Origin of the sequence: Shewanella sp. 38A_GOM-205m, from assembly GCF_000518445.1 — a bacterium.
Classification (GTDB): domain Bacteria; phylum Pseudomonadota; class Gammaproteobacteria; order Enterobacterales; family Shewanellaceae; genus Shewanella; species Shewanella algae.
The window spans coordinates 227,224-276,129 of sequence record NZ_JADP01000004.1; the positions used below are offsets into that span (position 1 = coordinate 227,224).

Genomic DNA, 48,906 nt, shown 5'->3' on the forward strand with positions numbered 1-48,906 from the left:
GGATATGTCGATGGATAGATCCATGGCGATGAGTCACACAGTGGCCAGCGACATACTTTCTGGTTTGGGTAAGGTGACCAAACTGCACAAGCACAAGCCCGAGTCGGCGAGCCTGGCGGTACTCAAGTCGCCGGATATCCCGTCCATTCTGGTGGAGACTGGTTTTATCTCCAACCCTCAGGAAGAGAAGTTGCTCAGTAATGCCAACCATCAGGACAAGCTGGCCAAGGCGATTCATAAAGGCGTGCTCAAGTATTTTGAAGCCAATCCGCCGGCCGGTACCATGCTGGCCAAACAGGGCGTGATTAAACACAAGGTTGTCAGAGGTGAATCTCTGTCGGTAATCGCCAATCGTTATGAGGTGTCGGTGGCCGATATCAAGAAAGCCAATAACCTGAAATCGGATGTAGTGCGTATAGGTCAGCAACTGGTTATCCCCAGAGCCTGAGGAAGAAATGGCAATTCAGATATTACCCCCACAACTGGCCAACCAGATTGCGGCGGGCGAAGTGGTAGAGAGGCCGGCCTCCGTTGTGAAGGAGCTGGTGGAAAACAGCCTGGATGCCGGTGCAACCCGAGTCGATATCGAGATCGATAAGGGCGGCGCCAAGCTTATTCGAATTCAGGACAATGGCGGCGGTATCGCCAAGGAGGAACTGGCACTGGCGCTGTCCCGTCACGCCACTTCCAAGGTGCATACACTGGACGATCTTGAAGCCATTCTCAGCTTTGGCTTTCGAGGCGAGGCGCTGGCCAGTATCAGTTCGGTTTCCCGCCTGACCCTGACATCTCGCACGGCCGAACAATCCGAGGCCTGGCTTGCTTACGCCGAAGGCACGGATATGGGGGTCAAGATACTGCCTGCGGCCCATCCAGTGGGTACCAGTATTGAAGTGGTCGATCTCTTCTTCAATACCCCGGCGCGCAGACGTTTCCTCAAGAGTGACAAGACAGAATTCACCCATATCGATGAGTGGCTGAAAAGGATTGCGCTGGCCAGGCCGGAAATTCACCTGACTTTGAAACACAATGGCAAACAGGTGCGCAACTATCGTCCGGCAGAGAATGAAGCCCAATATCTGCAACGGCTGGCTCAGGTCTGTGGTCGGCCGTTTGCTGAGCAAGCATTGAAGGTGGAATGTCAGCATGACGATATGCGCCTCAGTGGCTACCTGCAGTCCCCCTGGCAAGTTGAGCCTTGTGATACTCACTATTTTTATGTCAATGGCCGCCTGGTCAGAGACCGTTTGGTGAACCATGCGGTCAGGCAGGCCTTTGCCGGTTTGGCCGAGTTGGAACAACCCGGCTATGTGCTGATGCTGGAGCTGGATCCCCACCAGGTAGATGTCAATGTGCACCCGGCCAAGCATGAGGTGCGTTTTCATCAGGCCAGATATGTGCACGATTATATTCTGCAGGCCTTGAGCTCTGCCCTGCAGCAAGCGCAGCAACTGCCAGTCGATGACGTTAATCCGCATTTAAGCCAAACAGATTATGCTGCGGCCATTGACGCGCGTTCAGACGCCGCTGGCACAAGCTTCACCCAAGGTGGGACGACAGATAGCAGCCGTGCCGAGCCGAGTTTTCGCGAGCCCGAGTCAAGCGGCGGCAGCGCTGGATATCAAAGCCAATATAGCGGCAACGCCCCTTTAGGTGGCAAGGCATCGGGTTCATATTCTGGGGGCAATCCCCGTCAGGGAGCCGCTGCCCCGTCCAAGTCGGCCATCAGCAGTTATGGCGCTTTATTGTCGACGCCTGGCGTGGTCAATGAAGCAAGCCCAGAAGCTAAGATGACCGTCATGCCGCCTCTGCTGGATGGCGAGCATTGGGTGTTGGTCGAAGATGAGCAACTTAAACTGCTCAAGGTGAAAGCTGCTGCCAAGCGATTGAGATATATTGAGATTATCGCTCGCATCCCTACCGGGCTGACTGGTCAGCCCCTGTTGATGCCGGTTGCTGTGGATGCCGACCCTGAATGGCCGGTATTGCTGGAGGAAAGGGCGACTCTGCTGAGGCAGCTAGGGCTGGATCTCAGTATTCGTCATTCGCAGTTGATAATCAAAAAAGTGCCCCCATATCTGAGGGACGCGCAGCTGGCAAGTTTGATCCCTGAGCTGCTGCAATGGCTCAGATTTGAGCAGCCCCAGGAAGCGGCCTTGGCCAATTGGCTGGCGCAGAGCAGCTTAAGTAGCTTTGTTTCGGCACCATTGATATGGCAGGGGATCTCTGCATTGGACGAGCAAGCTCGGCAAGAAATTTTACAGCTGGCCAAGGTATTGCCTTGGCAGCAATGGTTGGAAGAAGAAGGCAGTGAGTAAGGCGAAACAGCCAAGAGTGCTGACATTGATGGGGCCCACTGCCTCAGGAAAAACAGCGTTGGCGCTGGAACTCGCCGAACATCACAACTGCGAGATCATCTCGGTAGATTCGGCACTTATCTATCGGGAAATGGATATAGGCACGGCTAAGCCCAGCGCGGAAGAGCTGGCTCGCGGGCCGCACAGGCTGATAGATATCCGCGATCCCAGCGAAAGTTATTCAGCTGCCGATTTTCGCAGCGATTGTCTGCGGGAGATTGAGCAGATAATCAGCATGGGAAAAACCCCGCTTTTGGTGGGTGGTACCATGTTGTATTTTAAAGCATTATTGGAAGGCTTATCGCCACTTCCCAGTGCCGATGAGGCGATAAGAGCTCAGATACAGCAGGAAGCCGAGCAGCAAGGCTGGCAAATGCTGCATCAGGAGTTGGCGCGGATTGACCCGGTTTCGGCCGCACGCATTCATCCCAATGACCCACAGCGACTGGCTCGGGCACTAGAGGTATATCGTATCAGCGGTAAGAGTTTAACAGAGCTGACTCAATCCAAATCTCCTGAGCTTCCCTATGATGTGGTGCAGTTTGCCATTGCGCCACAGGAGCGCAAGACGCTGCATGGGCTGATTGAGACAAGATTTATGCAGATGCTGCAGGCCGGATTCACCGACGAAGTGGCCAAGCTGAAGCAAAGGGGCGATCTGCACCTGGATATGCCCTCTATGCGCTGTGTTGGATATCGTCAGTGTTGGCAATATCTGGAGGGTGAATTTGACCATGATACTATGGTCGAAAAAGCCGTCGCTGCTACTAGGCAATTGGCAAAGCGTCAATTAACATGGTTGCGAGGATGGCCAGAGTTGAATTGGCTGGAGACCGGGGCGCAAGGGAATATAGTTCAGCTTATACGCCACTGCCGCTAGCTTAATAGCCCTTGCTGTATAATACTCAAACCGAACAAGAAAGCTTTTTGTTAGATTTTATATAAATTAAAAAAAGGAAATAAAAACATGGCTAAGGGGCAATCTTTACAAGACCCATTTCTGAACGCACTACGCCGTGAGCGCGTTCCTGTTTCCATCTACCTAGTCAACGGTATCAAGTTGCAGGGACAGGTGGAATCTTTTGACCAGTTCGTTATCTTGCTGAAAAACACGGTTAGCCAGATGGTATACAAGCATGCCATTTCAACTGTTGTGCCTTCTCGTCCATTCAACGTGAGCAATCACCAGGGCGGCGGCCAGCAGGGCTATAACTCGCAGCATGATGATAGCAGCGAACAGTAATAAGTTAAGGAGTTCACTTCTTGTTTGATCGCTATGAGGCGGGAGAAACTGCAGTACTTGTTCATATCGACTTTTCCGACGAAGACAGCCGGGAAGACCTTCTCGAATTGCAACTCTTGGTCGATTCGGCTGGAGCACGTTCGGTAGGGGTGATAACAGGAAGCCGCCGGGCACCTGACCGCAAGTTTTTCTTGGGGACGGGAAAGGCGGAAGAACTGGCAGCTTTGGTAGCTGCGACCGAGGCAAATGTGGTGATCTTCAACCACGCATTGAGTCCTGCACAGGAAAGAAATCTTGAAATCCTGTGTCAATGCCGGGTGTTGGACAGAACCACGCTTATCCTCGATATCTTTGCTCAGCGGGCCCGTACCCATGAGGGTAAGTTGCAGGTGGAGCTAGCGCAGTTGCGCCACATGTCGACTCGCCTGGTACGGGGCTGGACTCACCTTGAACGTCAAAAGGGCGGGATAGGTTTGCGCGGCCCCGGGGAAACCCAGCTGGAAACTGACCGGCGATTGCTGCGGGGGCGGATCAAGTCCATCAATCGTCGTTTGGAAAAAGTGGACAAACAGCGGGAACAAAGTCGCCGGGCCAGACAGCGAAGCGACTTGGCTACTGTGTCACTGGTCGGTTATACCAATGCCGGAAAGTCCACTCTATTCAACGCTTTGACAACATCGGAGGTCTATGCTGCCGATCAGTTGTTTGCGACCCTGGATCCGACGCTGCGTAAGCTGGAGTTGGACAACGGCGCCGTATTTTTAGCCGACACTGTGGGGTTTATTCGTCATTTGCCCCATGAGTTGGTGGCGGCGTTCAAGGCGACATTACAGGAAACCCGCCAGGCTGACCTCCTGCTGCACGTGGTGGACTGCGCCGACGACAATATGAATGACAACTTTGAGCAGGTGCAAGAAGTGCTCAAAGAGATTGAGGCCGATGAAATTCCGCAGCTTCTGGTCTGCAACAAGATAGATCTGCTGGAAGAGATAGGCCCAAAAATAGATTTCGACCCCGAAGGCCGGCCATACAGAGTATGGATTTCGGCCCAAAAAGGGTTGGGACTGGACCTTCTCAAGCAGGCGGTGGATCAACTGACCGCTGCCACTATAGTTGAGCTTAGCTTGAGAATACCGGCAATGGCCGGACATTATCTTGGCCAGTTTTATCGACTGGATGCGATACAGCAGAAAGAGTATGACGACCTGGGGAACTGTATCTTGTCTATTCGTTTACCACAGCCGGACTGGCATCGGCTGGTTAAACAGAGTCAAGGTGAGTTGGAAACCTTTATCCTCGAACCCGAGATTGATAAAGTAGTTTGTTAATAATCTCGTTTATTCATCCACTTATGGAGAGTTAAATGGCTTGGAACGAGCCCGGTAACAAGGGTAATGATCCTTGGGGAAACAAAGGTGGCAACGACAAGGGGCCACCGGATCTGGACGATGTATTTCGCAATCTGACCAAACGCTTTGGCGGCAAGGGCAACGGTGGTTCTGGCTTCAGCATGGGGACTCTGGCCATAGTTGCAGGTATTGCCCTGGCAGTATGGGGTTTTTCCGGTTTCTACACTATCAAGGAAGCGGAGCAGGGTGTCGTGCTGCGTTTCGGTGAACATGTCGGCGAAGTTGGTCCCGGCCTGCACTGGAAAGCCACTTTTGTCGATTCGGTTTTACCGGTAGATGTCTCAACGGTTCGCTCTATTCCTGCTTCCGGCAGCATGCTGACAGCCGATGAAAACATGGTCGTGGTTGAACTCGATGTGCAGTACAAGGTGAAAGATGCCTACCAGTATCTGTTCAGTGCCGTTGATGCCAACTCGAGCCTGCGTGAAGCTACCGACAGTGCGCTGCGTTATGTCATAGGTCATTCAAAAATGAATGACATTTTGACCACAGGGCGTGCCAAAGTTCGTGACGACACCCGCGCCGAGATTGAACGTATTATCGCGCCTTACAATTTGGGACTGCAGATTGAAGACGTTAACTTCCTGCCGGCCAGACCGCCTGAAGAGGTGAAAGACGCCTTCGATGACGCGATTTCAGCACAGGAAGATGAGCACACTTATATCCGTCAGGCCGAAGCTTATCAGCTGGAAATTGAGCCCAAGGCTCGTGGTCAGGTGGAGCGTATCAAGCAGGACGCCCGTGCATACAAAGAACGTGTTATCCAGGATGCCGAAGGTGCCGTGGCCAAGTTCAACAAGCTGCTGCCCGAGTATAAGCAGGCCCCTGAAGTGACTCGCGATCGCCTCTATATCGATGCGATGCAGCAGGTGTTCAGTGATACCAATAAGGTACTGATAGATGCCAAAAATAATGGCAATTTGATGTATCTGCCACTGGATAAGCTGATGTCTCAGGAAGGCAAGTCTAAACCCAAAACTGAACAGGAACCCGAGCAGCAAGTGGATGCCGTCAGTAGTCAAAGAAACACTAACAGCAGCAGTTTCAACGGACGCATGTCCCGCGAAGAGCGTATGCGTCAGGGAAGGGAGTAAACCATGAGCAGATTCGTACTCATTATTATTGCCCTGCTGGCGGTCGTTGGTGTGTCTTCGCTGATGGTCGTCAACGAAGGGGAGCGTGCTATTGTTTCCCGCTTTGGTGAAGTGTTGAAAGACAAGGTCGACGGTAAAATGGTGCCCCGAGTCTATGGCCCGGGTCTCAACGTTAAGATCCCGTTGATCGACAAAGTCCGCTATATGGATGCCCGTATCCAGACTCTGGATGGCGCCGCCGACCGCTTTGTGACCTCTGAGAAGAAAGACCTTATGGTCGACTCTTATGTTAAATGGCGGATCAAAGACTTTGAAAAGTACTATCTGGCTACAGATGGTGGCAACAAGTCCAAGGCCGAGTCACTGTTGCAGCGTAAGATTAACAGTGACCTGCGTACCGAGTTCGGTAAGCTGACCATTAAACAGATTGTTTCCGGTACCAGTGAAGGCAGCACAAGCTTGTCTGAGAGCAGCAGTCGTGATGACCTGATGCGTATCACCCTGGAAAATGCTGCCAAGAGTGCTGAAGGTCTGGGTATAGAAGTGGTCGATGTCAGGGTGAAGCAGATCAATCTGCCATCCAACGTTAGCCACAGTATCTTCCAGCGGATGCGTGCCGAGCGTCAGGCGGTAGCCAAGAAACACAGGGCAGAAGGTAAAGAAGCGGCTGAGAAAATCCGTGCACTGACCGATGCCGACGTGGTAGTGACTCTGGCCAATGCCCGTCGCGATGCAGAGAACATCCGCGGTGAAGGCGACGCCATTGCTGCCAAAATTTACGCCGATGCTTATACCAAGGATCCTGAATTCTTCAGTTTCCTGCGTAGCCTGGAGGCCTACAAGGCCAGCTTCGCCGGTAAGTCTGATGTCATGGTGTTGGAGCCGGACAGCGAATTCTTCAAATACATGAAGCAAAAAGGCAAGTAATTGCACTACTTGAAAGACCCGGACTGGTTCCGGGTCTTTTTTTATCTTTTTCTCGGCTTGATGCGAAAGTCACAGAATTATTGGCATTAATGTGTAAAGCCAAAATATACTGTTAATAGTCAATTGGTTATGTTTTAGCTGTGGTTAAATTACTCTCGAGATGCTCAGATTTTGCAGCCTAAATCTGCTGTTTTTTTAACCCTATCTGCTAAAAAACTGTAATCTCCCTAACCAACTTGTGTCTTTTGACTATGATCTGCTTCTAATTTTTCGCTATAATGAGCCCCGCCTCAAAATTCGACTTTTCCCTTTAGTGAGAACTAAGAGGCCTAAAGTCTTGAAAAACAAAAATTCCAACACCCTCTGGGAGATAAGTGGATGAGCAATGCGCCAGTCGATACCGGACGTCGCAGATTCCTGACAGCTGCAACCGCCGTAGTGGGCGGTGCTGGTGCCGTCGCTGTAGCGGTTCCCTTTATAAAGTCATGGAATCCGAGTGCCAAAGCGAAAGCTGCAGGTGCGCCGGTAGAAGTAAATATCAGTAAGCTAGAACCAGGTCAGCTGATCCGTGTGGAATGGCGTGGCAAACCCGTATGGATTGTCCGCCGTACTGAGGAAGTTCTTAACGAGCTCCCAACCCACGATGACAGACTGCGGGACCCGGCTTCTGACGAATTACAGCAGCCTGATTACGCCCAAAATGGCGTACGTTCGATTAAGCCTGAGTACTTTATTGCCGTAGGTATTTGTACTCACCTGGGTTGTTCACCTACTTACCTGCCAGACTCTTTCTCAGAGCAGGTTGAAGGTGTGACTTCAGGTTTCTTCTGTCCATGTCACGGTTCCAAGTTCGATATGGCTGGTCGCGTCTTCCAGGGCGTACCTGCTCCACTGAACCTGGTGATTCCTCCACATCAATACATTGATGATGGTAACGTGCTCATCGGCGTAGACCAGGGAGCTGCATAATGGTTAAGAATATAATTGACTGGATCGATGCGCGTATCCCTATGACGGCAACTTATAACCGCCATGTTGGTCAGTACGCCACCCCCAAGAATTTTAACTTCTGGTATTTCTTCGGCTCTCTGGCACTGTTGGTTCTGGTAAACCAGCTGTTGACCGGTATCTGGCTGACCATGAACTATGTGCCTACCGCCGAAGGCGCATTTGCCTCCATCGAATACATCATGCGTGATGTCGAGTACGGCTGGTTGCTGCGTTACATGCACTCCACCGGGGCTTCGGCCTTCTTTGTGGTGGTTTACCTGCATATGTTCCGTGGCCTGCTCTACGGTTCTTACCAGAAGCCTCGTGAACTGCTGTGGCTGTTCGGTATGTTGATCTTCCTGGTACTGATGGCCGAAGCCTTTATGGGTTATCTGCTGCCGTGGGGCCAGATGTCCTACTGGGGCGCCCAGGTAATTATCTCACTGTTCGGTGCTATTCCGGTTATCGGTGATGACTTGACCCTGTGGATCCGCGGTGACTATGTGATCTCAGGTGCAACCCTGAACCGCTTCTTCGCTCTGCACGTTATCGCGTTGCCTCTGGTACTTGTGGTACTGGTATTCCTGCACCTGATTGCGCTGCATGAAGTGGGTTCCAATAACCCGGATGGTATCGAAATCAAGAAGAACAAAGATGAAAATGGCTGGCCTGTCGATGGCATCCCATTCCATCCTTACTTCACCGTAAAAGATATCATGGGCGTTGCCGGCTTCCTGATTGTCTTCTGCTACGTGCTGTTCTTTATGCCTGAAGGTGGTGGTTACTTCCTCGAGAAGCCTAACTTCGAAGCTGCTAACCCAATGAAGACACCTGAGCATATTGCACCTGTATGGTACTTCACTCCGTTCTACGCCATCTTGCGGGCCGTACCGGACAAGCTGGGTGGTGTCGTTATGATGGGTCTGGCGATTGCCGTACTCTTTGTTCTGCCATGGCTGGATCGCTGTAAGGTCAAGTCGGTTCGCTACCGCAGCATGATTCACAAGCTGAACATTGCTCAGTTTGCTGTGTCCTTTATCGTCCTGGGTTACCTGGGTGCGGTACCTGCGACACCAACGCTGACCATTGTTGCCCGAATCTTTACTTTCACTTACTTCGGTTTCTTCCTGCTGTTGTTCATCTACAGCAAGAGTGAAAAGACCAAGCCAGTACCAGAAAGGGTGACATTCAAATGAAAAAGTTATTGATTGCTTTGGTTGCCTTTGTGCCTGGTATGGTGTCTGCCGCCAGTGGTCACAATGTGCACCTGGAAGATGCCAATATTGATCTGACCGATAAAGAGTCGCTGCGTCGTGGTGTGGAGCTGTTTCAAAACAACTGCGCCGGTTGTCACAGCACTCAATATCAACGTTACCAACGTGTCGCCGAAGATCTGGATATTCCTGTCGATGAGATGCGCAAGCTGATCCACACAGATGCCAAGATCGGCGAGCTGATGGAAAACTCGATTGAAACCAAAGATGCGGCCAAGTGGTTCGGTGCCGCGCCACCGGACCTGACTCTGGTAGCCCGTGTCCGTGGTGAAGATTGGGTATATTCCTACCTCAAAGGGTTCTACAAAGACCCAAGTCGTCCTTTCGGCGTGAACAACACAGTGTTCCCGTCAGTCGGTATGCCGCATGTGCTGGAAGGCCTGCAAGGTATGCCGGTTAAGCAGGAAGATGGCAGCATCACCGTCAGCGGTGGCAGTCTGTCTGCGGAAGAGTACGATCAGGTTGTTCGCGACCTTACCGGTTTTCTGGTTTACTCGGCTGAGCCGGTTAAACTGGAGCGCGAAAACCTGGGTAAATGGGTACTCGGCTTCCTGTTCATATTCTTCGTGATCGCATACCTGCTCAAGAAAGAATATTGGAAGGATGTACACTAACCCTTAGAAAGGGGTAGAATATATTATCCGCATAATGTAAACGGGGGGCATTGCCCCTCGTTTACATTTGTTTTTTTCAATTCCGGAGGGTATCAATGGCTGTTGCTGCCAATAAACGCTCTATCATGACCCTGTTCTCAGGTGCCGATGATCTCTATAGCCATCAGGTTCGCATCGTATTGGCTGAAAAAGGGGTAACTGTTGATGTGTTGCAGGTGGATCCCAATGATATGCCAGAGGATCTGCTGGAACTCAACCCTTACAACTCAGTGCCTACACTGGTAGACCGTGAACTGGTGTTGTACGAAAGCCGTATTATCATGGAGTATCTGGACGAGCGCTTCCCGCACCCGCCGCTGATGCCCGTTTACCCAGTTTCCCGCGGTCAAAGCCGTCTGATGATGCATCGCATCGATACAGACTGGTATTGCCTGGTCGACCGCATCCGTAAGGGTGACCGCGCCGATGCGGCCCGTAAAGAGTTGCAGGAAAGCCTGCTGTCTATCGCGCCTGTGTTTGCCGAAATGCCTTACTTCATGAGTGAAGAGTTTGGTTTGGCTGACTGTTATCTCGGCCCCTTGTTGTGGCGTCTGCCAGTGCTGGGTATCGAACTGGATAACCGCGCGGGTAAAGACATCAAAGCCTATATGAACCGTATTTTCGAGCGTGAGTCCTTTAAGGCCTCTCTGACCGAAGCCGAGCGCGAAATGCGCATGGGTATCTGATGAAAGATTTGACCCCAAGTCGTCCATATCTGCTTAGAGCTTACTATGAATGGCTGATGGATAATCAGCTGACCCCACATCTGGTAGTGGATGCCACTGTGCCGGATATTCAGGTACCGCTGCAGTATGTTAAGGATGGTCAAATAGTACTGAATGTCGCCGGCAGTGCTGTCGGTGGCCTGCAGCTCGGCAACGAGTTTGTCGAGTTCAATGCTCGTTTCGGTGGTGTGCCACAGCAAGTGCTGCTGCCTATGGCTTCTATTGTTGCCATCTATGCCCGTGAAAATGGTGCCGGCACAGTATTCGATATGGAAGACGCCTATCTGCTTGAAGAGGGTGAAGAATCACTGCTGAATGTGGTTGAAGAGGTTGAACAGCCACGGACTGAAGCCGAAACTGAACCTACAGCAGACAAGCCCAAACGGCGTGGCCACCTGACTTTGGTTAAATAAAGCCGGGTTGACGCTTCAGCTAAAGCATTGCAAAAAGCCAGTCACTATGACTGGCTTTTTCTTTTCAGTGGCTGCAATACCGCGCCTGCCAGCTCCACTCGGTTACGACCATTTATCTTGGCCTGATACAGAGCCTTGTCAGCCTGCTTGAGTGCCTCGCTTGCACTATCTCCAGGATCGAGAGTTGCCAGGCCAACAGAAGCTGTCAGTTGTATGTAATGGCTTTGATATTCCAGGCCTTGTTGTCTGAGGGACTCAAGGAGTTGCTCGCCTCTTTGCTGCAGGGCCTGAGTCCCGGGTTCATCCAGCCTCAGCAGCAAGGCAAACTCTTCCCCGCCTATTCTGGCCAGTCGCTCCTGAGGCTTGAGCGCTTTCTTGAGCAGCTTACTGACATGAATAAGGGCGACATCGCCGGCATCATGGCCAAAGTTATCGTTTATCTTCTTGAAGAAATCCAGATCCAACAGGGCAAGTACCCAGCAGCCCGGCTGCTCTCTTTGCAGTGCGACTTGGCGCATGAATGCGCGGCGGTTGAGCAATCCGGTCAAGGTGTCTGTGTCGGCCTGATGTTGCAGTACCAGCTCGGCGCGCTCGGCATACATTTCGCTGATCAGCAGTATGGCGCAGGAGCTGATAATACATGAGCAGATCACCAAGGCCTTTAAAATGGCCAGAGTGTGTGTAGAAAGCAGGGCGATATCAGGGTGGGATGGCCAGCCGTGCAGCTCAAAGAAGCTGAACAACCCCAGATTGGCTAACATCAGGATCAGGATGGAACGCCATTCACGGATCTCAAACAGTACAACCAACATGATGGCAAACAGCAGGTAATAGCTGTGGATTTTGATACTGGTACCTTGGGCCGTCATTAAAGCTGTGGCGGCATCGGCCATCAACAGCAACATTAAACACCACCTGGCGGCAAAGAACTTTCCTTTGTAGTTGAGCAGTAACACCAGAGGCAGCAGGGCAATAAAGGGCAGCTGATTCAAGCCGGAAAGAATAAAGCCTTGGTTACCGCTGATATAAAAACCCAAAATAAACAGCAATATAGTTGTTACGGAAACCAGTACGCCCAAGTTGACCTGAATGACTTTACGCTCCCGGGTCTTGATAGCACATCTATCACACCCCAGCATCAGCAAAAAATTCAGCAACCTGGTCATATTGGGCATAGGCAAAGCACTTTTATAAGCCACTCGAAATATCAGCTTAATTCAAACCCCGTTGTTGAACCAGTCTTGGCGCCAGATAGCAGCGGATTGCCGGTGAAGTTTGGCGGAACGGCCAATGTCTTTCAGCGGTAAGCGGCAGGCATCTCCCCCTCTGTGCCACTTTGGCTTATTCCCAGATTACAGCGGCTATAAAGGTTAGGATTCTTGGCCAAAATGGCAATAAATCTACCCAAGCTGGCGCGGGAAGTTTCGGTCCCCAGAAAGCACTCGCCTTTTTGAGTAAGTTGAAACTCTTCTATCGGTTTATCGGTTAACCAGACGGGGCGTAGTATGGTGTAGTCGAGTGATGAAGCTTCGATAACATTGGCACTTCTGAGGTTAACAGGCCGGGTGAAACCCACCATACTCTTGTCCCAGCTATTGAAGGGTTCAGGAAGTTCTTCATAGATACCGCCGGCATTGAGTGCAACGAGGCGCTGCACCTGAGCATTTTCCATGGCGTGCACCAGATTTCGGGTCTTGCGGTCCAAATCCATTCCACCCATGGTGTTTATCACCAGATCGATTCCGGGCAATGCCGAGACCAGGTCATCGACTTTGTTGGCATCCCCCTCTACCAGCCGAACTCTGTCATTGTAAAGGTGTTGCAGTCGTTCAGATCTTCGAAGAAAAAGCGTCAGTTGCACTTCCTTTATCTCCAACAAACGCGGCAAGATGGCTTGAGCCGAACGGCCATTGGCACCGATTAACAAAATGTGCATCAACAAACTCCATTAAAGATGAAGGCTGGACAGAGGAGAGCCTCTGTCCGCTTGAAAGTTATAAATACTCACCGAAGAATGCGTTCAACTTATCGAAGGGGAGCCGCTCCAATTGGTCATAGAGGTCAACATGGTTGGCGTCTTCGATAATCAGCAGTTCCTTGGGAGAGGCGGCTTCAGCGAAAGCGGTTTCACTGAAATAGCGGGAATGTGCCTTCTCACCGTGGATCAACAAAATGGGCCTGGGAGAGATTTCGGCGATATGAGTCAGCAGAGATTGATTCATAAATGACATAGGGTTGGTGATGGTCCAGGAAGCATTGGAGTTGATGGCCCTTGGGTGAAAACCACGCGAGGTCTTGTAGTAATCGGCGTATTCCTGCACAAACCGGGGTTCACCTCCCTTAAGTTCCAGAGAGATAGGGCCATAGCCGGGTGAGCCATTTTCGGCATCCAACCAGCGCTGTTGGCTCAACTGGCCCAGAATTTCTTTGCGCTGCTCATGAGTCATGCTGTCGTTGTAGCCCTTGGACATGACCCGGGACATGTCATACATGGTGCTGGTTACCACGGCCTTGATGCGTTGATCCACTGCGGCAGCGTTCAGTGCCATGCCTCCCCAGCCACATATGCCGATAATGCCAATTCGTTGGCGATCCACCTGGCTTTGCAAGCCGAGAAAATCCACGGCGGCACTGAAATCTTCGGTATTGATATCCGGGGATGCGACGTTCCTGGGTTCTCCACCACTTTCACCTGTATAGGAGGGGTCAAACGCCAATGTGGCAAAGCCGTATTCGGCCATCTTTTGGGCGTATAGGCCTGATGATTGTTCTTTCACCGCGCCGAAGGGGCCACTTATTGCGATTGCGGCCAGCTTGCCCTGCCTTGCTTTTGGCAGGTAGAAGTCGGCGGCCAGGGTGATGCCGTAGCGATTTTTAAAGGTGACTTTTTGATGTTCGACCTTGTCACTCTTGCTGAAGGTCTTGTCCCAACTGTCACTGAGCTTCAATTCAGACTCGGCCAATGCCGGAGTGGGGATGGTGGTTGCAATGGTCATGGCGATACCGGCTCCTGTCATTTTCAATAGTTCACGACGCCCATTATCGAGCGTCTCAGAGGGGGATTTTGCTGTGTCTAGGTTGTTCATGCTGGTGTTACTCTTGGTTGTAGGGCTGGTGCTCCAGGTGCTGGTTCAGCGCGGTTTGAGCGCGCTCGGCGCTGGCTTGATTCACCAGTTGCTTCAAACCGGTGATCACAGATGTGAGTTGCTCAGGTGTTAGTCCCAGATTCATGGCAATGGCTATGTGGGCCTGAAGTTGGGGTTCAGCGCCAGGCAAAACCGCCAACATGGTCAGCGTTGCGATTTCCCTGTCATGCCAGCTCAGGTTATCGCGGCTGAAAATATCACCGAATAAATGGGTCTTGAGAAACTCATCAATGGCCGGTGCAAAGTCAAACAGAGGGCCTTGGACAACGCCTCCAGCCAGTTGTGTCTGGTTGGCCGTACCCATTGAGAGTAACGCATCACCTTTGGGGAGCGGATGACTGGGCAACTTGCCAATTTCATCTGTCACGCCGCGAGCCTTGCGTGTCTCAACTACTGACATAAGAGTTCCCAGCGCATTGAGGCTGCGGGGAAAGCCGGCGTAGGCATAAACCTGTACCAGTATTTCCTTGGTATCGTTGATGGTGAGTCCGGCATCCAGTCCCTGTTCCAGGGCGCTATCCAGCTTGGCCAAGTTACCTTCGGCGGCAAAAGCCGCAATAGGTACTATCGCTTGCTGTCTTGAGGTTAAAGGCTCTGGTTCTGTCATAGTGGGTGTCCTCGATTGGAACGTATGGGGTGTTTGTCCGGCAGTCTGAAATATTGGGATGCAAAGACACAGTATCAGCGGCCAATAACTAATCCCGGGTTTCATGGGCGCTTCCCTGTCTTGTCTGCTTGATCCTGTCCCAGATACTGTTCATCGCTGACCTTTTCCAGCCAACTGACATTACGGCCTTCATTGTCTTGACCTGTGACCACAAGATGTGTCATCGCAGTCTCGGGAGCTGCGCCATGCCAGTGCTTTATGCCTGCAGGGCACCAGATCACATCGCCTGGCTTTATCTGTTGTCGAGGTTTGCCCCATTCCTGTGTGTAGCCTACGCCCTGAGTCACAATAATTTGTTGGCCTTTGGGATGGATATGCCAGGCTGTGCGGGTACCAGGCTCAAAGGTGACATAGGCTGCAGATGCATTGATTTCATCGGTCGCAGGAAACAGTGGGTCGATACGTGCTGCACCAGTGAAAAATTGCTCTGGCCCGGCAATTGAAGGCCGGGAACCTGCTTCTGAGATACTTTGCTTTGGCTGCGCTGCTACATTTGGCAGCGAAATAAGCAATAATGTGCAAGTGAATATGAAGTTGAGTTTCATTGCTTTACTCCTTGTTAGAGTGAGACTTGAGCTGTTTACTTTCGATAAGCCCCGATTTTTCTATGCGAATTTCCTGCTTGCCTGAAAATTTCATCAGCTCTTTGCCAGTGTCTATCCGCCCTAGCGGGATCAAGCCTTGGGCGTAGCCGTGATCACGATAGAAAATGGCCAGATTTCCCCAAGGGGCGTAATAGGTGAGGTCGCCAACTTTGGCCGAATGCCCGCTGGGGACATCCAAGGTGGAGAGCTTTTTGGGTAAGTCCGCTATTTTCTCACTGGCGCCATAGTCGCTCAGTTCAAGTTCAAGGGGTAATAAGGCAAGAAAATCCCGGCTGGCAGAGTTGTCTTCCAGGCTCGCGACCAGGGTTTTGCCGTCCAGTAACAGAGTTATGCTGTGCATGATTTTTGTCTCCTCAATCTGATTGGGTAACTGGTCTTGAGCCAGAGACATTTGTCCTCCAAGGAAAGGCAGGACAAACATAAATGCCTTGGTTATCTTTAAACAGGCTGTATTGGTCAAAGGCTTTGTCCATGTCATCGTCAGACCCTATCCTTTTGGCTTTTTGGGCTTTCGTAGCCTTGTGTTACCCCGACCAAAGCTGTGGATAGCAACAGCAGCAGGGCGCTGATACCAAAACAGAGTTGGTGACCACCAATGTCGAATAACACACCTCCCAAGGTAGAACCCAAGGCGATAGAGAGCTGAATGACTGCGACCATCAGGCCTCCGGCTGTTTCGGCCGATTGCGGAATAGTCCGTGGCACCCAGGCCCACCAACCCACAGGGGCGGCAGTGGCGATAAGTCCCCAGAGGAGTAACAACACAATCACCAAGATCAATTGAGTGCCAAAGAACGCCAAACCGAGTGCGCTGACGGCCATCAACAAGGGCATGATTTTCAGCGTCAGATAAAATTGTCGTTTCAGAGCCCCATTGATAAGGCTGGTACCTATGAGCCCGGCCAGGCCTATGAGCAACAGGATCAGGGATAATGGCTCTACAGCCACTTGTGTGACGCTTTCCAGAAACGGGCGAACATAAGTGAATAGGGTAAACTGCCCCATAAACAAACTGGCAATCGCCAGCATACCGGCCAGTACTACTGGAGTGCGTAACAAGCCCAGTACCGCAAAAGTGCCGCGGATCCTCGCTGAACGCTTTCTAACCGGCATGGACGGCAGGCTAAGCCATTGCCAAATCAGGGTGATGACAGCTATTGGCAATAAACAGAGAAAGGCGCCACGCCAACCAAGCAGTGAGCCCAGATAAGCGCCGAGAGGGGCTGCCAAAATCATCGCCAAGGCGTTCCCGCCATTGAAGATGGCCAGCGCCTTGGGGACTTGTTCACTCGGTACCAAGCGCATGGCAATAGCCGCCGACATGGACCAGAATCCACCTATGACGACACCGATCAGTGCCCGGCCCAGCAAGTAACTGGCATAGCTATCGGACAGACCTATGATGAGGCCGGAAATCCCCATCAGCCCTGTCAGTCCCAGAAGCAGTGTTTTACGGTTTACCTTACCGGCCAGTACAGGGATAAGTAAGCTGGTCACCACGGCCAATATGCCGGAAATGGCTATCCCTTGGCCGGCCATTCCTTCGGTTATCTGCAGGGATGAGGCTATAGGAGTCAACAGGCTGACCGGCATAAATTCAGACGCAATTAGGACGAAGACACATAACGACATGGCAAAGACACCACTCCAGCAGGCGGTATCTTCAGTGGTTGGAAGCGGATCTGTAACTGAATGGCTCATAGATTGAGAATTTCCCCTCTGGAGTAGCTGGCGCTGGTAGCCGCTGTTGGATGAATTTATGACCAGCAGAATAGGCCTGGACGCCTGTGGTAACAAGCGCTCTAAATTCATTGAAACTATGAACTCAATTCATTAATAACAGATGTTTTTCGGTTATATTGGCCTGGTTTTCGAAGTATTCTTATGAATATTTGATTGATTGGGTGAGCTGAAGGTCAAGCCGGGGAATAATATGAAGCGGGAAGAATTGAGTGATTTAACTCTATTTATGGCGGTCGCTGAAGAGCGCAGTTTTACTCGTGCGGCGACCCGACTAGAGCTGTCCCAATCCGCGGTCAGCCATGCAATAAGGCGCCTGGAAGAGGGGGTTGGTATCAAATTACTCAATCGTACTTCCCGTAAAGTGTCCACCACAGATGCAGGTGAAAAATTGTTGGCGGCCCTCAAGCCCGGGCTGGGGATGATCAATGCGAGAATTGAAGAGTTGCGACTATTGGGCGATGCCCCTAGAGGGCTGGTGAGACTGGCTACCAGTAAACCTGCGCTGAGAACCCTGCTGTGGCCCAAGTTGTCACAGATAGTGCGTGACTACCCGGAAGTGCAGATTGAGTTGAATCTGGAAAGTCGCCTCACGGATTTGACTGAAGAACGTTTCGATGCCGGGGTAAGGCTGCGGGAGTTTGTCGGCCCGGACATGATTGCCGTGAAAATTGGCCCCGCTGTGCGATTGGCAGCCGTGGCCACCCCTGAATACTTCAAACGCCATGGCGTGCCAAAACACCCCCATGACTTGGACGAGCATGCTTGCCTGGTATTGAGGTTTCATGCTCATGCACCCGTCTATGACTGGGAGTTTGAAAAAGAGGGCGAAGAGATAGTCAAACACGTATCCGGCCCCTTTATTTTTAGTGAGAGTGATGTGTGTATTGAAGCGGCCAAGGCCGGGCACGGCATTGCCTTTGTTACCGAAGCCGAAGTGACGGAAGAGATAGAGAATGGATCCCTTCGGCGGGTGTTGGCCGATTGGTGTCCGCCGTTTGAAGGATACTGCCTGTGTTATTCCGGGCGGCGTAATATCAGTTCGGCATTCAGGTTGGTTATCGACAGACTCAGGTATGAGGGTAAGGATTGAACTGGCATCAAGGAGAACCGGCCCAAGGCATCTATTATTCAGGATACAATAAGCTTGTCGTTTGAATGAACCAATAGCTGACCGAATAAAGCTATCCTTGTTCATCCCCAGGTTGAACCTGCTCAGCGTTAAACGTAACATAGCGTGCGCAAAAAGATGGCGCCTGAAAAAAGATGGAATACCTACAGCGGTATCTTGTTTGCGGCACTGTAAGCCCTATCTCTTAAATCAATCGGTTCCCGTTATATGCTGCTGATGATCGACAACTATGATTCCTTTACCTTCAATCTGGTGCAGTATTTTCAGCAGTTGGGGCAGCAGCCTGTTATCAAGCGCAACGATGAGATTGGGCTCGATGAGATCCGCGAGCTGGCGCCGGATTATCTGGTGATCTCTCCCGGGCCCTGTAGCCCGGATCAGGCGGGGATCTCGCTGGCCGCCATCGAATATTTTGCCGGTAAGTTGCCTATCTTGGGTGTCTGTCTTGGGCACCAGTCGCTGGCTCAGGTATTCGGTGCCAAGGTGGTTCGGGCCAAGCGGGTGATGCATGGCAAGACATCGGCAATCAGTCACAATGGTCGCGGGCTGTTTCAAGGTCTGGCCAACCCCTTGACCGTGACCCGCTATCACTCGCTGCTGATTGACAGCGTGCCCGAAGGCTTCAGTCTGGATGCCTGGTATGATGACCCGGTACACGGGCGGGAAATCATGGCCATCAGCCATGCACAAAAACGCCTCTACGGCGTGCAGTTTCATCCTGAATCCATTCTGACCCAACAGGGGCTTGAACTGCTCAATAATTTCCTGCGTCTGGCTTAAGGAGCAGTGAGTCAGTCCCGGATTCGTACCAAGGCTCCATCCTTAACAAGCCTTTACAAGTTTTCAGCTTTTGCAGAACAACATCCTCTGGCAAATATGGTATAACAGGCCGCAATCGCTTGTTTTCTGTCATATGTCGCTTCCCGGCGGCCAAGATAACTATAAAAAAGGAAGGATGATGAAAAGCCTGATGCGTCATGCCGGTCTGAGTGTTTTGACTCTGGCCGTTTTCAGCGGCTGCGCCGCCACCGAGCCGCAACTCACCACCCAAGAGATCACCAACCCCAGCCAAACAGTACCCTTGGCAGCGCCTCCTGTGGCCGACAAGCCGTTAACTCTGAATCAAATTATGGCGGATCCCGATTGGATGGGACTCGCCCCCAAAGGTGCCTACTGGAGCGATGACAGCCACGCTGTGCTGTTCGCCCGCCAGCAGAGTGCATCTGTGCTGCGCAGTTACTATCGTCAGGGAGTGACAGACAAACAGGCGCAGGAGCTGGCGTTGTCTGAACTGCATACCGTCTCACAACGAGACGGTGTTCTGAGCCCGGATAAACGCCGCAAGGCTTATATCTATCAGGGAAACCTGTTCGTGAAGGCGCTCGATAGCGGTGAGATCACTCAGTTGACCCGGCAAAATACCAAGGTTGAAGGGCTGCGTTTTTTAGCGAATGGCGATCTTGCCTATTGGCAGGCGGGGCAGATATTCAGATTGCATGCAGACTCAGGCCTTGTGGAGCAACTCGCGGATATCAAGATGACCAAAGAGCCGGCACAGACCAAAGAGCCGGAAACTTATCTCGCCAAGGAGCAACACAAGCTGATCCGCTATGTGGCCAAACAGCAGGAAAACGCCAAGGCTCGGGAGACATATCAGCAGCAGTTACAGAATGAAGACCCGACTCTGTCGGCCAAGCCTTGGTATCTGGGCGAGAGTGAGCAGCTGGTGGAACTGAGCCTGTCGCCGGATGGCCGCTATGTGCTGCTGGCTTTGCAGGACAAGAGTTACAACTGGCGTGGCGAGCATGACATCATGCCCAACTATCTTGGCAAAGATGGCTATGTCGATCCTGTACCCGTGCGAGCCAGAGTGGCTGAAGACAAGGCGCCAGGGCAGCGCTTGGTACTGCTGGACTTGCAGCAGCAGAGTAAGAAAGAGATAACCATCGAAGGTTTGTTCGGCTACAACCAGGATGTGTTGGCCGGCGTCAAGGCCGAAAACGCCAAGGCGAAGGGGGAGCGCTACGAAAGTGAAAAAGTCCCGCGCAAGATCCAACTGATGCAGGATTGGGGCTGGAGTCAGAGCGCCATTCAATGGCAAGACTCAGGCAAGCGCTTGGCCGTAATGCTGGAAGCCGTGGACAACAAAGACCGTTGGCTGGCCAGTGTCGATCTGGCCAAGGGCAAGCTAATCACTGAGCACAGGCTGCATGACGATGCCTGGGTCAACTATGACTACAATCAGTATGGTTGGTTACCCGGCAGCGAGACCCTTTACTACCTGTCGGAAGAGAGTGGTTATTCGCAGCTGTATCTCAAGCCGCTCGGTGGCAAGGCGCGGGCTTTGACCTCGGGCAAGTTCGTGGTCAGTGACATCACCCTGAGCCCGGATAACCGTTATATCTACTACAAGGCCAACAAAGAACACCCCGGCAAGTACAATGTTTATCGGGTTGAGATAAGTAGCGGCAAGGATGAACAACTGACCCAGTGGAACGGCGTGCTCGACTACAGCCTGAGCCCGGATGGCCGTTCGCTGCTGTTGACCGCCTCCAGCCTGACCCAGCCGGATGAGCTCTATATTCAAGCCATAGGCGGTGAGCTGACCCAACTGACCCATTACACCAGCGATAGCTTCAAGAGCTATCCTTGGCAGGCGCCTGAGGTGGTTGCCGTGCCTTCCAGCCATGGCGCAGGTGAAGTCTATGCCAGGGTGTATCTGCCGGCAGGTTTCGACAAGGATCGCGCCGAATCATATCCGGCGGTGATCTTCAATCATGGTGCCGGTTATCTGCAGAATGCCCATTATGGTTTTTCCGGTTATTTCCGCGAGTTCATGTTCCATAACCTGCTGGCACAGCAGGGATATGTGGTGATGGACATGGATTATCGCGGCTCCAAAGGCTATGGCCGCGACTGGCGCACCGCCATCTACCGTAATATGGGGCATCCGGAAGTGGAAGACTTGGCCGATGGCGTCAAATGGATGAGCCAGCATGCCAATGTTGATGCCAAGCGGGTGGGCACCTATGGTGGTTCTTACGGTGGCTTTTTGACCTTTATGGCACTGTTTACCCAACCCGAGTTGTTCCAGGCCGGTGCCGCGCTGCGGCCTGTGACCGACTGGGCTCACTATAATGCGCCTTATACCTCGAACATACTCAACACCCCGGATGTTGACCACATCGCCTATGAACGCAGCTCGCCCATCTATCATGCCGAGGGCTTGCAAAAGCCGCTGCTGATCATGAGCGGGGTAATGGACGACAACGTGTTCTTCCAGGACAGTGTCCGTCTGGTGCAGCGACTGATAGAGCTGGAAAAGCCGATGTTTGAGACGGCTATCTACCCGGTTGAACCCCATGGCTTCAGACAGCCATCGAGCTGGCTGGACGAGTATCGCCGCATCTATAAGTTGTTTGAACAAGAGTTGAAATAGTCACTTTACAGGCCTCATTCGAGGCCTGTTTCTTTTTGGTATCAAGATTTTGCCGGTGTGACCGCTATATATATAACCCTAAAGGGACTAACATAAAAACACAGGGCCCGGGTGAGGGCGTGGCAGGAAGGCAACATTTTGGGCTTGTCGGTAGCGGGTGGGGTCAAACCCGGCAGTGTAATAGAGATAGAGCAGCGTCTGTATCAGCAGTTGATACTGGGCAAGCAACGCATTGACAGTGGTGACGATGAGCTTGAACCTGAGCTGGAGGCGGTGGCCTTCAAGCTTGAGGTTGAACGCGAGGCGACTCTGGAGCGGCTCGCCAGGCAGCAACAGGCCAAGGCGCTTTATCAAAGAGTGTCGGCTCAATTGACCGATACCCTGGCGGCTGAGCTCGGCAACCGTTTGGCTTCCATCGAAGAGGTGACACGCTTATCAGGCATCACAGACAAACAGATCTTGCTGCTGGAGTTATTGCAGCACCCAAGGCTTGATCTGGCACGCCTTCGTCCGGTCGTTGCCGAGCAGAGTTGGCTGGTGAGAGACTTGAGCTCTCTGGTGAACAGCCCCTCCTTCAGGGCCCGCAGGCCGCAGAATCTGGATGTGCAACTGACAGATCTCAAGCTGGTGCTCAGCTATATAGGCGTTGAGCACTTGCGGGTATTGATCCCTTACTACACCTGTCGTCATTGGCTGCCTACAGGCCACGCCAGTTTGCTTTGGACTGTGCGCAAGCTATGGCGTTTCTCTCAGGTGCAGGGCATTGCCGCCAGAACCCTGGCCAAGTTGCATGACTTGGATGCCCCAATGCTGTACGCGGTTTCCTTGATGCAGCAACTGGGGATCTCAGTGCTGCTCTCCATGAGCGCCAAGCTGTTTGAGCAGTTGCGCGGCTCATGGCTCAGGGAGGCGAGCAGCGACAGGGATAAGGCGCTCTATGATGCCATAGCCCTGTGTGATTTCCCCGCCGCCTTGGTCTATTCCCTGGTCAAGCAGCATGCGCTATCACTCAATTGGCAACTGCCAACCCAGCTTGGGTTTGCGGATGCGGCCATGGTGACTCTGCTCAAGGAGCGGGACACGGCCCTTGGCTTCAGTCAGTTGTCACCCAATGCGGCAGTGCTGGCCAAAGCCGATTGTTTTGCCAAGTGTTTTTTACTGGAAGAGATGCGGCAACTGGAATTCAGGGACAGGCGGATCATGATGGCGTATCATGAGCTCACGGAACAGGAACTCATTCGTCTCAAAGGCCAGAATTACCGCAAACCCGAGCTGCTTTAAGCCGTTGCGGAGCTTGTAGGCCTTCCATGGAGGAGCTATGCCCAGTTGGCAAGCCTCGGTATTGAACCGGTTGTTAACTTATGTGGCGCGGCCATCGGTCAGTCGCGGCAGTGCCAAAGTGCCTCTGTGCGGCATTCGCCGGCGCTTACTGGAGATGGATCGCCGCTGGTTGGGCTGGCCGCAGGAACTCAAGGTCGAGCACTGGCCGCTGAGCCACTCGCCGCTCATCCATTACCAACTGCCGCAGCCAAGAGAAGTCAGCCTCTTCTATATTCGCGGCGGCGGCTTCTGTTTCAAGACTCCCCATGCCCATGCCCGTTTCCTGGCCGATATTATGCGGCGCAGTCTGGCGGACTGCTATGTGCCCGATTATCGTCTGGCGCCGGAGCACCCGTTTCCGGCAGCCTGTGATGATGTGCTGGAAGCTTATCGGATGACACTTGAGCATTGTGACCCGGACAAACTGGTGCTGATGGGCGACTCTGCCGGAGGCAATTTGGCCTTGAGCCTGTTGTTGCAGCTGAAACAGCTCGAGTTGCCGTTGCCGAGAGCCTGCGTGTTGCTCTCTCCTGCGCTGGATCTCGGCATCACAGGTGATACCGAGCGTATTCTGGCGGCCGACGATCCCTTGTTCACCATTGAATCACTGCTCAGACTCAGAGGGGCGTATCTCGCCGGTAGTAACCCCATGTCTGAGCGGGTTTCGCCGCTTTATGGTTGCTTTAAGGACTTGCCGCCCATCTTGCTGCTGGCCGGTACTCGTGAGCTGCTGCTACAGGATGCCGAGCGCCTGCAACAGGCGGTATTGCGCGACGGAGGCCGGATAGAAGCCGGTTTCTACCTCAATATGCCCCATGTCTTTCCACTATTTGAACTCTTGCCCGAGGCCATGGAAGCCAGGGGCCAAATCGCTGCTTTTATACGCAATAATCTACTGTTATGATTGTCGTTAACTATTCAAAATAGATGAATAGTTAACGGATTCGGTGTCAGTTGAGATTTTTTGTGACTATTTATGCCGTTAAACGGCAGATATTTGCCTGCTTAATTCTCAAACTCAGATCTTTATGCACTTATAGGCCAAGGCATTGCTCTTGCATATTGATCAAACTGGTATTTTGATCACAATTTCGCTAATAATGACACCTAAGCAACACAAGTAAGTGCAGTTTTACTCACAAAAAATAAAGATTAACTGCTTAAAACGGTGGCCGACAGAGCCGCCGACAACACAAAGGATGAGAAGGAATGAGTGTAAACATGAATTTGACACGTGCCCAGTTTGATGAAGTCATGGTGCCTAATTATGCACCGTCACCCGTTATCCCGGTTCGTGGCGATGGCAGTCGTGTTTGGGATCAGGAAGGCAAAGAGTATGTCGACTTTGCCGGTGGTATTGCAGTTAACTGTTTGGGCCACTGTCATCCAGCCGCCGTTGAGGCGCTTAAGGCGCAGGGCGAAAAACTCTGGCACTTGTCCAATGTGATGACCAATGAGCCGGCACTGGCATTGGCGACCAAACTGGTTAACGCCACTTTTGCCGACAAGGTCTATTTCGCCAACTCAGGTGCCGAAGCCAATGAAGCGGCCCTGAAACTGGCCCGCCGCTATGCTCTGGATAATTTCGGCGCCGAAAAAGATCAGATTATCGCCTTCGACAAGGCCTTCCACGGCAGAACCTTCTTTACCGTCAGTGTCGGTGGCCAGGCCGCCTACTCAGATGGTTTTGGCCCCAAGCCGCAGGGGATCACACACCTGCCATTCAACGATGTTGCCGCATTGGAAGCCGCGGTGTCGGACAAGACCTGTGCCATCATGCTGGAGCCGCTGCAGGGTGAGGGCGGTATCATAAACGCCACTCCAGAGTTTCTGGCCAAGGTGCGTGAACTGGCCGACAAGCACAATGCGTTGGTGGTGTTCGATGAAGTGCAAACCGGCGTTGGTCGTACCGGCGAGCTGTATGCCTACATGGGTACAGATATAGTGCCGGACATTCTCACCACTGCCAAGGCTCTGGGCGGCGGTTTCCCCATCGCGGCCATGCTGACCACTGACAAGATTGCCGCTCATCTTAAAGTGGGTACCCATGGTTCCACCTATGGTGGTAACCCTCTGGCCTGCGCCGTCAGCAACGCGGTATTTGATGTAGTCAATACCCCCGAAGTGTTGCAGGGCGTTAAGCGTCGTGAGCAACTGCTGCGTGATGGCCTGGAAAAAATCAATGCCAAGTACCAGGTGTTTTCCGAGGTGCGCGGCAAGGGACTGTTGCTCGGCGCCGTGTTGAATGAACAGTATCAGGGACGCAGCCGTGAGTTTCTGTTGGCCTCGGTCGACAATGGCCTGATGACACTAATGGCCGGTGCCAATGTGGTTCGTTTTACTCCTTCTTTGATCATCCCTGAAAGTGATATTGCCGAGGGTCTGGCACGCTTTGAAAAAGCGGTCGCCAAGGTGGTTGCCGCCTGATCCCCGTGGGCCCAGGCCCATTTAGCGCAATAGACTCACAGCTGCTGTTCTGACGGGCGGGCCCGACGGAGCAGCAACTGTGGATGAGTGGAGATTTAACCATGTTAATCATACGGCCTATCCGAGCCTCAGATTTCCCGGCGCTGCTCTGTATCGCCGAAGAATCGGGCCATGGATTCACCTCGCTGCCGGTCAATGATGAGCTGCTGACCCGCAAGATTGCCCGTTCGGAAGCTTCTTTCGCCAAGTCGGTGGAAACGCCTTTTGATGAAGGTTACCTCATGGTGCTGGAAGACACAGAGACCCAAGAGGTCGTGGGCACCTGTGGTCTGGAAGCCGCGGTGGGAATGGAAGATGCTTTCTATCATTACCGTTTGGGCACAGAGGTTTATCATTCGTCGCAGATAGAAGTACGTAACGAGGTTGAAACCCTCAGCCTGTGTCATGACTACACAGGTGCCGCCGAGCTCTGCACCCTGTTTCTGAGAGATTCCTACCGCAAGGGCAACAATGGCCGCATGCTGTCACGCAGCCGCTTTCTGTTTTTGGCCCAGCACGCCAATCGATTCGGTGAAACTGTTATTGCCGAGATGCGTGGGGTCAGCGATGAAAACGGCAATTCCCCTTTCTACGGCTGGCTGCAGCAAAACTTCCTCGGCATAGACTTTATTCAGGCCGATTACCTCTCAGGTCTGGGGCAGAAGGCCTTTATGGCCGAGATGATGCCTCGCAGCCCTGTCTATGTCTGCCTGTTGCCCGAAGCGGCGCAGAAGGTTATCGGTGAAGTGCACACCAATACACGCCCGGCCCTGAGCCTGTTACAGGCGGAAGGTTTCCGCTGGCGCAACTATGTGGATATTTTTGATGGTGGCCCCACGGTTGAATGCAACCTGGCGGACATTCGCTCCGTGCGCGAGAGTCGCCTGCTGACGGTGCGTATCGGCGATATGCCCCAATCAAAGGACAGCTTTATTCTCTCCAACACCCATTTGGCAGACTACCGTGCCGGTTCGGCCAAGTTGGCGCTGACAGACGACAGTGAAGAAGTGATCCTGTCGAGCGAGTTGGCCGCCGCACTCTTGGTGGCAGACGGGCAATCGGTCAGGGTATTGGCAATATAGGAACAGCATAATGACACAATTTATCAAGGGCCAATGGCTCGCTGGCGAAGGCCAGGCAATGAGTTCAAGCAACCCGGCCAACGGCGAAACCCTGTGGCAGGGTAATGCCGCTACCCCGGCTCAAGTTGAAGCTGCCGTTGCAGCCGCCAGAGAGGCGCAGTTTGACTGGTTTATGCTCGGCTTTGACGGCCGCTTGCAGGTGATAGAGGCCTATCGCGATCAGCTGGAAGCCCATAAGGCGGAAATCGCCGACACCATAGCGCAGGAAACCGGCAAGCCACTGTGGGAAACGGCCACCGAGGCGGGTGCCATGATAGGCAAAATCGGTCTGTCGGTCGCGGCTTATCACAAGCGTACCGGCGAAACTGAAAATGAACTGCCTGCCGGGCGGGCCGTGCTGAGACACAAGCCACACGGCGTAGTAGCGGTCTTCGGGCCTTATAACTTCCCTGGGCATCTGCCCAACGGCCATATAGTACCGGCTCTGCTGGCGGGCAATACCGTGGTATTCAAGCCATCGGAACTGACGCCAAAAGTGGCAGAGCTGATGCTCAAGCTGTGGGAGAAAGCCGGCCTGCCCGCCGGGGTTATCAATCTGGTGCAGGGCGAAGTGGAAACCGGCAAAGCGCTGGCTTCACATCCTCAGCTTGATGGTCTGTTCTTTACCGGCAGCTCCCGCACCGGCCACTTGCTGCATCAGCAGTACGCCGGTCATCCGGGCAAGATCCTTGCCCTGGAAATGGGCGGTAACAATCCGCTCATCGTCAAAGGGATCAGTGATATCAAGGCGGCCGTGCACGAAATAATTCAATCTGCCTATATCTCCAGTGGCCAGCGCTGTACCTGTGCCCGCCGACTCTACATAGAGAAAGGTGAGCAGGGCGATGCTTTGATTGCCGCACTGGTTGCGGCGGTCAAAGCGATAGCTGTCGGCCCTTGGAATGCCGAACCTCAGCCCTTTATGGGCTCGATGATCTCTGAAGCAGCAGCCAAGGGAATGGTCGCGGCGCAGCGTAATCTGCAGAATCTCGGCGGGGTCTCGCTGGTGGAACTAACCCATATTGAGAGCGGTACCGGCCTGGTGTCTCCAGGGTTGATTGATGTTACCGAGGTGATTGAACTACCTGATGAAGAGTATTTCGGACCCTTGTTGCAACTGGTGCGTTACAGCAGCTTTGACCGGGCGATTTCGCTGGCCAATGATACCCGCTATGGCCTTTCTGCCGGATTGCTGGCCGATAGCCGTGAAGACTATGACTATTTCCTGGCACGGATTCGTGCCGGCATAGTGAACTGGAACAAGCAGATCACCGGAGCCTCAGGTGCGGCGCCATTCGGCGGTGTCGGGGCATCGGGTAACCACAGAGCCAGCGCCTTCTATGCGGCCGACTATTGTGCTTATCCCGTGGCTTCCATGGAGGCCGATGGTCTGAGTTTGCCACAGGCATTGAGTCCGGGACTTAGCCTCTGACAGTGAAGGGAAGCGCAGTGGCGCTTCCCTTTTTTGAACATACCATTTGCCTTTGGGCAAACTGCATTACACAGGGAATAACCATGCATACAGATATCAATGCGCTGTTCAATGCCATGTGGCAGGACTATATCAAGATGACGCCATCGGCGGCCAAAGTGCACCAGCTGTTGGGGCAAGGCAAGGCGATTATTAACGACCATATCGCCTTGCGTACATTCAATCTGCCCAAGGTGGGCTTGGATGTGCTGGCAGCCCATTTCGAAGCGCTGGGCTATGTGGCTTGCGGCGATTATCGCTTTGAGCAGAAAAAGCTGGTGGCAAAGCACTTTGAGCATCCGGACCCGACTCAGCCCAAGGTCTTTATTTCTGAGCTGCTGGTGGAAGAGTTCAGCCCAGAGTTGCAACAGCGGGTTGCCGACTTGGTTGAGCAGATCCCAACCCAGGCCTTGACCGCAGATAACTTTACTTATTCAGGCAGACACTGGCAGCTTGACTATGACACCTACCAAGCCCTGCTCGCCGAGAGTGAGTATGCTGCCTGGGTTGCCGCCTTTGGTTATCGTGCCAACCACTTTACCGTGTCTGTGAACCATCTGGCCGAATTCAGCACCCTGGCCGCCGTGAATACTGCGCTCAAGGAGGCTGGGTTTACCCTCAACAGTGTTGGCGGTGAGATCAAAGGTTCAGCTGAAGTCTTGCTGGAACAGTCTTCCACCATGGCCGACAGAATTCCTGTCGCCTTCGATGACAAGACGGTAGAGATCCCCAGTTGTTTCTATGAATTTGCCCTGCGTTATCCCAAAGCCGATGGTGAACTCTATACCGGCTTTGTTGCTGCCTCGGCAGATAAGATTTTTGAGAGTACCAACGTCAAGTCGTAACAGTGCTTAATTAGTTACAGAATGGCCTCCTTAATTAAGGAGGCTTTTTTGTAAGTAAACAAAACATCATGCTTAATATAGTGAAACATTAATGTTTTTATGATGTTTTAATTATGTTTTGCATTGGTGTTGATTTGCCAAGGTTAATTTATTTTTATGATGTTTTTTATGATATATACCCAGTTTTTAATCTATTTAGACTAGTCATTAAGTGTTGGTGTTGATCACTGTGTTTTTCATGATTATGCTGTTTACATAAGTAACAATATGTATTGAATGCATTCGAGCTAATATCGAGACGCTATTCCGTTTGGGGCGGCGGAAAATCACATGAATAAGAGAAATAAGTCGAATAGTAAATTGCAGAGCTTGGTCAAGTTGGCCATGCCTTTGCTATTGTTTTTGGCTTTTTCTAATGCAGCGATATCTAATGAGTTTGAAGAAGTTAATACGCTGATATCTATTGCCAAACAGAACGCGTCACCGGTAAATCAGTTGGCAATCTATTCACTCTCCTTGCCTTGTATTATGGCCGTTAAACTGGCGGATAACGCCGTCTTGGCCGAAGTGTTTAAAGCCATTACAGTCAGTTGGTTTATTTTGTTCTTATGCGGGCCCCGTATTCCCAACCTGGGTGTCCCGCAACTTTCCTTTGGTTGGATGCCCTATTGGGCGCAATTACTCCTTGAATGGGTAAAACCTATTCGTGGCAGTACCTCTTAGACTGGAATTACCTCCAGATTAATTCGTTTTAAATAAATTAAGGCTTTTAAATATGAGATCCGGTAAATATCACCGCGATCTGGCCTTGTCACGCATAATAAAAAGTAAAAAAGCAAAGACGAGCTTCCCTTTGCTGGGCTTACTATTGCTTGCGGGACAAGCTCAGGCGGTTAATGAGTTTGAACTCAAACAGGAAGAATTCGGCGAATGGACTGCCTATTTCAATGCATCTTATACCCGCAATGTCTACAGTGAGTCGGCCTTCGATGCGTATCGGGCTTATAGCCTGGATGCCAGGGTCGATTACAACAGTGATTGGGGCAGTGTGCTGCTGACCTTTGGCGGTGAAAAAGAGACGCTGCACGGTAAGGAGTCGAGCTTTTTTGACCCATTGCTCGAGTATCGAACGCCACTCTATTCTCTGACTGACACTCTATCACTCAAGGGCAGTGTCGGTGTCTATCTGCCAGCGGCGCATTACACCAAGCTGGATAGACTGGAGTATGCCCCCAGAGTGGCGGCCTATCTCTTCTATCGCCCTGAGGGCAACTTCAGCTTCTACCTGTCTCCCAGATACAGGTACAACGCCTACAAGTACAAGACCGCCGGTGAGCGGGTGCTGATTGAACATCAGGTCGATCTGGTGGCCGATGCCTATTGGCAGTTTGCCAGTAATTGGTACCTGGATATCAGCGGCCGCTATCGGATGTCGAAGAATTACCGTGGTCGTCGTATGGATGACCAATTCACCTTTGCCCAGGAACTGGGATGGATGCCTGCCGAGAGTTGGACATTGGCCATTGGCCATAACAACAGCGGCCGTTTCTACCATCCGGAACTGGGGCCTTCCGAAGGATTTGAGCTGTATGACAAGCGCAGCTCCACCTTTTATTTCTCAGTAACAAAATACCTATAAACTCAATTTATTCAGAGGATTAAATGAAGAAGTCAAGTCTGAGCCTGGCGATAGCAGCCAGCCTGGCACTCGCAGGATGTGGGGCAGGAGAAGAACCATACAAGGAGTTGCCCAAAGATGAGAAACAGATTAGCAGCGACTCGATAGAGAAGGCCGGTGAGCGCCAATACCTCTATATCCGCAGTGTCGGCAAGGCGCCGCGTTATGCCGCCGCTATCCGCGGCTTCAGCCAGGGGGATCCCAAGTTGGTGACCCTGCACAAGACAGAGAATGGTATTCAGGTTCGCCAGTTGGACCGGGACGCCATAGGTCTTGGTCATGACAGCCGCTACCAGGAGGGCATCAACCAGGCCCCGGTACTGACTATCCCCGGTGAGTATATAGACTTCAGATGTACCGAAGACAAGTGGCGTGAATGCATCAACGTCGAGCAGGTCAATACAGATGCCAACCTGACCTGGCAGGACAAGCGCTTCTTTGTGCCTGACTTTGCCGACACCAAAATTGCCGAGCTGGGGATCAACGATATCTTTATGTTTGGTGAGTGTGTCACCGAAACTGAATCCCCAAAACTGGTCAATGCCGGAGCCTACAAAGGCTATGAAATGGACCTGGACAAGGGCGTGATCAACTTCGAGATTGAACACACCTATCAGGCATCGGGCCAGTGTTTCAATCAGTTTTACGGTGGCAATCTGGATAATCTGTCGTTCACCACCACGGAATTTATCTCCATAGTGGCGCTGGATCAGCTTGCCAGTGAAGATTATCAACCCATTCCTTACAGCGAGCATGAGAAGGGCACCTTTGGTTTCTTCAACTCCAGTCACAGCTATCGGGACAGAACCGACTCAGAAGGGGTGGATGGCTATGTTCGTACCTACCTGAACCGCTTCAACCCGGCTAAGGGTGAGTTGGTGTACTACTTGTCCAACAACTTCTATGAAGCCAAGAACAAGCCTTTCCTAGATGCGGCTATCGAATCTGTGACCGCGATGAATATCGCCAACAGCCGTTATCATACCGGCTTGCCACAGATTAAGCTGGAGCAGGCGGGCGATAAACGCCATGGCGATCTGCGTTATAACCATATCACTCTGTTTGATGAGCCTCTGGATAACGGTCTGGCCGGTTACGGTCCTTCAGCAGCCAACCCACTGACAGGGGAGATTGTCAGCGCCAGGGTTAACCAATACAGCTCCAACCTCAAGCAAGGCGCGGTGCGTTACTATCGGCAACTGATGCTGGATTATAACCGCGGCAAGTTGGATGCGGCTTCGGTCGAAGCGCTCACCGGCGTGCCTTATCAGCAAGCCGTGGTTAAGCCAGCGGCTTCTGCAACATTGGAAACAGCGCCTGCCGCGCTGGACAAGCCCGCCGATGTGATGGTAGCCGCCACTCCGGCAGCTCTGCCACTCAAGCCCGCTGAGCAGCAGTTCAACGCCTTGGCCGACTTCGATGAAGCCAGCCGTGACTATTGGTCCGAGCATACTTTGATGCATGTCGACACTGTGTTTGCCGCAGGTGGTCAGCAAAGAATGCTGCCGGCCGGCGTCAAGGACCACAAGATTGATTGGCAGAATGCCGAGTTGTGGGTCAATGGTGATGTTGGCGGTAAGCTGCAGGCATTCGAGAAGCTGAGCCTGGATCTGCAGGATAGCCTGAGCACTGCGCTGGCCGCCCAGGCCTTTGCCGGTACCCTGACCCATGAACTGGGCCACAACTTCGGCCTGAGACACAACTTCGCCGGTAGCCGCGATGGTGACAACACCTTCAACCAACAGGAAATGGAAACACTGAACCAGGCCTTTGCCGGTGCCGGTTATCCTGATCTGAAAGTGAACGCCGAGTTCTCCAGCCAGATGGACTACAACGTCAACCGTTTTGCGACCACTTTTGAGCCCTATGACCTGGCGGCGCTGCGTTTCGGTTATGCCCGTGAAGTTGAGGCCGACAACGGCGACTTTGTCTCCCTCAAAGACGAAGATGCCAAGCGTCGTGATGAGCTGCAAAAAGGAGTGATCCAGGGCGAGACACGTTTCGGTGCGCTCTACAACATTGCCCGCGACCACAAGCTGCGCAGCTATGCCTTCTGTACCGACGAGCATGTGTCGCTCAACAGCAACTGTAACCGCAGTGATGCCGGTCAGAACCTGGATGACATCGCCCAGTTCTATATCGACAGATATCAGGACAGCTATGAAACCAGTAACCTGAGACATAACCGTCAGTCGCTTTATGAAGACCACAGCCTGGGTTACACCATTGCCCGCAAACGTCAGTTTGATGAGATCCGCCAGTTTATTGAAGATGTCAGCTTCCTCGAGGGGCTGTTCGACTTGCCGGAAAACTTCTTCGCCAACGACTGTCAGCTGAAAGCCGCAGCCGGCCAGGATGCCTGGTATTGTGCCAACCAAAGGGCGATGAACAAGGCGGCCGACCTGTTCCTGCGCCTTGCCGGTGAGAACGATGCTGTGGTAGATGTCACCTTCCGTACTGCAGATGGCCAGGCAGCCCTGAGACAGCAGTACAACTTTGCCAAGTTGCTGGAACAGTATCGCTTCAAGAGCGCCGACATGACCATGAAGTTTGCTCCGGGTGAAGTGATCAGCAGGTTTGCCGACTCTCCAGAGGCATTGAAGGAACTGATCATCAACTATGGTATCAAGGAAGAGTTCCGGGATATGTTGAGCGCCGATGTTACCTTCGCCGGTCGTTTGCTGAACGGGATCAAGGCGCCTGAAGGCTCGCCCAACCATCCTTATGTCAACGAGCGTGATGTGCTTGGGGTATGGCCGGACAAACTGCTGGCAGTGCGTGCCTTGGTAAGTCGCACGACTCCGAGATCGACTTCCAGCCGTGGTCACAAGGCGCTGGTGGATCTGCCACAAACCGGCAAGCTGTTCGAAGATATGCTTTGCCGCATGGCGCTGGGTAATGGCCCGGATCTGGTCAGCAATGGCAAGCCTTTGTTTGCCGATGCCTGCAACAGTAGCCCTGAGCTGGAAACGTATCTGCCTTACTACAGCGATTTTGCCAGCCAGAGCATAGAGCCTCTGCCCAATTATGACCGCACAGTATCACGCTTCTTCGGCTTTGATACCGTCAATGGTCAACCCAAAGGCAAGAGCAACCTGCTGCAGATGATGCTGAGACAAGTGGTGTTGGCATCGGTCGACAGCGACTATCAGGGTGAGCAGAAGGCCAGGGTATGGCGTGAATATGTCGGTATTCATCAGGCTGCCCCTGGGCTGGATATGCAGGCCCAAGTGTCCCTGAACGGTAAAATCTACGCCGCGACCGCCGAGAATAAGTTGGCGCTGGCGCTGATTGCCCGCATTAAGGAAGTGGAGCAGTTTATCGCCTCGGCCTCTCCTGAACTGCTGGCGCAGCAGCTCAAGGGCGGCACTGTGGGTGAGATACTCAATGGTCAACTGAGCCGTGACCGCCTGGCTCTGAGCTACCTGCCTGTGCTTGATTGAGCCAAGGCCTGACAGCTTGATAACAAAGAACCCAGCCTAGGCTGGGTTCTTTATTTTTGTCTGAGTGACTCTTTGAGGAGCCAGGCTAACCTTCAGGCCTTGAAGGTCAGTGAAACCTTGAGTCCGCCCAGTGCCGGGCTCTTGCAGAAGTCGATATCCAACTGATACTGCTCGGCAATATCCTTGACTATCGACAACCCCAGCCCATGACCATTGATCTCTTCATCCAGGCGATTGCCGCGGCGGGTGAGGGTTTGCATGTTTTCCTCTGCCACTCCTGGGCCGTCATCTTCGACGCTGACATACACCAGTCCCTGATGTTGCCACACCCTCACCAACACCTGGCTTGAGGCCCACTTATAGGCGTTGTCCAACAGGTTACCGAGCAGTTCCATGCCGTCTTCTCTGTGGATTGGCAGTCTGGGAATACCATCACTGATATCGAAGCGCCAGCTAATCTGCTTGTGTCTATGCACCTTGTCCAGGGTCTGGCACAGGCTCTCCAGATCCCTTGGCAGCACCAACTGTGCCGCCGGCAGCATATCGCCTGTGATCCGCGCCGCCGCCAGTTTACGCTCTATCATCTTGTGGATCTGATCCAGTTGTTGCTCCAGTGCCCTGGCGGTATCGGGATCTTTCAGCCCCAGCGCTTCTACCTGCTGGCGCATCACTGCCAGTGGCGTCTTCAGGCCGTGGCTGAGATTGCCCAGATTGTTGCGGCTGCGCTGAATTTGGTTACTCGTGTATTCGAGCAGCTCGTTGTAGGTTTCGGCCAGAGGTTTGACTTCGGGAGGAATAGTCTCCAGCGACAGCGAGTTGATCTCCCCCTCCCTGAGTTTGGCCAGCGCCTGTTTTATCTGCTTCACCGGCTTGAAGGATTGCCGCAATACCAGAAATATTCCCAGGATCATCGCCAGCAACATGGCCAGATTGACACTCAGTTTGGTGCCATAAACCTCGGTAAATACCTTGCGACCAATGCTGAGATCCTGTGCCACCGTCAGGGTGGCATTGATCTTCTTGCTACTTGAGGTCAGCCCCAAAGACAACAGTTGAATGTCGTGATTCTGTGGCCCCTTGGTTTGCCAGGCGCGGGTTTGCCCTGGCTCCAATTGCACTATTTCCAAGCGTTGATCCCACAAGGAGCGGGAGCGGATCTCCCGATCCGGCAGATTGAGCTGGTAGTAGCGCCCGGAATAGGCGGGTTTGTAGAAGCCGGAAAGCAGGCTCTGATCTATCAGGATCTCACCGTCATTGAGGTGAGTGGCCAGCGCCACTTGCTCCAGATCTTCCTGCAAGCGGTTGATAATAGAGTCGTGAAATGCCTGGCGCAGCATGGATTCCATAAACGCCAGGCCTATCAGGGTACTCAGTAACACCAGTGCTGTCAGCCACAGGCTCAGCTTGGTGCGGATGGACATCATCAGGATTGGCTGCCGTGAAAGATATAACCTTGGCCGCGACGGGTTTCTATCGCTGTTTTACCCAGTTTCTTGCGCAGATGGGTGACATAGACCTCGACCACATTGCTCTCTTTCTCATCATCAAACTGGTACAGCTTGTCGGTGATCTGTGCCTTGGAAAGCAGCTTCTTGGGCGACATCAAGAAGATCCGCAGCAAGCGAAACTCCATGGCGGTCAGGTCGAAACGTTGACCATTGACAGTCACTGTCTGCTCGGCTTCATCCAGACTGACGCCGCCGAAGTTTAATTGCTTGCCGGGCACAGTGGCACGGCCATGGGTGCGGTGGATTATCGCCTGCAGTCTGGCCAGCAGTTCCTGGGTGTGAAAGGGTTTGCCCAGATAGTCGTCGGCACCGGCATTGAAGCCTTCAACCTTTTCATGCCACTGGCTGCGGGCGGTCAGCATAATCACAGGAGTGGTCAGCCCCTGCTGACGCCATTTTTCCAGCAACTGCAAGCCGTTGCCATCGGGCAGGCCGATATCGAGAATGATGCAGTCATACTGGGTTTCTTTGACCAGATAGTCGGCTTCTATGGCTTTGTCGGTCACATCCGTGACATAGCCTGCTTGCTTTAGTTGTTTTGCCAGTTCTTCAACCAGCAGGGCATTATCTTCAACGAGTAGAAGTTTCATTGGGACGACATTCGCTCGGTAATGGGATTAGATCATCGTGTAAACCTGTGCCTGCATTCAGACTCAGACTGACGATATGGCCATGTTCGACTTTTATCTGCAAATCATAACGCCATTCACCCTCTTTCTGATAGAGATGAGCGTCAATCAATTTGCCATGGCACACCCATTGTAGCTGAGAGAGCGTGGCATCCAGGGAGAGGATCGTCCCGGATTTCACTAATTCCTTGGCGATATCGTGATCGGGTTCCAGGTGGGGACTGGCCACTTCAGCCTTTGCAGTGCTCAAAGTCAGGCTAATAAAGCAAATGAAAAATAGCCCTCTCAATTGATGCTCCTGAAAAACAAAAGTGGCCAAGGTTATTACCTTGGCCACTCTATAGAATCAGGCTTAAATCAAGCTGAAGCTGGCTTAGCGGGTACCGTAAACTACTATGGTTTTACCGTGCGCCTGGATCAGGTTCTGCTCTTCCAGCATCTTGAGGATGCGGCCCACGGTTTCGCGGGAGCAGCCAACAATCTGACCGATTTCCTGACGGGTGATCTTGATCTGCATGCCGTCTGGATGTGTCATGGCATCAGGCTGTTTAGCCAGATGCAACAGGGTCTGAGCGATGCGACCGGCCACGTCGAGGAAGGCCAGGTTGCCCACTTTCTGGCTGGTGCTTTGCAGACGGTGTGCCATCTGAGCGGCCAGCTTCATCAGGATCTCAGGGTTAACCTGGATCAGCTGCTTGAACTTCTTGTAAGAGATCTCAGCAATTTCACAGGCTTGCTTGGCGCGAACCCAAGCGGTACGCTCGGCTTGCTCTTCAAACAGACCCAGTTCACCGATAAAGTCGCCCTGATTCAGGTAAGAGAGGATCATTTCCTTACCTTCTTCATCTTTAATCAATACGGCAACAGACCCTTTTACTATGTAATACAGAGTGTCTGAATCTTCACCAGCATGGATCAGAGTGCTTTTGGCTGGATACTTATGAATGTGACAGTGTGATAAAAACCACTCCAAAGTCGGATCTGGTTTTGGCTTACCAATCAGAGCCATGCCTATGTTCCTCGATTGATTAAAACGAAAGTAAGGATATTCTAAATAAGGATTTTACGTCAATATCAAAGAGTAAACTTTGAACCAGGTCTTAGTTTAGACTGAGTGAATCAACGCAATTAAATCGCTAATCTTGGTTATCATTCTGATACTTTAGTGATACATGTCAACCAATACAGATTAAAAGCCCTTGGAATCGCTCCAGTCTGTAGGTTAAATCACATCTTCTTCACCTTGCTCACAATTCGCCAAGCCCATTGAGGGCTACAATTAGCGTTTTATTGGTGGATTGACCTCGACTTTCACGCCGGGTTCGGGCTAATTTATGAGTCTGTATGCATAGATTATCAAAGGGTATCAGAGTGAAATCTCCCTTAATTGCAGCGGCTGCCATGTTGGCCTTGAGTCTGTTCAGCGGACAGTTACAGGCCTTTGCCATTCCCCAGCCAAGCAAGGAAATTGCCGCCAGCAAACTGGCCTATATTCAGCTCAATGCCGCCAATGGTGAAGTGGAAGCTCAGTACCTGCTAGGTTTGATGTACCTCTCCGGCCGTTTCGTTGCCGAGGACAAAATTGCCGGCCTCGCCTGGTTGACTAAAGCTGCCGAAGGGGGCGAAACCAAGGCGCAGCAAACCCTGGCAGACCTGGCATTCGAAGGCAAGTTGATGCAGCGGGATCTGGCGCTGGCCGAGCGTTGGTATCTGCCGTTGGCGGATCAGGGCAACCATTGGGCCAGGTTCAGACTGGGTTTCCTCTATGCTTCAGGTGGTGAAGGGGTTAACCGCCATTGCGGCAAGGCTGTGGCGTTTTTCAGCTCGGCCGGTGATGACATCTCTCTTGGTAATGCCGCCTGGATCCTGGCCACTTGCCCCGAAGCCAAGTACCGCGATGGTGGTCGGGCGTTGGCGCTCGCCAAGCAACTACTGGAAGACAACAATCAGGACCCCACCAATCTCGATAACTTGGCGGCAGCTTACGCCGAATTAGGGGATTTTACCGCCGCGGTGGCGACTCAGCAGCAGGCCATTGCAGCGCTGGAGCAGTCGCAGGATTTCAGTAAGGCACTTGAATTCCGGCAGCGGCTGGAGAGTTATCGCAGTCACAAGCCTTACCGTGAAGTGGTGCCCTTGATGGAATAACGCCCATTGTGAATGCTTCAAGCCGATACGGATAATCCCTTTGCTGAACGCTGGGGTTTTTGCTGTGGTTGATTGTGTTTGCGTCAGAGGAAGAGACTGACGCTTGGATGGGGAGCAAGAATTCGGGCAATAAAAAATGCCCATTATGGGCATCTAAAATAGGGTAGGTTGTTGACATACTCAAGGGAACAAACAGATCAAGATGGGGGAATCTATCCCCAAGAGTATGTCAACCATCAGTATTTCGCCTGAAATCCCGATGACTGTAATTTACCCCTTTAGACTTAAATCAAACTTAATCGAGTCTGAAGCCAAAATTTATCTGCATCCAGCCTATTCAATATCCTGCTCCAGCAGGGCTTGGCGCTTATCCATCAGGTCTTTGATCAGCGGTGTCAGAATAAGCTCCATCGCCAGTGACATCTTGCCTCCCGGCACGACCAGGGTGTTAACCCTGGACATAAAAGCCCCCTGGATCATCTTCAAATAATAGGGGAAGTCGACATTGTTGATGCCGCGAAAGCGGATCACCACAAAGCTTTCGTCCAGGCTGGGAATATCCTTGGCGCTGAAGGGGTTGGAGGTATCTACCGTAGGAACCCGCTGAAAATTGATATGAGTGCGGGAGAATTGCGGCGTCATATGATTGATATAGTCGTCCATCGAACGCACGATTGAGCCCATCACTTTTTCACGGGTATGGCCGCGCTCAGAGGTATCGCGAATGATCTTCTGGATCCACTCCAGGTTGACTATGGGTACCATGCCAATCAAGAGATCCACGTGCTGGGCAACATTGCTTTCGCCGGTCACTACACCGCCGTGCAGCCCCTCGTAGTAGAGCATATCCGTGTCTTCCGGCAGCGGTCGCCACTGAGTAAAGGTACCAGGCATCTGGTTGTAAGGCACGGCTTCATCGAAGGTATGCAGGTAGGAGCGGGTTTCCCCTTGTCCCGTGCCGGCATAGTCGGAAAAACACTTCTCCAGACGGGCAAAGTCATTGGCTTCCGGGCCAAAATAGCTGATGTTGCGGTTTTCGGCCTTGGCCTTGCGGATCATCACTTCCATTTCGGCGCGGGTATAGTGGTGAAAGCTGTCCCCTTCCACCATGGCCGCGTTGATCCCCAGTTGTCTGAAGATGTGACTGAAGGCGGTTGTGGTAGTCGTGGTTCCGGCACCCGATGAACCTGTCACTGCGATAATTGGATGTTTTGCAGACATTTTTCCTACCTGTTTCAAAGAGCTTGGGCTGCAGGCCGACGCTGTGGTTATCTGACCCGTTAACCTTTAGTTAACTACTTATAAAGGAATGCAGGGGGACGGGTCAATCGTCGACAAGTGGGGTACGCCGCATGATCTCCTCGCGGGAGCGGATGGCAACAGACTCGTCATCTTCGCTGAATTCTACCAGTAAATGGCCGCTCTTGAGCGCCAGGCGGCACTTGCCGATGGCCTGCTCCAACGCCTTGTCACCCAGCGCATCGAAACTGCCGTCTTCCACCTGGGAAAGCAGGTATTCCTTAATCAGGTTATCCAGGGTTTCCTTGGGCAGTTGCAGCAGGGATTCATAGGGTATCAGCATGGGTTGACTCCGTCAGATAACGCAGCAATCGCTGCTCCAGATAATAGCGTGGCTGCCACGGTGTGCCGCCCTCAATAAAGCCCACATGGCCACCATTGGCATGCAGCTCATATTCGACGCAGGCGGGTAAATGCTCCAATGAAGGGATTACGGCGTCAGTCATAAAAGGGTCGTCTGCTGCATGCAGTATCAGGGTCGGTTTGGCTATCTTGCCCAATAAAGGCAAGGCGCTGGCCCTTTGATAATAGTCATCGACACCGTTGAAACCGTGCAGTGGTGCAGTCACCTGATGGTCAAAATCATAAAAGGTGTTCAGCCGTTTGATGGCCTCACCATTCAGCGGCAACTGGCTGTTGCCCCGCTCGAGTTTCAGCAGCATTTTTTGCTGCAATTGGCGGATAAGATAACTTTGATAAACCTTGGAGAAGCCTTTCTCCAACCGCTTGGCACAGGATGCCAGCGCCAGCGGTGCCGATACCACGGCGGCGCGGCTGAGCAAGCTTTTATCCGCAAATTCTCCCTGGTACTTGGCCAGTACATTGCCGCCGAGACTGTAACCTACCGCCAGCAGAGGCGAATGGGGATAGCGCTGCTTCAGGGTTTGCAGGCTATGGCTGATATCGGCCGTATCACCACTGTGGTAACTGCGCGCCAGGCGATTGTCTTCACCCGAGCAGCCTCTGTGATGGTGCACTACGGCTGCCAGCTCCAGCTTCTGACACTCGCGTAGCAGGCGGCGGATATAGTGGGAGTCGGCGCTGCCTTCCAGCCCGTGCAGTATTACCAACAAGGGCTTACCCGGGGTTGGCGTCTTGAACCAGTCGAGGTCAATAAAGTCGCCATCTTCCAGCTCCAGCCGCTCACGCCGCAGCGGTAGCCCTGCCACCTTGGTCAAAACAGGTATGATCGTTTGGAAATGGGGGCTCCTGGCCCACCAGGGCGGACGAAAACTACTGCTCATGGGATCTCGCTTGCGAAATGGCCTATTGCCGTGGGCACTTTGCTGTGGTTAATTGGTTATTGGCAGGATTGTAACACAGATGTCAGCACAGCTGAGTGCAGGGGAATGACAGGAGGACAGGCATGCAAAGACGGCAGTTTCTGCTTTGGGCTTTGGGGGGAACCAGTGCATTGGCATTGGGTGTCAGCCTCTATGAGGAGGAGGAAATCGCCAACCTGAGTGAGCACGAAAAGCCCCATGACCTTCTGCTTGGTGCCTTGATCCCCGTGTTGCTGGAAGGGGCATTGCCGGAGATTAACAAACATAGAAGCAGTGCCATCAATCGCACTCTGGATGCGGTCAATCAAACCCTGAAATGGCTACCTAAGGCCCAGCGTCAGGAATTGGAACAGCTGCTCGACATCCTGGAAAACCGCTTTGGTTTACTCTTGCTGAGTGGCAGCATGACGCCTCTGATGCTGCGCAGCCCCAATGAATTGGTCGAGTTGCTGGAATCCTGGCGCAGCTCTTGGATGGAGCTGCTGCAACAAGCTTATCTCGGTCTCAGAGAGTTGTTGATGGCAAGCTATTATGCCTGCCCTGAGCATTGGGACAGACTCAACTATAACAAGCCAAAACTGGCACTCTGATACCCGACTGGAGACACATTTGCCGATAGCTGATCCCATTTTGGCCGGGCTGGCCGCAGGTTGGAAACATACAGATGGAGCCTCTTTGACCGAGGATCTTGAACTGGAGACGGATGTTGTCATCATAGGCACAGGTGCCGGCGGTGGCACGGCGGCTGAAGTATTGACTCAGGCGGGGCTCAGAGTCTTGCTGTTGGAGGCCGGGCCGCTCAAGTCATCCTCTGACTTTGTCATGGAGGAGCGCCGCGCTTATCCAGAACTCTATCAGCAAGCGGCGGCCATGAAGACCCAGGATAAGGGGATCAGTATTTTCCAGGGTAAGTCGGTCGGCGGCTCCACCACAGTCAACTGGACCACTTCGATTCGCACCCCCAAAGCCACCTTGGATTATTGGCAAAGCCTTGGGGTTAAAGGTTTGTCCCGCAGCGAGTTGGATCCCTGGTTCGACAAGATGGAGCAAAGGCTCAATATCAGTCGTTGGCCGATAGATCCCAACCGCAACAATCAGGCCCTCAGGGATGGCTGTGTCAAGCTTGGCTGGGACTACACAGTTATCAAACGCAATGTGCTGGGCTGCTGGAACACGGGGTACTGCGGCATGGGTTGCCCGGTTAATGCCAAGCAATCCATGCTGGTCACCACAATACCGGCTGCCCTGAATGCCGGAGCAGAGTTATACAGCCATGTTCGCGCCGAGCGCTTCGAGCATCATGGTGAGCGGGTTTTTGCCCTCAGAGCCGAGGCGCTCGATGGCTATAACAAGCCCACTGGAGTCAAATTGATGATCCGCGCTCGTCATTATGTGGTGGCGGCCGGGGCAATCCACACTCCGGCATTACTGCTGCGTTCACAAATGACAGATCCCTATCAGCGCCTCGGCAAGCAGACCTGTTTACACCCAACCGTGCTCAGTGGCGCCCGCTTTCGGGAGGTAATCAATGCCCACTCCGGGGCACCGCAGTCGATATATTCGGATCAGTTTGTTTGGCAAGATGGTGCCACTGGTCAACCAGGATATAAGCTGGAGGTACCGCCGGTGCATCCTGTGCTTATCGCCTCCAAGACCCTGGGCTATGGGCCACAGCATGCCGAGCTGATGTCCTGGTTCAATCATCTGCAGGTCACCATAGCCCTGATCCGGGATGGCTTTTCGCCGGAATTGCCCGGTGGCCAGGTATTGCTGACAGATAAAGGCACTGCCCTGGATTACCCTCTGACGCCGGCCTTGTTTGCCGCCGCCAGAAGGGCCTTTGCCAGCATGGCCGAGCTGCAGTTTGCCGCAGGCGCCGAGCAGGTTATGCCCATCAATGAGGGCGCCGGAATTTTGTCCTCCTGGCAAGAGGCCAAACAGGTTATTGCCGAGATGCCGCTGGCGCCACTGAAGACCATAGTGGCTTCGGCGCATGTGATGGGTGGCTGCGCCATGGGGGAAGACAGGCAGTTATCCTGGGTGAACAGCGAAGGCCAGGCGCATTACTACAGCAATCTGTCGGTGATGGATGGCTCTGTATTCCCCAGCAGTTTGGGAGCCAATCCACAGCTGAGTATCTATGGTTTGACTGCGCGCAACGCCAGCTTGCTGGCTCGGAGGCTCAAGCCTGAGCCAGCAGAGCAGGATGTTGCTGAGGGCTGAGGTTGAACTGTGCCAGATAGGTACTGAGATTGTGTTGCTTGTCTTCAGTGACGCTGCGAGGCAGGCCATTGAGTTTGTGCAATATCAACTGCTGCCCTCTGCGTTCCATCATCAGCTCGACATCCAACATCTGTTGGTACTCGGCTTGTCCCAGGTTGGGTTTGGCCAGGCGTCTCAGCCGCCGATAGGGGCGCAGAATGCCGCTTTCCCACTGCTCAACTTCGCTGTGGAGCTGGGCCCATGAGCCCTGGTTGAGACTAACGCCTTTGTTGTCCAGGGTCAGCGCCAGCAGCAAGAGGTTGACTATCAGGCCGTGTTCATCCTGCAGCTTTATCAGCAGGCTTTCCAGCGCCGGGTAAAGTGTTTCACATTCCTGCCAAAGACTAGAGGTAAACAGACTCGTATGTGGCACGCTTTTCTCCTTGCTTGCAATCTCAACACCCGGGTTTCCCCGGCTCAAAGGCCTGACTCGGCTTCGATGGTGTCTATCTCTTCCTGAAGTTCCAACCAGTTCATTTCACTCTCTTCCAGCGCCTGCGACAGTCGGGTGCGCTCGGCGAGGATCTCCGTCAGTTTGGGCTTTTGCTCGGCCTCGTAGAGAGAAGTATCCGCCAGCAGATTTTCCAGCTCCGCCAATCTGTCGGTAGCCTGGCTTTGCTCGGCTTCCAGTTTGGCCTGACGTTTCTTCAGCGGCGATAGTTTTTGCCTCAATTCAGCTTCCAGGCGCTTTTGCAGCTTCTTGTCCTGGGCCGGTGAGGCTTCGTCAACCTGAGACACACTTGCCGTTGCGGCTCTGGCGGCATCCAGCAACCACTGGTGATAGTCATCCAGATCGCCATCGAACATCCGCACTTCGCCGCCGTCGACCAGGTAATAGTCGTTGCAGGTGAGTCTCAGCAGGTGACGGTCGTGGGACACTATCACCATGGCGCCTTCAAAGCCCTGCAGCGCTACGGTCAGGGCGTGGCGCATCTCCAGATCCAAGTGGTTGGTCGGCTCATCGAGCAGCAATAGATTGGGGCGTTGCCAAACCAGCAGCGCCAGCACCAGACGGGCCTTTTCACCACCGGAGAAGGGACGCACTTGGGCCAGTGCCATATCTCCCTGGAACCCAAAACCACCGAGGAAGTCTCTCAACTCCTGTTCGCGGGCATTGGGTGCCAGGCGCTGCAGATGCTGCAGCGGGGTATCATCCAGCTGCAGAAACTCTATCTGATGCTGGGCAAAGTAGCCGATATTGAGCCCGGGATTGGGCTCGTACAGGCCGCGCATGGGCGAGAGTTGCTCAGACAGCAACTTAATCAGGGTGGACTTACCGGCACCATTACGACCCAACAGGCCGATGCGGGCGCCGGGTACCAGATTGAGATGCACCTTGTTGAGAATAGCCTTGTCGCCGTAGCCGACCGACACATCTTCCATCTTCACCAAGGGGTTGGGCAGCGCATCCGGCTCGCGAAATTCCATATAGAAAGGGCTGTCGGCCTTGGAAGGCATCAACTCAGTCATCCTTTCCAGTGCTTTCAGGCGGCTTTGGGCCTGTTTGGCCTTACTGGCCTTGTAACGGAAGCGGTCCACAAAAGACTGCATGTGCGCACGCTCTCGCTGCTGGCGCTCATAGGCCACCTGTTGCTGGGCCATACGCTCGGCGCGAGTGTGTTCAAAGGCGCTGTAGTTACCCTTGTAGAAGTTGAGTTTCTGGTGTTCCACATGGACGATTTCGTCCACTATGGCATCGATAAAGTCACGGTCGTGGCTGATCAGCACCAGCGTACCCTGATAGGATTTAATCCAACCCTCCAGCCAGTACATGGTATCCAGATCCAGGTGGTTGGTGGGTTCATCGAGCAGCAATAATTCTGAGCGACACAGCAGTGCCTGCGCCAGATTGAGACGCATCCGCCAGCCGCCGGAGAAACTCTTCACCGGATGGCTCTGCTGGGCCTCGGTAAAGCCAAGACCTGCCAGCAGGGTACCGGCACGGGCGCGTATGCTGTAGCCGCCTACGGCATCAAGCTTGCCGTGCAGTTCGGCTATCCTGTGGCCATTATCCTCTGCTTCAGCCTTGGCCAGCTGGGTTTCGAGCTCACGAAACTCACGATCGCCATCGAGCACATATTCCAGTGCCGATACCTCCAGCGCCGGGGTTTCCTGGGCAACAGTTGCAATGCGCCACTGGGATGGCACGCTGATCTCGCCTTTGTCCAGGTGTAGTTGCCCTAAAATCAGGGCCAGCAATGAGGACTTGCCCGTACCGTTGGCGCCGACTAATCCCACCTTGTGGCCGGGATAAATAGTCAATGAGGCCTCGTCAAGCAAGGTCTTGGTGCCACGGATCAACTGGGCATCGGAAATGGTGATCATGAATACTGCTTTGGAATACGCTGAATTTATGGGGCCAGATGATAGCCCAGAACCCCGGCCTCAGGCTATAGCAGCAACACTTTGCTGTGAGCTGGCACCTGGGTGTAAAAGTAGGTCATCATTTCGAAGTAAATACTCCCCTCAAAAGTATAGTTTTACGGCTAACGACGCGAAAAATATCGGAAAAAGCCAAAGTTTCAGATATTTCTGAGCTGCTTTTTGTAAAAAGTTGCAGTACCATCCAGGCGCGCTCAAAAAAGCGCCACAGGAAACAAGGAGTTTTACCAAGGGGTAACCTAATTACCTTGGGGCAGACAGGGAGAGTCGTAGATGGGCGTAATCCGCGTAGTCAGCATGGATGAGTTGCATCTCAGCGATGCCGGGCAGATTGAGGCCAACTGGCAAAGCTTGAGCAATGAACAGCTGGTATCTTTGGCGCCGTCCGGGCGCTCGCTCGAGCAGCTCAAGCGGGAACTGGCCGATGGTAGCAGAGTGATCCTCAGTGATACTCCAATCTTGCCACTATTTCGTTATCAATCAGGCGAGTGGGTTACCAACATTCAAGAAGGTATTTCCCCTCACGCCGTTAATCAGATCCAAAAGCGTTTTGCCTCTGCAGGCAGCAGTGCTCACTTTAAGATATCCACCGGCAGCCTGGCCCCGGCCATCGAACCTGTTTACAGCCCGGATCCCAGCCTTACTCAGATTGCGCCCACCACGGCGCCAACGCCCAAAATCAGCCCCAAGTTCGCTCAAGCCAGACGCAGGTTGGAGTTGGAACTGGTTTACGATGACAAAGAGGAGACGGCGGCCGGTAAGGTGCCCTATAGAGTCGAATTCAGTGATGGTTCGCAAAAGAGCGGGGTATTGAATGCCAAGGGCTGGGCCTGCCTGGAAGATTGCCCCAACGGGGAAGCCACAGTGATCTTCGGCGATGAGGCTGAGCGCCAAAGTGCAGAGCAAAGGTTACCCGACCTCTACCGTCAGTTGGCGGCGTCGCTGGACACTGCGGCAGCGGAAATGGCCAAGAAAAGCGAACAGTTGGCCGCTCAGGCGGATGTTCAGCAAATCAGTGACAGCTTCAGGCAAAAAGTGGATGCACATCTGGCGGAGTTGACGGCTCAGCGAGAGCAGTTCAACCAACAGCAAATCTGGCAACAAGCCTTGCAGACTGGCCAGGCTTATACACAGGGGCTGAGTCAGGGAACAGCCAGCTTCATGGACGATTTGCTGGATTTCAGTGGCTTGATGGCATTCCTCGAGGAAGCAGAGATAAGTCTTTCTTTGTTGCTCGAGGCGATAATGACAGGCGATGTCGATGCTCTGGAGAGCAAACTGGCTCAATGGCGTGCCCGTGGTGAAAATGGCTTGAAGGCCACAGGTGAGGCGATGGAAATGCTGATCTTGTTGTTAAAAGACGAGTATGTCCGGGCCTTATTGCAATCACTGCCACTGCGTTATCTCAACGCCCTTCCCAAAGATAAGCTGGCCGAAATAGCCGGTTATATGCATAGCCGGGTCAGTTTGGATGGCATGTTGGAGATGTCTCTTGTCCTGCTTGCGGCGCTGGTTGGCAGCGTCTTTGGGGTGATCCTGATGTTTCTTGTTGTGACCAAGAAACGGGCCAGCAGGATTATCAGCCCGGCCAGCAGCGTATTGGAAGATATCGCCAAGGCCCAAAAGGCGGTTCGGAACGACCATGCAGTTCAAACTTATATCGGAAAACACCAGACTCCACTGAATAGCAAGACACCAAAGGGTGATGTTGACACTCCCCAGAAAAGTCGGAAGAATGCGGATAAAGATGTTCCAAACAGGCAAGTGTTGACTAAAGCTGAAAGACTAAACATCCAAAAGGCGCTACAAACCCGAGTTGAAGATATTCGTGCTGAGCTACCTAAAAAGCTTCAAGGTAGCGGCAATGTTGGAGTTGCTCAGCTTGATATTCCAGGATTGCCAATAGAGTTGAAGGCTCATAGTCGTATTAACTATCCAACCGATAAGGGCGCTGATGGGTTTGTGCATTTAGCTGATGAATCTGATTGGATTTTTAAACCGAAGGCAGTCGATCCCGACAATGTTAGAGTGGGTACGCCAGACGCGTATACAAGACAATGGGATACGGAGTTTAAGATCTTGAACGATGTGGCTTTAAGGCTTGGAAATAATCGAAATGCAACAGGCTCAATAAACCTGTTTACAGAAAGGTTAACTTGTACCAGTTGCACTGATGTTATTTTCGATTTTAAAGCTCGTTATCCTAATATTCAGCTAAACGTGTTTGCGGGGGAATAATTATGGACAAATGGTCATACGAAGAACTTCAAGAATTTATCCATGAGGATATTGAAGAGTTTATGCGCGATGGGCTCGATATTCGACAAGCTTCTTCACGTGTACAGGTTGAGTATGCGAAGTCAATTGAGAGTGGTGAGCTAGAAAAGCTAATTATTTATATGGTTTTGTGTGAAGAAGGCCTAATGCATGGATTTCTCAGGGATGATATCAAGGAGCAAACTCTAGAATTGTTAGAGCGGATTAATCTTGAACGGTGTGATCAACAACTTAGTGATGATGAACAGTGTAGGTTAAGAGATGATATGAATCGAATATCTTCTCTTCTTGCATAAAGCGAACCCGACAGTGGCGGGTATGTTGTTCCAAACAAGTTTGGTGAAATCTACTCTAAGGCACCAGCGGCAAAATTAGAGATTGATACAATGGCGGACGAGATTGCTGATATGTTTGGTGGTCAAGTTGCGAAAGCACCAATTAAATCTCAAGAAAGAGCTATCCAAAAAATCATGAATCACTATGGTGGAGATGCTTCGAGCTAAAAAAAACATAAAAAAAACAGTAAAAAAACAGGACAGCCATATCTTTTTGATGTTTAGTAAAAAAACAGGACAGCCATATCTTTTTGATGTTTCGCCAAGCCTTGACTAGGCTTTGAAATACCCATCAAAGCTAAGTCGAGGTTGGTTATGACTACCGCTCGTCGCCAGTTGATAGATGCTGAAAGTACGCCCTTTTACCACGTAATTAGCCGTTGCGTGAGAAGGGCATTTTTGTGTGGTGAAGATGCACTGTCGGGGCGCAGTTACGAACATAGGCGTGGCTGGATAGTGGATAAAATCAGGCAGTTGTCGTCAATATTCTGCATCGACGTTTGCGCTTATGCGGTCATGAGTAATCACTACCATTTGGTGCTCAAAATTGACCTTGCTGCGCAACAGTCGTTGTCGCCATTTGAAGTCATTGAGCGTTGGACAGGGCTCTTTAGTGGCAATCCTG

General features: G+C 52.5%; 45 protein-coding genes and 1 pseudogene (1 of these 46 only partly in view). 30 read left to right on the forward strand and 16 right to left on the reverse strand.

The window, feature by feature from the left end:
• The 12 genes from N512_RS0105620 to N512_RS0105675 all read left to right on the forward strand — a co-directional run.
• A protein-coding gene (locus tag N512_RS0105620; protein ID WP_028779695.1) for an N-acetylmuramoyl-L-alanine amidase crosses the window boundary here: on the forward strand, window positions 1-448 show its 3' portion. 878 nt of this gene lie to the left of the window's left edge; 448 of the gene's 1,326 nt are visible here — the last part of the coding sequence; its start codon lies beyond the left edge, outside the window; its stop codon occupies window positions 446-448.
• 7 nt (window positions 449-455) lie between these two features.
• Window positions 456-2,318 carry a DNA mismatch repair endonuclease MutL gene (gene mutL, locus N512_RS0105625; RefSeq protein WP_028779696.1) on the forward strand — a complete coding sequence of 621 codons (1,863 nt, stop codon included), beginning with the start codon at window positions 456-458 and terminating at the stop codon, window positions 2,316-2,318.
• Window positions 2,311-3,237, forward strand: coding sequence for a tRNA (adenosine(37)-N6)-dimethylallyltransferase MiaA (miaA, locus tag N512_RS0105630; RefSeq protein WP_028779697.1), 927 nt, complete (start codon window positions 2,311-2,313; stop codon window positions 3,235-3,237). The genes mutL and miaA overlap by 8 nt, the downstream gene beginning before the upstream one ends.
• Before the next feature lie 87 nt (window positions 3,238-3,324).
• Window positions 3,325-3,600, forward strand: coding sequence for an RNA chaperone Hfq (gene hfq / locus N512_RS0105635; protein WP_025011327.1), 276 nt, complete (start codon window positions 3,325-3,327; stop codon window positions 3,598-3,600).
• Window positions 3,601-3,620: 20 nt separating this feature from the next.
• Window positions 3,621-4,928, forward strand: a complete 1,308-nt coding sequence (hflX, locus tag N512_RS0105640) for a ribosome rescue GTPase HflX (protein WP_028779698.1) — start codon at window positions 3,621-3,623, stop codon at window positions 4,926-4,928.
• A gap of 35 nt (window positions 4,929-4,963) precedes the next feature.
• Window positions 4,964-6,103, forward strand: coding sequence for an FtsH protease activity modulator HflK (hflK, locus tag N512_RS0105645; RefSeq protein ID WP_025011326.1), 1,140 nt, complete (start codon window positions 4,964-4,966; stop codon window positions 6,101-6,103).
• A gap of 3 nt (window positions 6,104-6,106) precedes the next feature.
• Window positions 6,107-7,030 (forward strand): protease modulator HflC, encoded by a 924-nt coding sequence (gene hflC / locus N512_RS0105650; protein ID WP_025011325.1) that lies wholly within the window; start codon window positions 6,107-6,109, stop codon window positions 7,028-7,030.
• A gap of 378 nt (window positions 7,031-7,408) precedes the next feature.
• On the forward strand, window positions 7,409-7,999 hold the full coding sequence (petA, locus tag N512_RS0105655) for a ubiquinol-cytochrome c reductase iron-sulfur subunit (RefSeq protein WP_025011324.1): 591 nt from the start codon (window positions 7,409-7,411) through the stop codon (window positions 7,997-7,999).
• Window positions 7,999-9,216, forward strand: a complete 1,218-nt coding sequence (locus tag N512_RS0105660) for a cytochrome b (RefSeq protein WP_025011323.1) — start codon at window positions 7,999-8,001, stop codon at window positions 9,214-9,216. Before petA ends, N512_RS0105660 begins: the two co-directional genes overlap by 1 nt.
• Window positions 9,213-9,908 (forward strand): cytochrome c1, encoded by a 696-nt coding sequence (locus N512_RS0105665; protein ID WP_025011322.1) that lies wholly within the window; start codon window positions 9,213-9,215, stop codon window positions 9,906-9,908. The genes N512_RS0105660 and N512_RS0105665 overlap by 4 nt, the downstream gene beginning before the upstream one ends.
• 95 nt (window positions 9,909-10,003) lie before the next feature.
• Window positions 10,004-10,633 (forward strand): stringent starvation protein SspA, encoded by a 630-nt coding sequence (gene sspA, locus N512_RS0105670; protein ID WP_025011321.1) that lies wholly within the window; start codon window positions 10,004-10,006, stop codon window positions 10,631-10,633.
• Window positions 10,633-11,085 carry a ClpXP protease specificity-enhancing factor gene (locus tag N512_RS0105675; RefSeq protein ID WP_025011320.1) on the forward strand — a complete coding sequence of 151 codons (453 nt, stop codon included), beginning with the start codon at window positions 10,633-10,635 and terminating at the stop codon, window positions 11,083-11,085. The genes sspA and N512_RS0105675 overlap by 1 nt, the downstream gene beginning before the upstream one ends.
• Before the next feature lie 44 nt (window positions 11,086-11,129).
• Here N512_RS0105675 and N512_RS23705 read toward each other — a convergent pair whose 3' ends face one another.
• From N512_RS23705 to N512_RS0105710, 7 genes are all read right to left on the reverse strand, one after another.
• Window positions 11,130-12,260 (reverse strand): GGDEF domain-containing protein, encoded by a 1,131-nt coding sequence (locus tag N512_RS23705; RefSeq protein ID WP_051472677.1) that lies wholly within the window; start codon window positions 12,258-12,260, stop codon window positions 11,130-11,132.
• Between the two features lie 122 nt (window positions 12,261-12,382).
• The gene (locus N512_RS0105685) at window positions 12,383-13,021 is read right to left on the reverse strand and encodes an NAD(P)H-binding protein (protein ID WP_037474272.1); all 639 of its coding nucleotides are present in this window, start codon (window positions 13,019-13,021) and stop codon (window positions 12,383-12,385) included.
• A gap of 58 nt (window positions 13,022-13,079) precedes the next feature.
• The gene (locus N512_RS0105690) at window positions 13,080-14,171 is read right to left on the reverse strand and encodes an alpha/beta hydrolase (protein ID WP_028779700.1); all 1,092 of its coding nucleotides are present in this window, start codon (window positions 14,169-14,171) and stop codon (window positions 13,080-13,082) included.
• Window positions 14,172-14,178: 7 nt separating this feature from the next.
• On the reverse strand, window positions 14,179-14,838 hold the full coding sequence (locus N512_RS0105695; RefSeq protein ID WP_028779701.1) for a carboxymuconolactone decarboxylase family protein: 660 nt from the start codon (window positions 14,836-14,838) through the stop codon (window positions 14,179-14,181).
• 101 nt (window positions 14,839-14,939) lie between these two features.
• Entirely contained in the window at window positions 14,940-15,443 is a 504-nt protein-coding gene (locus tag N512_RS0105700; protein ID WP_028779702.1) for a (R)-mandelonitrile lyase, read from the reverse strand.
• Window positions 15,444-15,447: 4 nt separating this feature from the next.
• Window positions 15,448-15,843, reverse strand: coding sequence for a cyclophilin-like fold protein (locus N512_RS22355; protein WP_051472680.1), 396 nt, complete (start codon window positions 15,841-15,843; stop codon window positions 15,448-15,450).
• A gap of 140 nt (window positions 15,844-15,983) precedes the next feature.
• Window positions 15,984-17,204, reverse strand: a complete 1,221-nt coding sequence (locus tag N512_RS0105710; protein WP_051472678.1) for an MFS transporter — start codon at window positions 17,202-17,204, stop codon at window positions 15,984-15,986.
• A 232-nt stretch (window positions 17,205-17,436) separates the two neighbouring features.
• On the opposite strand from N512_RS0105710, the gene N512_RS0105715 reads away from it, so the two are divergent.
• The 12 genes from N512_RS0105715 to N512_RS0105770 all read left to right on the forward strand — a co-directional run bounded on the left by N512_RS0105715 (window position 17,437) and on the right by N512_RS0105770 (window position 34,158).
• The gene (locus N512_RS0105715; RefSeq protein WP_025011314.1) at window positions 17,437-18,336 is read left to right on the forward strand and encodes a LysR family transcriptional regulator; all 900 of its coding nucleotides are present in this window, start codon (window positions 17,437-17,439) and stop codon (window positions 18,334-18,336) included.
• Window positions 18,337-18,582: 246 nt separating this feature from the next.
• Window positions 18,583-19,155 carry an aminodeoxychorismate/anthranilate synthase component II gene (locus tag N512_RS0105720; RefSeq protein ID WP_025889168.1) on the forward strand — a complete coding sequence of 191 codons (573 nt, stop codon included), beginning with the start codon at window positions 18,583-18,585 and terminating at the stop codon, window positions 19,153-19,155.
• 178 nt (window positions 19,156-19,333) lie between these two features.
• A complete protein-coding gene (locus N512_RS0105725) occupies window positions 19,334-21,814 on the forward strand; it encodes a S9 family peptidase (RefSeq protein ID WP_028779704.1) in 2,481 nt (826 codons plus the stop codon).
• A 138-nt stretch (window positions 21,815-21,952) separates the two neighbouring features.
• Window positions 21,953-23,095: an HDOD domain-containing protein gene (locus N512_RS0105730; protein WP_025011312.1), complete on the forward strand. Its 1,143-nt coding sequence runs from the start codon at window positions 21,953-21,955 to the stop codon at window positions 23,093-23,095.
• A gap of 37 nt (window positions 23,096-23,132) precedes the next feature.
• Window positions 23,133-24,038 carry an alpha/beta hydrolase gene (locus tag N512_RS0105735; protein WP_028779705.1) on the forward strand — a complete coding sequence of 302 codons (906 nt, stop codon included), beginning with the start codon at window positions 23,133-23,135 and terminating at the stop codon, window positions 24,036-24,038.
• A 305-nt stretch (window positions 24,039-24,343) separates the two neighbouring features.
• On the forward strand, window positions 24,344-25,561 hold the full coding sequence (locus tag N512_RS0105740) for an aspartate aminotransferase family protein (protein ID WP_028779706.1): 1,218 nt from the start codon (window positions 24,344-24,346) through the stop codon (window positions 25,559-25,561).
• A 101-nt stretch (window positions 25,562-25,662) separates the two neighbouring features.
• Window positions 25,663-26,682: an arginine N-succinyltransferase gene (gene astA / locus N512_RS0105745; protein WP_028779707.1), complete on the forward strand. Its 1,020-nt coding sequence runs from the start codon at window positions 25,663-25,665 to the stop codon at window positions 26,680-26,682.
• A 10-nt stretch (window positions 26,683-26,692) separates the two neighbouring features.
• The gene (gene astD, locus N512_RS0105750) at window positions 26,693-28,153 is read left to right on the forward strand and encodes a succinylglutamate-semialdehyde dehydrogenase (RefSeq protein WP_025011310.1); all 1,461 of its coding nucleotides are present in this window, start codon (window positions 26,693-26,695) and stop codon (window positions 28,151-28,153) included.
• 83 nt (window positions 28,154-28,236) lie between these two features.
• Window positions 28,237-29,037: a DUF1338 domain-containing protein gene (locus tag N512_RS0105755; RefSeq protein WP_025011309.1), complete on the forward strand. Its 801-nt coding sequence runs from the start codon at window positions 28,237-28,239 to the stop codon at window positions 29,035-29,037.
• Window positions 29,038-29,367: 330 nt separating this feature from the next.
• Window positions 29,368-29,760 carry a hypothetical protein gene (locus tag N512_RS0105760; RefSeq protein ID WP_025889173.1) on the forward strand — a complete coding sequence of 131 codons (393 nt, stop codon included), beginning with the start codon at window positions 29,368-29,370 and terminating at the stop codon, window positions 29,758-29,760.
• Between the two features lie 52 nt (window positions 29,761-29,812).
• The gene (locus tag N512_RS22360) at window positions 29,813-30,676 is read left to right on the forward strand and encodes a hypothetical protein (RefSeq protein WP_025011307.1); all 864 of its coding nucleotides are present in this window, start codon (window positions 29,813-29,815) and stop codon (window positions 30,674-30,676) included.
• Between the two features lie 23 nt (window positions 30,677-30,699).
• Window positions 30,700-34,158: a zinc-dependent metalloprotease gene (locus N512_RS0105770; protein WP_028779708.1), complete on the forward strand. Its 3,459-nt coding sequence runs from the start codon at window positions 30,700-30,702 to the stop codon at window positions 34,156-34,158.
• Window positions 34,159-34,250: 92 nt separating this feature from the next.
• Here N512_RS0105770 and N512_RS0105775 read toward each other — a convergent pair whose 3' ends face one another.
• The 4 genes from N512_RS0105775 to crp are packed head-to-tail and all read right to left on the reverse strand — an operon-like array spanning window position 34,251 to window position 37,304.
• Complete coding sequence (locus tag N512_RS0105775) at window positions 34,251-35,582, reverse strand: ATP-binding protein (protein ID WP_025011306.1); 1,332 nt, start codon at window positions 35,580-35,582, stop codon at window positions 34,251-34,253.
• The gene (locus N512_RS0105780; protein WP_025011305.1) at window positions 35,582-36,256 is read right to left on the reverse strand and encodes a response regulator transcription factor; all 675 of its coding nucleotides are present in this window, start codon (window positions 36,254-36,256) and stop codon (window positions 35,582-35,584) included. The genes N512_RS0105775 and N512_RS0105780 overlap by 1 nt, the downstream gene beginning before the upstream one ends.
• The gene (locus tag N512_RS0105785) at window positions 36,237-36,614 is read right to left on the reverse strand and encodes a PepSY domain-containing protein (RefSeq protein WP_231473520.1); all 378 of its coding nucleotides are present in this window, start codon (window positions 36,612-36,614) and stop codon (window positions 36,237-36,239) included. Before N512_RS0105785 ends, N512_RS0105780 begins: the two co-directional genes overlap by 20 nt.
• A 54-nt stretch (window positions 36,615-36,668) precedes the next feature.
• Window positions 36,669-37,304: a cAMP-activated global transcriptional regulator CRP gene (gene crp / locus N512_RS0105790; protein WP_025011303.1), complete on the reverse strand. Its 636-nt coding sequence runs from the start codon at window positions 37,302-37,304 to the stop codon at window positions 36,669-36,671.
• Between the two features lie 356 nt (window positions 37,305-37,660).
• Between crp and N512_RS0105795 the strand changes: the two genes are divergently transcribed.
• On the forward strand, window positions 37,661-38,443 hold the full coding sequence (locus N512_RS0105795) for a tetratricopeptide repeat protein (protein ID WP_028779709.1): 783 nt from the start codon (window positions 37,661-37,663) through the stop codon (window positions 38,441-38,443).
• Between the two features lie 333 nt (window positions 38,444-38,776).
• On the opposite strand, the gene N512_RS0105800 is transcribed toward N512_RS0105795, so the two are convergent.
• The 3 genes from N512_RS0105800 to N512_RS0105810 form a co-directional block, all read right to left on the reverse strand.
• Window positions 38,777-39,664: a phosphoribulokinase gene (locus N512_RS0105800; RefSeq protein ID WP_025011301.1), complete on the reverse strand. Its 888-nt coding sequence runs from the start codon at window positions 39,662-39,664 to the stop codon at window positions 38,777-38,779.
• Window positions 39,665-39,767: 103 nt separating this feature from the next.
• Window positions 39,768-40,025 carry a YheU family protein gene (locus N512_RS0105805; protein ID WP_025011300.1) on the reverse strand — a complete coding sequence of 86 codons (258 nt, stop codon included), beginning with the start codon at window positions 40,023-40,025 and terminating at the stop codon, window positions 39,768-39,770.
• The gene (locus tag N512_RS0105810) at window positions 40,009-40,986 is read right to left on the reverse strand and encodes a hydrolase (protein ID WP_025011299.1); all 978 of its coding nucleotides are present in this window, start codon (window positions 40,984-40,986) and stop codon (window positions 40,009-40,011) included. Before N512_RS0105810 ends, N512_RS0105805 begins: the two co-directional genes overlap by 17 nt.
• Before the next feature lie 122 nt (window positions 40,987-41,108).
• Here N512_RS0105810 and N512_RS0105815 point away from each other — a divergent pair, with 122 nt between their 5' ends.
• Together N512_RS0105815 and N512_RS0105820 are read left to right on the forward strand one after the other, a co-directional pair.
• Complete coding sequence (locus tag N512_RS0105815; RefSeq protein ID WP_028779710.1) at window positions 41,109-41,615, forward strand: hypothetical protein; 507 nt, start codon at window positions 41,109-41,111, stop codon at window positions 41,613-41,615.
• 19 nt (window positions 41,616-41,634) lie between these two features.
• Entirely contained in the window at window positions 41,635-43,248 is a 1,614-nt protein-coding gene (locus N512_RS0105820) for a GMC family oxidoreductase (protein ID WP_028779711.1), read from the forward strand.
• Here the strand turns inward: N512_RS0105820 and N512_RS0105825 are convergent.
• Entirely contained in the window at window positions 43,208-43,660 is a 453-nt protein-coding gene (locus N512_RS0105825; RefSeq protein WP_025011297.1) for a DUF2390 domain-containing protein, read from the reverse strand. The genes N512_RS0105820 and N512_RS0105825 overlap by 41 nt on opposite strands.
• 44 nt (window positions 43,661-43,704) lie before the next feature.
• Window positions 43,705-45,612 (reverse strand): ABC transporter ATP-binding protein, encoded by a 1,908-nt coding sequence (locus N512_RS0105830; RefSeq protein ID WP_028779712.1) that lies wholly within the window; start codon window positions 45,610-45,612, stop codon window positions 43,705-43,707.
• A gap of 774 nt (window positions 45,613-46,386) precedes the next feature.
• On the opposite strand from N512_RS0105830, the gene N512_RS23710 reads away from it, so the two are divergent.
• The 3 genes and pseudogenes from N512_RS23710 to N512_RS24630 all read left to right on the forward strand — a co-directional run.
• Complete coding sequence (locus N512_RS23710) at window positions 46,387-47,907, forward strand: deaminase domain-containing protein (RefSeq protein ID WP_197021434.1); 1,521 nt, start codon at window positions 46,387-46,389, stop codon at window positions 47,905-47,907.
• Window positions 47,908-47,909: 2 nt separating this feature from the next.
• Window positions 47,910-48,242 (forward strand): Imm3 family immunity protein, encoded by a 333-nt coding sequence (locus N512_RS0105840; protein WP_028779714.1) that lies wholly within the window; start codon window positions 47,910-47,912, stop codon window positions 48,240-48,242.
• A gap of 354 nt (window positions 48,243-48,596) precedes the next feature.
• Window positions 48,597-48,906: pseudogene (locus N512_RS24630) on the forward strand (alpha-amylase family glycosyl hydrolase); the annotation flags it as partial.

Coding starts and splice junctions, on each gene's coding strand:
- N512_RS0105770 (WP_028779708.1), top strand. CDS start 30,700: ATGAAGAAGTCAAGTCTGAGCCTGGCGATAGCAGCCAGCCTGGCACTC.
- N512_RS0105715 (WP_025011314.1), top strand. CDS start 17,437: ATGAAGCGGGAAGAATTGAGTGATTTAACTCTATTTATGGCGGTCGCT.
- N512_RS0105760 (WP_025889173.1), top strand. CDS start 29,368: ATGAATAAGAGAAATAAGTCGAATAGTAAATTGCAGAGCTTGGTCAAG.
- sspA (WP_025011321.1), top strand. CDS start 10,004: ATGGCTGTTGCTGCCAATAAACGCTCTATCATGACCCTGTTCTCAGGT.
- N512_RS0105810 (WP_025011299.1), bottom strand. CDS start 40,986: ATGAGCAGTAGTTTTCGTCCGCCCTGGTGGGCCAGGAGCCCCCATTTC.
- N512_RS22360 (WP_025011307.1), top strand. CDS start 29,813: ATGAGATCCGGTAAATATCACCGCGATCTGGCCTTGTCACGCATAATA.
- N512_RS0105710 (WP_051472678.1), bottom strand. CDS start 17,204: ATGAGCCATTCAGTTACAGATCCGCTTCCAACCACTGAAGATACCGCC.
- petA (WP_025011324.1), top strand. CDS start 7,409: ATGAGCAATGCGCCAGTCGATACCGGACGTCGCAGATTCCTGACAGCT.
- N512_RS0105755 (WP_025011309.1), top strand. CDS start 28,237: ATGCATACAGATATCAATGCGCTGTTCAATGCCATGTGGCAGGACTAT.
- hfq (WP_025011327.1), top strand. CDS start 3,325: ATGGCTAAGGGGCAATCTTTACAAGACCCATTTCTGAACGCACTACGC.
- astD (WP_025011310.1), top strand. CDS start 26,693: ATGACACAATTTATCAAGGGCCAATGGCTCGCTGGCGAAGGCCAGGCA.
- hflK (WP_025011326.1), top strand. CDS start 4,964: ATGGCTTGGAACGAGCCCGGTAACAAGGGTAATGATCCTTGGGGAAAC.
- N512_RS0105665 (WP_025011322.1), top strand. CDS start 9,213: ATGAAAAAGTTATTGATTGCTTTGGTTGCCTTTGTGCCTGGTATGGTG.
- N512_RS0105695 (WP_028779701.1), bottom strand. CDS start 14,838: ATGACAGAACCAGAGCCTTTAACCTCAAGACAGCAAGCGATAGTACCT.
- crp (WP_025011303.1), bottom strand. CDS start 37,304: ATGGCTCTGATTGGTAAGCCAAAACCAGATCCGACTTTGGAGTGGTTT.
- N512_RS0105815 (WP_028779710.1), top strand. CDS start 41,109: ATGCAAAGACGGCAGTTTCTGCTTTGGGCTTTGGGGGGAACCAGTGCA.
- N512_RS0105720 (WP_025889168.1), top strand. CDS start 18,583: ATGCTGCTGATGATCGACAACTATGATTCCTTTACCTTCAATCTGGTG.
- N512_RS0105800 (WP_025011301.1), bottom strand. CDS start 39,664: ATGTCTGCAAAACATCCAATTATCGCAGTGACAGGTTCATCGGGTGCC.
- N512_RS0105675 (WP_025011320.1), top strand. CDS start 10,633: ATGAAAGATTTGACCCCAAGTCGTCCATATCTGCTTAGAGCTTACTAT.
- astA (WP_028779707.1), top strand. CDS start 25,663: ATGTTAATCATACGGCCTATCCGAGCCTCAGATTTCCCGGCGCTGCTC.
- N512_RS0105740 (WP_028779706.1), top strand. CDS start 24,344: ATGAGTGTAAACATGAATTTGACACGTGCCCAGTTTGATGAAGTCATG.
- N512_RS23705 (WP_051472677.1), bottom strand. CDS start 12,260: ATGCCCAATATGACCAGGTTGCTGAATTTTTTGCTGATGCTGGGGTGT.
- N512_RS0105735 (WP_028779705.1), top strand. CDS start 23,133: ATGCCCAGTTGGCAAGCCTCGGTATTGAACCGGTTGTTAACTTATGTG.
- hflC (WP_025011325.1), top strand. CDS start 6,107: ATGAGCAGATTCGTACTCATTATTATTGCCCTGCTGGCGGTCGTTGGT.
- N512_RS0105830 (WP_028779712.1), bottom strand. CDS start 45,612: ATGATCACCATTTCCGATGCCCAGTTGATCCGTGGCACCAAGACCTTG.
- N512_RS0105725 (WP_028779704.1), top strand. CDS start 19,334: ATGAAAAGCCTGATGCGTCATGCCGGTCTGAGTGTTTTGACTCTGGCC.
- N512_RS0105780 (WP_025011305.1), bottom strand. CDS start 36,256: ATGAAACTTCTACTCGTTGAAGATAATGCCCTGCTGGTTGAAGAACTG.
- N512_RS0105840 (WP_028779714.1), top strand. CDS start 47,910: ATGGACAAATGGTCATACGAAGAACTTCAAGAATTTATCCATGAGGAT.
- N512_RS0105775 (WP_025011306.1), bottom strand. CDS start 35,582: ATGATGTCCATCCGCACCAAGCTGAGCCTGTGGCTGACAGCACTGGTG.
- N512_RS22355 (WP_051472680.1), bottom strand. CDS start 15,843: ATGCACAGCATAACTCTGTTACTGGACGGCAAAACCCTGGTCGCGAGC.
- N512_RS0105690 (WP_028779700.1), bottom strand. CDS start 14,171: ATGAACAACCTAGACACAGCAAAATCCCCCTCTGAGACGCTCGATAAT.
- N512_RS0105685 (WP_037474272.1), bottom strand. CDS start 13,021: ATGCACATTTTGTTAATCGGTGCCAATGGCCGTTCGGCTCAAGCCATC.
- N512_RS0105700 (WP_028779702.1), bottom strand. CDS start 15,443: ATGAAACTCAACTTCATATTCACTTGCACATTATTGCTTATTTCGCTG.
- mutL (WP_028779696.1), top strand. CDS start 456: ATGGCAATTCAGATATTACCCCCACAACTGGCCAACCAGATTGCGGCG.
- N512_RS0105805 (WP_025011300.1), bottom strand. CDS start 40,025: ATGCTGATACCCTATGAATCCCTGCTGCAACTGCCCAAGGAAACCCTG.
- N512_RS0105660 (WP_025011323.1), top strand. CDS start 7,999: ATGGTTAAGAATATAATTGACTGGATCGATGCGCGTATCCCTATGACG.